Raw genomic sequence first — 57,671 nt, 5'->3', positions numbered from 1 at the left:
TGTAACCCTCGCGAGCCCGCTTCCTCCGTCTACGTGCTGGAGCAGGAACCCGGCGTCCTCTGGGGCCTCGACGCCCCTCCCGAGCAGCTCCCCTGCCCTTCCAAGCCCCCTCGTGCGAAGCCACTGCCCTCCCGACTGGAGCTGTCACGGAAAGACGGGCATGAGGAGTCCCGCGTCAGCCTCGCCTTCCGCGAAGGCCAGCCCGTCTTCGTCGCGTCCTCGCGGAGCAGCCCCTTCATTCACGGCTCCGGCAGCTCCACCGAGGAGAAGGACTGGGAGGGACTGCGCTCCTCGATGACCTTCTCCGCTTTGGATGGCGAGCACGGCCTGCCGGTGGACTCGGAGGACTCCAGGCCCCCAGCGGTCGCGAAGGAGAAGCACATCACGGAGCGGTTCGAGGGAGCCATCCTCCCCGTTCTCGCCTCACCCGAGGCCGCCGCCGCGCTCCCGCCCACGTTCAACCACGTCCACCTCGGGCGCGAGCACTGGACGGGCGAGAAAGACGCCTCCGTGCGAGTCACCGCGTTCGCCCTGAATGCCGACACCGTCCGCCTGCGAATCCAGGTGCGCGATGATCGCCTCATTCCCGCCGCGGAGGACCTGAGCAACACGGGGCTGCTCGGCGTGGACCACCTGAAGATCCAGTGGGGCTACGACCCCAGGCTCCAGCTCGTGGTGGCCCGCACCGAGCAGGGGGGACCACTCGTCCACTGGAACCCGCCCCCCGGCTCCACCGAGCCCCCGCCCACCGTGGCGTTCGACAGGAGTGCCTTCCTCGTGGACCTGCCGCTCTCCAGCCTGCGCGTGAACCCGCGGGCGGACTCCTGGCAAAAGCCCTTCTCCGTCATCTTCTCGGATTCGGACGCGCCCGGGACTGCTCCTCAGACACAGATCGCGCTCGGAACGCTGCAAGCTCGCTGGGCTGGCTGGACCTCCGTCTCCAGTCGACTCGTCTCCCACCCGGACCACGCCCGCTACCCGCCCGTGAGCACCACCGCCTTCGGTCGGATCTCCCGCCTCTCCCTCGAGGAGCCGAAGCCCTAGCTGGGCTGCCTGTCGTGGAGCGTGACGAAGCGGATGGCGCCGTGGCGTATACCCTCCGGGCGCGTCAGGAACTGGCGCACCGTCCGTCGTACTACGATGAAGGGGCCGCTCGCGGGACTGTGATGCGACTTCCGAACCGAGCCTCTGGAGCTTGACTAGCTGGTCGTGTCCGCCTTCCCCGAGCGGCTCCTTCATTTCATCCAGGCCCAGACAGGCGCTCGGGAGGTGGACGTGTGATGGACGTGGCGTTGGCTCGCGCCGAGCAGGTCGCACGCGAGGACCTGGTGATGTTCGTGAACGCGTGCTTCTCCTGCACGGGGCAGCGCGAGTTCTACAACGACGCGCGCGGGCAGGCGGTCTCCATCGAGTTCCTGCACGCCTACATCCTGGGCAACTACCGCCGCCTCTACGCGCGGACGCTGGCCGCGGGCATCAACCACTTCAACCAGGCGCAGATCATCCTCAACCTGCTGGCCACCGGAAAGCAGACACCGGCCACGGATCGGCGTGAGGAGGGAGCGCTCATCGCGGCGGCGCTCCGGACGTTGCCACCGCAGCGGGCCTTCCGGGTGCTGGAGGTGCTGCGCGAGCGGCGCATCAACAACCGCCGGACGCGCGCCATCGTCCAGGAGTATCTAGAGAGACGACCAGACCTGGGGTTCGAGGCGATCAAGTACCGAGCCAAGCTGCGGGCCGCGGTGGCGCACGGGCACCTGAAGCTCGGGGGCGAGCTCAATCCCTTCCTCTTCCACGGCTGGCGCAAGCGCGTGTTCACGACGCCGCTGCTGGAGAAGTTCCGCCAGGCCCACTACGACGCGTCCGCCCTCTTCGAGCTGCCCTTCACCGTCGCCGAGGGGTTGGCCGTGAAGCACGGCATTCCCCGTGACGTGTTCCTCACGCGTATCGAGCCGCGCCTCACCGCTGCCGAGCGGCTGCGCCTGCAGGGGTCGGCCGCTCGCGAGGACGGAGTGACGCTCTCATTTGAGCTGGGGCGCGCACCACTCACGAAGCTGGCGCTCTACGTGCTCTCCTTGAAGCCGGGGGTGAGGCGAGAGCGACAAGCCGAGCTGCATGCCGGGATGGAGCAGGCCGCGGCCCGCACGCTGCGCCGGGCCTCCGTGCCCCTGGGCCGGGTGGCCGCCGTGCTGGACAACAGCGACTCCGCCTCGGGCTCCACCGAGAAGCGCCGCCGCCCGCTGGGGGTGGCGCTCGCCGCGCATTACCTGCTGTCAGCCTCGGCCCGCGAGTACCGGGCCTTCTGGACGAGCCCCGTGGAGGATCCGCTCCTCATGGGCGCGCGGGGACAGACCGATCTGTCCACCCCGCTGCTCGATGCCCTGGACTGGAGGCCAGACCTGGTCGTCGTCGTGTCCGACGGCTACGACAATGATCCACCGAACGCCGTGGCAGAGGTGACCCGCGTCTTCCGCACGAAGCTGGACCCGGCTCGCCGCACGTCCATCGTCCACGTGAACCCCGTGTTCGCCTCGGAGCTCTACGCTCCCCGAGGCATCGGCCTCCACGTACCCACGGTGGGCGTGCGGGATGCGGAGGATCTGCCGACGGTGCTCGGCTTCGCGCGCTTCGCAGAGGGCGCAGCCCCGCTGTCGGAGCTCGAGGACTATCTCGCGGCACGCGTGCGGCGGTTGCTGGAGCGCGGGCAGCGGAGCCTGACGCCAGCGGAGCCCCAGGAGACCGCCGGAGCGTCCACTGCCGAGGAGGAGGATTGATGGCCCGCACAGAGACGAAGCACCTCCTTCCCACGGGCTTGCGGCTGGCACCCGCGCAGGCGTGGGGCAGCATCCGCCTGGTGCCGGTGCTGAGAGACGAGGTGCGGGGAGATCTGCGCTTCGCCCGGCGGACGTACGATGACGATCTCACCGTCGTCGCGCTGAAAGGCGGGCTGATGGAGCCCGGGCTCAAGTACATCTCCTACGTGCCGCACGGCCTGGTGATGGCCTGGGACGACCGGAGCCGGAGCGCGGCAGCGGCCTTCGGGACGCAGCTCCACAAGCCCGAGGGCAAGGCGCTGAAGGTGGGTCCGTTCACCGTCCGGTTGATGCACCGCATGGTGCACCGGGAGGAGAAGAACCGACTGCGGCTGTTGCCGCTGCACCTGGCGATGGAGGGCTTCCTCGCCCTGCACTTCGGCGGACCGGAGGTTGCCTGGTCCGAGTACTCGCAGGAGGCCCTCTCCCGGGGGTTGAACCCCCGCAGCGAGTGGTCCGTGGATGGATGGGCGAGCACCGCCTTCGACGAGGCCCTGCGGCTCTTTGAAATCCACGAGCAGCAGGTGGGCGTGCTCATCTTCCATGCCGATCTGCTGTTGTCCGCCTCCATCGTCTCGCACCCCGAGGACTACCGCGCGCTGCACCGAGCGCTGGTGGAGGACTTCTACGGAGAGCTGCTGCTCCAGTACGGCTTCCTCGGAGACGTGCCGCCCCTGGGACTGTCCATCGATGAGCGGCGGGTGTCCTCGGTCGGGGACCTGCGGGCCGCCGTCGAGCAGATGAGGAAGGACTGGGCCAGCTTCCAGGGCTTCATGGCCGGGGGCCTCTTCGGCGTGGAAGTCTCGGCGAGCACCGTCTACGAGGCGGGGCCGTTCCAGCTCCAGCGCTTCGTCACCGGACTGGTGCCCACCGAGGAGAATCACATCGGCGAGGTCATCGTGCGCGGGGACGGGACGCTCGAGTACCTCAAGACGTACCGCCTGTCGGCGGCGCAGACGCGGCGGGCCTACCTGCTCAAGCAACTCGCGCACGCGGAGTGGAATCTGGAGCGCACCGCGGGGAATTTGAAAACGACCCGGGACGACCTGATGGCGCGACTGAGCAACGCAGGTTTCGGTTACCTGCTCAAGGAGTCCGTGCTCGAGGCAGCCCTGCGGCGGCAGCAGGGCCGGCGATGGTGAGCGCACCTGCTGACGAACGCCCGCGTGGGCTGGTAGATGGCGCCCATGCATTCAGCAACCTCCCGTCTCTCTCCTGAGTGGCAGCAATGGCTGGCGGAGAACCTCGCCCAGGGCGCAAGCCTCGAGGAGGTCGCCACCACGCTCCGCGCCGCCGGAGTGAGCGAGGAGGTGGCGCGTGAGGAGGTAGCCGCCGCCGATCAACACCCCTTCGTGCGCGCGGGACGCGGCATCGCCCGCCGCTACGCGCGGATGGAGTCGCTGATGGACGTCTACAGCGCTCTGCACCGTCAGGCAGGCCATCACCGTGGAGTGGAGAAGCGGGCCGGACTGTCCGCCGAGGAGTTCTTCACCCGGTACTACTTCGGCCACCGCCCCGTCGTGCTGCAAGGGCTCATGGAGGACTGGCCCGCCCTGCGCCGCTGGTCACTCGACTACATCCGTGAAACCTGCGGAGAGGCCGAGGTGGAGATCATGTCCGGCCGCGACGCCAACCCGAACCACTCCTTCGAACACGATCGGCATCGCTCCACCGTCCGCATGGCGGAGTTCGTCCGGATGATCACCGAGGCGGGTGAGACGAACGACTTCTACATGGTGCCGCGCAACGACAACTGGCAGCGGGATGGCCTGCGCGCCTTGCGTGAGGACATCCGGGCCCCCAGCGGCATCATCGACCCGTCGCTCGATCCTCGCTCGATGACGCTGCTGCTCGGCCCCGCCGGCACCGTCACCCCGCTCCACCATGACAAGACGAACGTCCTGCTGGGGCAGGTCCTCGGACGGAAGCACTGCAAGCTCATCCCCTCCTTCCAGCCCCACCGGGTGTACCCGCGCGACGGGACCTTCAGTCACGTGGATGCCTCGAACCCGGACCCCACGCTCCACCCCGCCTACCTGGAAGCCCACTGTGTGGAGGTGGTGCTCGAACCGGGAGAGCTCATCTTCATTCCGGTGGGCTGGTGGCACTGGGTGCGCGCGCTCGACGTCAGCGCCTCGGTCACCTTCCTCCACTTCCAGCTCCCGGAGGGGAACACCTACATGGAGTTCCCCGCCTGAACCCGCGGGGGGTCAGCCCTCGCGAACGAGCGGCGCGACCTGGGGGGTCGGAAGCAACTGCCGCGACTTCGGCTGGGCGACCGCCCCGCCCTGACGGAAGGGAAGGACGTTGACGTCGCCCTCATTGGGCGCGGTGTGCTTCGAGGTCTCGTGGGACTTCACCATCGCATTCACTCCTGATGAACATCGGGTGTACGACGGGCGACCCTATAGCAGCCTGGGAGCCCAGGAGACACGCGCAATGACGCTCAGTGGCACTTGGAGCCCGGGCCGCGCGCCTGCTCGAACCAGCGGCGCCAGGCCGCCACGTCGTCGCCGAAGTCCTGCCCCGCAAGCCGCGCGAGCACCTTGCGCGCGGGCTCGTGCTCGAGCGCCGACCGCATGCCCGCCATCTCCACCAGCACCTCGCCCGCCTTGTCGAGGAGCCGCTGCCGGTGGACGGTGCCCTCCACTTCCAGGATGTGCACCAGCGTCCAACCCGCCTTGTTGCGATCGGACTCCAGCGGGAACCAGAGCGCCTCGAGCACGGGGTCGATCGGAACGATGCCTGGCTTCTTCGACCGCTCCTGCGCCGATCCGAGCCGGCGCAGTGCCTCGTTGCGCACCCCCTCGTACGGGTCACGCACCGACGGGAGGATGGCCTTCACCAGTTGCTCGGGTGAGGACAGGTACGTCAGGAGCATGAGCGCGTTCGTGCGCTTGCCGCTGTCCTTGTCCTCGCGCAGCACGCGCACCAGCGCGTCGGCGTTGCGGGGCACTCCGTCGATGAACCGCTGCTCCCTGGGCGCGAGCTCGGGGTGATCGAAGCCTCCGTAGCACCCCATGGGCGCACGGCAGGTGCCCATGCCCCACTCCGGCACCGCGCCCTGCCCTCGCAGCTTCCAGAACGTCTTCAGGTAGTCCGACCAGGCCGCGAGCAGTCCCTCCGGATCGGCCACCTCCCCCGTCGGCTCGGGGTTGAAGGGCATGCGCCACTCGTCCCCGAGGTCGACCAGATCCACCGTCACACCCATGGTGTGATTCATGTTCTGGCCCACCGACATCCGGATGAACGCGAAGGAGCCCGTGTCGGTGAGCCGCTTCTTGCTCTCGATGAGATTCGCGACGAACTCCTTCTGCTGCTTCTCATCCTTCGTGTCGAACCGCGTGCCCGGCGCCGGCAGGGTGATGAGCGCGAGCAGCTTCTCCTTGGGGACCTTGCGCGAGCCGAAGACCTCCACGCCCTCGAACACGTAGATGGAGTTGGGCTGCTGTGACGCCTCGGCTTTCACGGGCGCCTCGGCCTGGCGGGCGGTGGTGGTGCAGCCGGCGAGCAGGGCAAGACTGACGACGAAGCGTTTCATGATTCCCCCGGTGCCTGGGTACAGGCACGGACCTCGCGACTGTAGTCACATCGCACGGGGGCTGACGAGAACGCGAAGGGCCCCACCCGGGATGCCGGATGAGGCCCTCGTGCCACGTGGACAGCGCTCCGAACCCGTTACGGGCAGGGCGTGCCGCAGATCAGCTCGCCGGTGATCGGGTGCTTGTAGCAGGGCGGCTGGCAATCCTCGGCCTGCACGGGAGCGGAGGTAAAGCCCATGCCGAGGGCAAGGGCGGCGGCGGCGACGAAGAGAAGACGCTTCATCCTGTTCTCCTTCTGGGGGAATCGATTGGGTGAGGCGCGGTGAGAATAGACGAATCAGTGCACGGGTGTTCAGGTTTCTATTTATGTTCAAAATAAAAGCATCCTCATAATTGGGCGCGTTTGACTCGGAGTGTATTGGAGAGGGCTCGAGCCATGCGCCGCACGGCCTCGGCGAGCTCGGACTCCTCGAGGAAGGCGAAGCCCAGCCGCACCGTGGGTATGGGACGCCTGTCGAAGGTGAAGGCACCTCCCGGGACGAAGGCCACGCCCGCCTCCAGCCCCGCGCGAGCCCAGGCATCGGCATCCACACCCGGAGCACAGTGCGCCCACAAGGCCATACCCCCCGCGGGAGGCGAAACGGTGAGCGCGCCCGCCAGCTCCCGCTCCAGCGCACGCACGAGGGCGTCGCGCCGGTCGTGGTAGACGCCGCGCATCTTGCGGACGTGGCGCTGCACTTCGCCCTCCTCCAGCAGCTCGGCCACGGCGGCCTCCAGCACGGAGTCCCCCTGCCGATCCACCGCCTCGCGCACCCCGAGGGCTCGCTCCAGGAAGGGGCGCGGCGCGGCCAGGAAACCCAGGCGCAGGGCCGGAGCCAGCACCTTGGACAACGTGCCCACGTACAGCACCAGCCCGTCCCGGTCCGCGCTCGCCAGCGGTAGGACGGGACGGCCCTCGTAGTGGAACTCGTGATCGTAGTCGTCCTCGATGAGGGCCACGCGATGCGTGCGAGCCCACGCCAGCAGCGCGAGCCGCCGCGCCGGAGAGAGCGTCACGGTGGTGGGGTAATGGTGGTGGGGCGTGAGGTACACCGCGCGCACCGGCGAGCGACGGGAGAGCGCCTCGAGCGCGTCCACCCGCAGGCCCTCGCCATCCACCGGCACGGGCACGAGACGGGCCCCGGCGAGCTGGAGCGCATTCCAGGCGGCACGGTAGCCGATCGCCTCCACCACCACGGTGTCCCCGGGCCGTAGCAGGGTGCGCGCCACCAGATCCAACGCCCCCTGACTTCCCCGGGTGATGATCAGATCGTCCGCGCGGACGGCGAGCCCTCGCAGGGAGGAGAGCATTCCGGCGAGCGCGGAACGGAGGCGCGGGTGGCCACTCGGATCGCCATAGTCGAGCAGGCGTTTGCCATCGAGCTTCAGCGCGCGACGGTAGGCACGAGCCAGGACGGAAGCGGGGACGAGCCGGACATCGGGAACACCTCCCGCGAGGACGAGCGTGCCACGCGGAGGCGTGGGGTACTCACGGCGCAGGGGCGCGGAAGGCAGCGGGAAGCCCACGTGCGAGGGCATGTCCGGACGGGGGGCTCCGGCGGAGGGATGCGCGGGCACGTCTGGAAGCGAGGGAGAGACGTAGGTGGCCCGAGCCGCCGAGGTGGTGATCCACCCCTGCGTCTCCAACTCCCGGTACGCGGCGAGCACGGTGTTGCGGTGCACGCCCAGGGACTCGGCCAGGGTGCGGCTTCCGGGCAGCGGGGCCCCGGGAGGGAGCCGGCCGCGACGGATGTCGTCCTCCAGCGCGCGGGCGATGCGCACGAAGAGAGGCGTTGGAGAGGGTGCGCGGAGATCGAGCGTCAGGTCCCAGCCCTTCATGGTGGGGAGCCTGCCTCGGATCGCGGGAACTGGTCCATCCGATTTGTCGGAACTGGGCCTGTTGGATGGACCAGTCCGGAGAGATGAAGAGACGCATGAACACACCCACCCCGCCCAGTGAACGAGGGACCGTCCGCCGCCTCCCACAGCGCGCCTCCTACGAGGAGCCCGTCATCCACGCCATCCTCGACGAGGGCCTCGTGGCTCACGTGGGAGTGGCGGTGGAGGGCCAACCGTACGTGCTCCCCATGGTGTACGGACGCATCGGACGAAACCTGTACCTGCACGGCGCCTCGGTGAGCCGGCTCGCCCGGCAGCTCTCCCAGGGCGTGCCGGTGTGCCTCACGGTGACGCTGCTGGACGGGCTCGTCCTGGCGCGCTCCGCGTTCCACCACAGCGCGAACTACCGCTCGGTGATGGTGCTGGGCACGGCGTCGCTGGTGACGGACGACGCGGAGAAGACCCGAGCACTGGAGGCCATCACGAACCATGCCCTGCGCGGCCGTTGGGCCGAGGTGCGCCCACCCAATGGCCAGGAGTTGAAGGCGACGTCCGTGCTTCGGCTGCCGCTGGAGGAGGCCTCGGCGAAGATCCGCACCGGACCACCTCGCGACGACGAGGAGGATCTGTCACTGGATTGCTGGGCGGGAGTGCTCCCGCTGCGGCTCATGCCACTTCCGCTCGTGCCCGCTCCGGAGTTGCGCGAGGGCATCCGCCCGCCCGCATCCCTCCTCGAGTACCTGGAACCCAGAGGCCGTGCACCGTGAAGGGAACGTGGTGGTCGAACCACGGTGAGAGGGTCTCCACCCGGTGCGTGCGGAGATCGACGTTCGCAGCGTTATGCTCGGAGCCCGCATGCGCTGGAGGGGGCGCCCCGGGGTCACCGTGCCATAGCGCGACATCCGCTCCGCCGGGAAGAGCGTTCTCACAGGAGCCTGGACTACAGGCTATCGCAGCCCGGGATCCTGCAGGGAGAGGCACCGCCACTTCCTCGTGCTGGTGCAGGAGCAGGTCCCCGCGACGGAACTGCCGACACAGCAGCTGCGCGTGGAGCCAGGGAGCGAGCACGACTGCCCATTGAGATTCGTGCACGAGCTGCTCGAGGAGCAGATGGGCGCCGGCGTGAGCCCGCAGTACTGAGCGGTGCCATCACACGTCACATGATTGCCATCCGATGCGGAGCAGGTCGTCCCCTGACAGGAGATGGTGTTTCCGTTCGCGCAGCTCGTCGAACAGGTGACGAGGGCACTCTCGCTTCGCGCCAGCAAGTCCTCGCCGGGCTCGAACTCCGTCCCTCCACAACCAGATACGACAAACGCTGCCAGGATGAGCAGGAAGCTCCTCATGTTCGACTCCCATGTCCGCGGGTTTGGCAGTCACCGTACAGACCTCGCGGAATCCCGTCAATTCCTCGCATTCACGACAGCGAATTCCGTCGTCCCACCCTCTCAATCTGTTGCTCGCGAAGCAACAAGACATGGGCAAGGACTGTCAGGATTTCATATCACCCGCCCAATCCGTTGCCCGCGAGGCAACAAGGCGTGGACGACTCAGCGAAGAGCGCGAGTCTGGTCGTTCTGCCGCCGGTACGCGCCTGGAGCAATCCGTCGACGGGGAGGTCTTCACCTTCAAGGGAAAGACGCGCATGGTGACGCCGCGAGCGCTCGCGACCGACGAGATATTCCCGGCATCGTCGAGCAGTTCCGGCGCGCGGCCGAGAACGCCCGGGAGGCGGGCCGAGCTCGTGGCCTACGGCGTGCCGTTCATCGCCAATCCAGACCTGCCGGAGCGCTTCCGGCGCGAGGCCCCGCTCAACACGGCGGACTTCTCCACCCTCTACAGTGGCGAGGAGAAGGGCTACACGGACTACCCTGCGCTGCGCTGACCCGGGGAGACAGTTTCCCCCTTGAAGGACAGCTGGCGCGTGGCCAGGAAGAAGGCCAGCACCCCCAGCGAGTAGAGGTCCGCGCGCCCATCGATGCTGGCGCCGCGCTGCCACTCGGGGGCGAGGTACTCCAGCGTGCCCTGGAGCCGCTTCATCGCGAAGAACTCGTGGCGGAACATCAGCACGAGCTCCTCGACCTTGTTGGGCGGCAGACCCGCGGGGACCTGCATCTCCTTCAACGCGGCGCTGCTCCTACACGTCCTCGACGAGCCAGATGCGGCCCATGCCGCCCTCGCCCAGCAACCCCCGGTGTGGTAGCGGCCCGTCACCCACATCCCCACCTCGAGCGAACGCCGCTCACCAGGGAGGATGCCCGGGGTGGTGATGGGAGTGCGGCCAGGCTCCTCCCACGACCCCGCGGAGCCACCAGCAGCGGGCCGGCTCCGGCCGCGCTCGTCGAGAATCGCTGTCTGCTCTTCGTCGCTCATCGCCAGAGAACCGCGAGCATTGGACACGTCATTGACGCGTCAATGCCAGCAGCACGCCGGGATTCAGAGAACAGACACCACCCGGCTCCTATTCGTGAGCGATCTCATACGAAGCCAGTGAGGACCATCACAGTAGAATCAGACATCTCCCTGGTACTTCAGGCCATGGGCTCCTGGATGAATGACATGTGGCGCTCGCTCGGATGGATGATATTGGCCGTCCTGTGCTGCACGGCGAACGTGGCGGCCGGCGAGGTGCGAGCGGAGGCGAGGCTGCTGGAGGCGCAGGCGGCGTTCGACGAAGCCAACGAGCTCCAAGCGGCCGGCCAATACACCGAGGCCCTCAGGCGGAGCCAACATGCGCTCACATTGAGAGAGGCCGTGCTGGGCGGCGAGCATCCCGAGGTGGCGACCAGCCTGAGTCAGCTGGGCGACCTCTACCTGCATCCAAGGGATACCACCCGTGCCAGACCGCTCCTCGAGCGCGCCCTCGCCATCCAGGAGAGAACTCTTGGCGGGAACCATCCCGACGTCGCTCGAACGCTCAACAGCCTCGGCGTCCTCCTTGGCATCCAGGGCGCGTACGGTCAGGCCACCCAGTTCCATGAACGAGCGCTCTCCATTCGAGAGACAGCTCTTGGCAAACACCATCCCGACCTGGCCCAGACACTCATCAGCCTCGCCAGTGCCTATCAAGAGCAGGGATCGTACGGTCAGGCCGAGCCGCTCGTTCAGCGTGCGCTCGCCATCCAGGAAGCGGCTTTCGGCGGGAATGATCCCCAGGTCGCCGCCTCACTCAACACGCTCGCGCTGCTCTACAGGAATCAGAAGCAGTACGCCCGAGCCGAGCCGCTCCTCGAGCGCGCCCTCGCCATCCGGGAAGTGTCCCTGGGCCAGCACCACCCCGATGTGGCCTCCACCCTCAACGACCTGGCGAGCGTCCATTACTACCAACGCGCGTACGCTCGGGCCGAGCCCCTCTACAAGCGTGCGCTCGCCATTCGCGAAGCAGCCCTCGGCAAGAACCATCCCGATGTCGGCCACACGTACAACAACCTCGGCCTCCTCTACGCCGCTCGCGGGTCGTACGCGCGAGCCGAGCCCCTCTACAAGCGTGCACTCACCATCTGGGAGACGTCTCTCGGCAAGCACCACCCCACGGTTGCCGCCGTTCTCGACAACCTCGCCACCCTCTGCAGGAATCGGAGACTGTACGCGCGGGCCGAGCCCCTCTACAGGCGTGCGCTCGCCATTCGCGAAGCAACCCTCGGTAGGAATCATCCCCAGCTCATCCACACGATCGTCGAGTTCGCCCGGCTTCGTCTGGCCCAGGACCGCCTCGCCGACGCCATCCCGCTCTTCATGCGCGCCTTCACCCTCTCCGAGGAATACCTGCGCGAAGAGGCGCTCGACCTCTCCGAATCCCGCCAGCTGCATCTGCTGCAATTCCTCCACACCGATGAAGAGCGCCTCTATTCCCTGCTCTGGGCCCATCCGGATGATGCGCGTGTGCGGCACCTGGCGCTGACCGCCGTGCTGCTGCGCAAGGGACGCTCCATCGAGGAGACCTCCAACACCTCCCGCATCGTCTACCGCGGCCTCGGCGCCCAGGACCGAGAGCAACTCGAGCAACTGCGTGCCATTCGCTCCCAGCTCGCCACGTTGGCCCTCCAGGGCCCCGGCTCGCTTGCTCCAGCCGAATACCAACGTCGCCTCGAGGAGCTTGCCTCCCAGGGAGACATCCTCGAAACCGGCCTCGTCAGGCGCTCGGCACCCCTGCGTGCCCTCATTTCCCTTCCACCTCCCGCTGAAATGGTCGAGCGTGTCGCCGCCGCCCTCCCCCAGGACGCGGCTCTCGTCGAGCTCGTCGCCTACGCGCACCGACCGCTCATCCCCGAGTCCGGGCCGCACCGGGCGGAGAGCGCCGGTCCGCTCCGCTACCTGGCTCTGGTGCTCTTCCCAAGTGGACGCATCCGCGCCCTGGATCTGGGGCCCGCGGCGCCCATCGACCTGGCCACCACGGAGCTGTGCAACGCCTTCTCCAGCCGTGATGCCGCCTACCAGCACCATGCACGGACGCTCTACTCCCTGGCGTTCCGGCCGCTGCTGCCGCTCCTGGGCGACGTCCGCCGTCTCTTCATCGCGCCAGACGGCCAGCTCGGTCTCGTCCCCTTCCACGCGCTCCATGATGGCCATGACTTCCTCATCGAGCGTTTCGACTTCACCCGCCTCACCTCTGGCAGGGATCTGTTGCCGCGCCCCCAGCGCCCCTCTCCTTCACGTTCGGTCGTCGTCTTCGCGGCTCCCTCCTTCGAGGCCACGCAGGGCACCGGCTCCCCCTGGGCACCTCTTCCGGGCACCCGCCAGGAAGCCCTGGCCATCCAGCGCCTGCTCCCCCAGACCCAGCTCTTCCTCGGCCACGATGCGACCAGGGAGCGCCTGTTCCAGGTGAAAGCACCCGGTATCCTCCACATCGCCACCCATGGCTTCTTCCTGGAGAACACCGCGGCTCCCGCGGACTCTCGTGCCCTGATTCAGGTCGGCGCCGCCGATAGAGGCCCTTCCCCACGGCGTCCCTCCGACCCGCTGCTCCGCTCCGGGTTGGTCCTCACCAGCGCCCCGGTCACCGCGCTCGAGCTCGCCAGCCTCGACCTGTGGGGCACGGAGCTCGTCGTCCTCTCCGCGTGTGACACGGGCCGGGGCGACGTCAGGCTCGGGCAGGGCATCTACGGTCTGAGCCGCGCGCTCGTCACCGCGGGCGCGGAAACGGTGGTGTCGAGCCTGTGGAAGGTCAACGACGCCACCACCCAGATACTCATGGAGGACTACTACCGCCACCTGCTGGCCGGCAAGGGCCGGGCCGCGGCCCTGCGCGAGGCCATGCGCGCCCTGCGAAGGATCCAACCCCACCCCTATTACTGGGCTCCCTTCATCGCGCTGGGCCGGGATACGCCCCTCCGGGCGCTCGCTCCGAACGCCCAGACGCCATCCGCGGGATGGCTTTGATTGCCTCCGGGGACAAGGTCGCCGCACGCCGTGCGACAATCCGTGGAGTGGAGAAAGGACATGCTTGAACTTCTGCACACATGTCACGGCATTTCGTGAGCGCACGCGATGCGTTGTTGAATCATCCGCCCAACCATGTGGCCGGCTTCTCAATCCAGGACACCTTTCATGTTGGACTCCCGTCACCGGATCGTGTTCCTCTCCCTCCTGGTCTCAGTGGCGTGTGCCCCTCGGACCTGGGCCGAGCAGGGCTTCGTCTACCTGCCAGCGCCTCCCGGGCTCCAATCCGTGGACGAATGGGAGCGGCTGTTCCTCGCCCATTGGGACCTCGAGCATACGATGACCTTCCTGCCCGGGAGCACTTCGCGCGACAGCTGGCGGCTCTACGAGCTCGCCTATGGCATTGATGGCAACACCGCCATGTACCGGGCCACGGGAAAGGTTCAATACCTCGACCGGGCCCTGCTCTACGTCAACAATGTCGTCAGCACGGCCAGGGACTCCTGGTCGCTCGAGGGAGGCCAATTCCAGGACGTGTACAGAGGCTGGGCCTCCCGGCATCCGGATACACTGGGGCAGGAGGTGCCGCTGTACGAGAGCTACTGCTGGCGCTACGTGACCCGCCTGCTGCGCGTCATCCGTGAGACGCCCGCGCTCTACAACAATGACAAGTATCGCGCGCAGTACCATCGGTTGCTGGAGTTCTCGGAGATGGACATTTTCGAGAAATGGCTTCAACGAGGGGCGAACATCCACATCTACCGGGAGAACACGCACATGGCCTCGCACTGGGCCGCCATCGCGATGAACCTGTCGCTCATGACGACCGACGCGGCACGCAAGGCCCGGTACCTGGAGGTGCTCAACAACATCAACCGGAGTCTGCCGAACCACTCATCGTCCCTGCGTGAGCAACTGGTCTCCAGCCCCATCAACGAAGCGGCCTCCTTCTGGAACGACGCATGGGGCTCCCACTCCCGCCCCGGCCAGGACGTGTCACACGGCAACGCCGTGGTGGCGTTCATCATCGAGGCGCATGAGGCGGGAGTGGAATGGACGGACGACGATGTCCGCGCCCTCCTCGTGACGCTCGACTCCGTCATCTGGCCCTCGGACGAGCGGTACGCCCAATACGTCGACGGCTCGGGACGTGGAGATGGCTGGTTCAACGACGGCTTCATGAAGCTCGGCCGCTACGACCCCCACCTCCAGCGCCGGCTCGAGAAACACTCCGTCGGGAACAACACCCAGTTCTACGGCAATGCCGCGCTCAACGTGCGGTTGCTGTCCGAGAAGTCCGCACGTTGAACCGAGGCCGGGTCCCACCTGCTGTCGAAGGGTACACACGTGTGCGGCCTGGTTCACACCCGATATGACGGGACTCCGTTCTTCCAAGGGGTTGCGCAGGGCACGCTTCTTGATTGAGCCGCGGGTATATGAATCCGTACACCTCTCGTTTCCTCGCCTTCGCCAGCCTCCTCACGGCCCCTGCCCTGGCGCTCGCCCAGGATGACGCCCCGAGCGAGACCACTTCCGAGGAGTCCGCTCCGCCCCCGAGTCGCTCGCACAGCGCGCTCGCCGTCGGACTGCGCAGCCATTCGCTCTCGGTGGAGGCAACCACGCCCGAAGCGCCGGCCGTTGTCGTGGACCTGGAGCACCCCTTGATGCCGCACCTCACGGTGTTCGGGGGCTTTCACCTCGGCATGGGCATGAATGCCGCGGGCCTTCAGGCCGGAAGCCGTCTCTATATCGGCAACCAGCCGTTCCAGGGCCTCTTCCTGGGCCTGCAGGCGGAAGGCACGTTCTTCAAGCGCGACGAACGGACGAGCGGGAGCCGGACGTCCGTCGGTGGACTCCTGGGCTACTCCCAGTCACTCGGAGAGAAATGGCGCGTATCGCTCGGCGCGGGCGCCGACGTCAGCCAGACACGGAGCGAGACCGTGGAGCCGCCCACCCCGGGGTGCATTCTCTTCACACCGTGTCTGCTGACCCAGGGCGAGACGCGCGTCGAGAAGCGGGAGGCGGTGCGGCCCCTCGTCCGGCTCGCGGCCATCTACAGATTCTGAGATGGGAAGGACTGCCGCTGCGCCCCCCTCCTACACGACGCCCATGAGACTCAGGGCATCGACATGGTGTGGCCCGTCATCGCCAACCAGGTGGAGACGGTCGCATTGGACACGCTGTCACCGAAGTCGAAGGCGTCGGGCCTCAGCCGCAGCATCTGCACCTTCCCGCTCGCGTCGAAGATGACGATGAAGGTCGCGCTCTCCTTCACCGGGCGCATGAAGTAGTTGGGGCCGCTGCCGGTCGCTCCTTCGAACGAGTAGAGGGTGCTCGTCGCATGCATCGGATGTTCGCCGTGGATGACCTCGGCGACGTCGAGCTCCCCGCAGCCGCCGGGCGAACCCATGCCCCGGCAGTTGCAGCCATACTGCGCGGTGCGTACCACGCGGGCGTTGAGCATCCAGATGGCCGGCACGTCGTCGTAGTATTCGGTGATGGGCCCCGTGTAGCGCGGCATGCGGACGCGGATGGCGAAGATCTTCGCACCCGCCCAGCCGTGACGCGTCACGCCCCGGTAGAAGCCGCACTCGCTCGCATCCCCCGTACCGTTGCAGGGCTCGTCCGACAGGATGTTCATCTCGACCCGGTTCTCGAGCGTGCCGTTGAAGCGGGTGGGTGCCGCGACGGCCGTCTTCGCATCGGCGGAGGCATAGCTCTGACTGTTCCCACCGCACAGCGTCCACTCGCCGCTTCCCGTGCCGCCCAGGTTGTTGAAGAAGGTGAGGTTCGTGGAGCCGCAGCGGTTCCACGAGGACACCCGCTTCCAGGAGCTCGCGTCCGGCCGGTAGACGGCGATGTCATACAGCTCCATCGGTCCGCGGAAGTTGACCGTCAGCTCCTCGTTGAAAGGCGCGAGCGCGCCACTCACGGGCGTGGTTGCCTTCTGGCACGCATTGGAGGGGCAAGCCTGTCCCCAGACTCCGGGAACCATGTGCGTCACGCGCTCGTACGAGCCCGTGCCGCCCACGTTCTTGATGGTCATCGCCGTCACCGGCGTGCCCGTTCCGTCCGGTACGTCATCCCCGAGGTCCTGGAGCGCCGCGGTGTTTCCGGCGGCGCAGTCCGCGGCCGCGAGAGGCACGGCTCCGTCGTCCGGAGCGTCCTCCGACAGCGTGGTGGTCCCACACGCGCTCTGCAGGAGCGCGGACAACGCGATCATCGACAGCTTCCATCCGCTCTTCATGAATGTGTTCTCTCGAGGAATTGAAAAAGGGATGACCCGGAAAGAAGACGGCGACCTCGAAAACGGGGCCGCCGTCATTGAACCATGAAGCGCGGAGGGCCTACTGGATGGTGTAGGCCACCGTGCCGCTGCAGCTGCCGTCGGAGTAGCAGCCGGCGCGAATCTGGTACGTGCCGCCCGCGCCCGCCGGAACGGTGTAGCTCAGGTACGAGAGCCTGCTGCACGAGTCGTCGTTGGAGCCAACCTGGGTGCCGGCGGAGGTGTAGAGCCGCAGGTACGTGTCGCCGCTGCCGGAGGAGCCCGCCACGGTGCAGGTGCCGAGTTGGATCGTCTGTCCCGCGGCCACCGTCACATCGTGGTTGGTGGTGTTGCGAGAGGCGCTCTGGGTGCTGCTGGCGCTGTAGGTGAACGAGCCGGTAGTGGGAGCGGGAGGCAGCGGGGTACCGGCGGTGATCTTCCAGACCACGGTGCCGCCGCAGGAGCCGCTGGAGTAGCAGCCAGCGCGAATCGTGTAGGTGCCCCCCTTGCCCGTGGGCACGGTGTACTTGAAGTAGGATGCGTTGCCACTGCAGCCGGAGGCGTCGTCGTTGGAAGCGGCCTGAACGCCCGAGGTGTCGAGCAGGCGCAGGTAGGTGTCACCGGAGGAGGTGGCGCCGGTGAGGTTGCAGGTGCCCACCTCCACCACGTCCCCCTCGTCGAGAGTCAGGCTCTTGTCCGTCGTGTTCTGCTGGGCGTTGTTGGTGTTGGTGGCGGTATAGGTGAAGGACTCAGGAGGCGGCGGGGGCGGAGGAGGAGGCGGGGGCGGCGGCTCGCCGTCGGCACCCCACGGGTCCGGGCACTCCTCGCTGCGGAGGGCGCACTGCGGGAGGCTGTTGCCCAGGTGGCTGATGACCTCCTGGATGGGCACGCCACGGTTGGGGCAGTTGGCGCAGTGGTGCAGCGCCACCACCTGGTGGTCGGCGTAGCCAATCACCGGCGAGCCCGAGGAGCCACCCTGGGTATCCGCGTAGTAGCCCACGTCATTGGGGCCGCCGCTCTGGCAGGCCGCCGCGTTGAGGTTGTACACCTCGGCGTAGCCGGAGGCGTCGGCCGTGGCGCTGGAGGTGACGGCGATCTTCTTGCCGTGCGCCGCCGGGTGCTGGGGGACGTAGATGCGCTCGTCCACCACCGCCCCGGTGGGGCGCAGCTGGAGGAAGCCATAGGTGCCGGAGGGGTTGCTGGGCAGCTTCAGCAGCGTGTAGTCCCGAGGGGCATCCGTCTTGATGAGCGTGGCGCTGGTGGCCACCACCGTGCCAGGGCACGCGCCCCACGAGGCGCAGCTGGTGGAGCAGGTGCTCCCCTCCGCCATGAACTCGTAATCGGTGTTCTGCGCTGCCGTGGCCGTGCTGATGCAGTGGTTGTTCGTCAGCAGGTGGCCCTCGTTGCCCACGAGCCAGCCGGTGCACGCGCTGGAGCCGTTGATGAGCAGGCGCACCACGGCCCGGGAGTGGTTGTAGATTTGAGCCTCGCTGCTCTCGTAGCACCGGGCCCAACCGGAGTCGTCCGCGCCACACAGGGCCTTGGTGCTGAAGTCGGAGCTGTCCAGCTCCTGCGCGGTGTAGCCGCGCGCGTACTTGTCGATGCGGTAGCCGTACTTGTTGAGCACGCCGCGGCGGTCCACCGCCTTGCTGTGCAGCTCGATGATGGCGGTGTCTCCGGGGATGTGGATGGCCCAGAAGCCATCGCGCGCGCCCGGGTGCGCGTTGTCATAGCGCCAGGAGCGCGAGCCGTCCGGTGAACGGACGACGAGGTAGTCCCCCTCCTCGAGCTCGAGCGTGGCGAAGTGCGGGGCGATGTACGAGGCCCCGGGGTGGGTGAGCTTCTCGCTGAGGAGCACCCCCCTGGCGCGCTGATCCACCGCCGCGGCGTACGGGTGCGGTGACTCGAGGCGGTACACCACCTCCTCGCCCACCTTCCTGATGCTCTGCGATGCGGGTGACGCCTTGCACACCGCTTCACTCTCCGGCGCCGCGGCTTGCGCGGTGGCGCCGAGCGCGAGGCTCACGGCGAGACATGCCAATCGGATGTTCTTCATCAAGACCTCAATCTTTCATCATCCAAGAAGCTGGAAGTACTGCAATCACCTTCTTAACAGATGACTCCGACATTCCCAGATCCTGAAGCGCGAAAGCGCATCCGAACCCTTGGCTGCCATGGGCACGTCACCACTTCAGGAAAATTTCCATGCAGCCACACAGTTGCAAACGCCATCGCGCCATTCCCCGCCCGCGCCGTTTTGTTGCATGGTCCGCATTGGCGCCATCCAGATTGGCGCGAATGCCTGCCATGCGGGCGCAACCGCCGGAGTCGCCGAATGAAGAGGATGAACCCCATTCACACCGCCCTCATGGGGCTCGGCCTGCTGCTCGGGGCGGACGCCGCGGGGGCGGCCACGCTGACCATTGGCACCGTCAACAATGGTGACATGGTCCGCATGCAGTCGCTGGCGAAGGCCTACGAGGAGCAACACCCCGACGTGAGGCTCCACTGGCTGGTGCTGGACGAGAACACGCTGCGCCAGCGGCTCACCACCGACATCACCACCGGGGGCGGCCAGTTCGACATCATCACCATTGGCGCCTACGAGGCCCCCATGTGGGGCCGCCAGAACTGGCTGATGCCATTGGAGGGCTTCTCGCCCCGGTATGACGTGGACGATCTCATGCCCAACGTGCGCAAGCAGTTGAGCGTCGAGGGCCGTCTGTATGCGCTGCCCTTCTATTCCGAGGGCTCCATCACCTACTACCGCACGGACCTGTTCGCCGCGAAGGGGCTGAGCATGCCCGCGGAGCCCACGTGGACGGAGATCCGCGGCTTCGCCGAGAAGCTGCACGACCCCGCTCGTGGTGTGTATGGCATCTGCCTGCGCGGCAAGGCGGGTTGGGGCGAGAACATGGCCATCATCACCACCCTCGTGAACGCCTTCGGTGGCCGCTGGTTCGACGAGAAGTGGGAGCCGCAGCTGGACACCCCCGAGTGGCACCAGGCGGTGAACTTCTACGTGGATCTGCTCTCCACGTTCGGCCCGCCGGGGCCCAGCAGCAACGGCTTCAACGAGAACCTGACGCTGTTCAACGCGGGCAAGTGCGCCATGTGGGTGGACGCGAGCGTGGCGGGCTCCTTCGTCACCGACAAGGCGCAGAGCCTGGTGCCGGACAAGGTCGGGTTCGCCAAGGCGCCGCGCGCCGTCACCGACAAGGGCAGCTCCTGGTTGTGGACCTGGGCGCTGGCGGTGCCGTCGAGCTCGCGCCAGAAGGAGGCCGCGTTCGAGTTCATCCAGTGGGCCACGTCCAAGGAGTACGGCCAGCTGGTGGCCCAGCACCATGGCATCTCCGCCATGCCGCCCGGCACTCGCCTGTCCACGTATACGAACGGGGAGTATCTCCAGAAGACGCCCTTCGCCCTCGTCACCCGGGAAGCCATCCAGACGGCCAACCCCGACTCCCCTACCCTCGAGCCCGTGCCGTACACGGGCGTGCAGTTCGCCACCATCCCCGAGTTCCAGGCCATCGGCAGCATGGTGGGCCGGCAGCTCTCCGGGGCCCTCGCGGGCTTCAGCCGCGTGGACAAGGTGCTGCACACCTCGCAAGGAGCGGTGCGGCGCACGATGAAGCGCGCGGGCTACTACGACCAGAACGGAGTTCCAGGAGCGCAGAGATGAGAGAAGCCGCCGAACCCTCCAGCCGCGCCGGACGCCTCACCGCGGCCCCCGCGATCCTCATGCTGTTCGCATGGATGATCGTCCCGCTGGTCATGACGCTGTACTTCTCCACGCAGTATTACAACCTGCTCTACCCGGGCAGGACGAAGTTCGTGGGCCTGGAGAACTTCACCTACTTCTTCACCTACCCGAGCTTCCTCACGAGCATCGTCAACACGCTGCTGCTGGTGGGCAGCGTGCTGGTCATCACCGTGGTGTTCGGCGTGCTCATCAGCGTGCTCGTGGACGCGAAGTTCCCGGGCCAGGGCATCGTGCGCATGCTGCTCATCTCACCCTTCTTCATCATGCCCACGGTGAGCGCGCTCGTCTGGAAGAACCTGCTGATGAACCCGGTGTCCGGGTTGTTCGCCTGGGTCTTCCAACTGGTGGGGCTCACGCCCATCAACTGGTTCTCCGACTGGCCCCTGCTGTCCATCATCCTCATCGTCGCCTGGGAATGGCTGCCCTTCGCCATCCTCATCTTCGTGACGTCGCTACAGTCCATGGATCAGGAGCAGAAGGAGGCCGCGCAGATGGACGGCGCCACCCCGGTGGCCATCTTCCGCCACCTGACGCTGCCGCACCTGGCCCGGCCCATCGCGGTGGTGGTGATGGTGGAGTCCATCTTCCTGCTCAACGTCTTCGCCGAGATCTTCACCACCACCGGCGGAGGCCCGGGCGACGCCACCACCAACCTGCCCTTCCTCATCTTCACGCAGGCCCTGCTCGAGTTCGACGTGGGCGCCGCCAGCGCGGGAGGCCTCGTCGCCGTGGTGCTCGCCAACCTGGTCGCCGTCTTCCTGCTCCGTCTGATCGGCAAATCCCTCACCCACGCCTGAACCCATGCCCGACTTGAACAAACGCCGCCAGCTCACCGAGACGGTGCGCGCGATCTGCGCGTGGCTCGTCGCCCTGCTGCTCTTCTTCCCCATCTTCTGGATGGTGCTCACCAGCTTCAAGACGGAGCTGGGCGCGTTCTCCATGCCCCCGAGTTTCCTCTTCACCCCCACGCTGGAGAACTACCGGGAGATCCTCGAGCGCAACAACTACCTGCACTTCGCCTTGAATTCGCTGCTCACCAGCGGCGGCGCCACGCTGCTGGGCATGCTCGTGTCGGTGCCGGCGGCCTATGCGTTCGCCTTCCATCCCGGCGAGCGCACCCAGGGCACCCTCATGTGGATGTTGTCCACCAAGATGCTGCCCGGCGTGGGCGTGCTGGTGCCCATCTACCTGCTGGCGCGCTTCACGGGTCTGCTCGACACGCGCTTCCTGCTCATCATCGTGTTCGCGCTCGTCAACCTGCCCATCATGGTGTGGATGATCTACACCTACTTCCGGGACATCCCCCGGGACATCCTGGAGGCCGCGCGCATGGACGGCGCCACCACCGCGCAGGAGATCTACCGCGTGCTCCTGCCCGTCAGCCGGGGCGGACTCGCCTCCACCGCGCTGCTGGCGCTCATCCTCAACTGGAACGAGGCGTTCTGGTCCCTCAACCTGACCACCACCCAGGCCGCGCCCCTCAGCGCCCTGGTCGCCTCGTTCTCGAGTCCTGAAGGCCTCTTCTGGGCCCGGCTGTCCGCCATTTCCACGCTCGCCTGCGCTCCGATCCTGGTCCTGGGCTGGGGCTCGCAGAAACAACTCGTCCGCGGTCTCACCTTCGGCGCCGTCAAGTAACGGAGCACGCTCCATGGCACGTCTCGAGCTCAAATCCCTGACCAAGTCCTTCGGTGACACGCGAGTCATCAAGGGCGTGGACCTGGCCATCGAGGACCGCGAGTTCTGCGTCTTCCTGGGCCCCTCCGGCTGTGGCAAGTCCACGCTGCTGCGTCTCATCGCGGGCCTGGAGCAGGCCACGTCCGGTGAAATCCTGCTCGACGGGCAGGACATCACGGGCCTGCCCTCGGCCAAACGCAACCTGGCCATGGTGTTCCAGTCCTATGCGCTCTACCCGCATATGACGGTCCGCCAGAACATGTCCTTCTCCCTGGAGCTGGCCAAGGCGGACCGCAAGCTCATCGATGAGAAGGTGGGCCGCGCCGCGCGCATCCTGGAGCTGGAGCCGCTGCTCGACCGCAAACCGGCGGCGCTCTCCGGCGGTCAACGTCAGCGCGTCGCCATCGGCCGCGCCATCGTCCGCGAGCCGCGCATCTTCCTGTTCGACGAGCCCCTGTCCAACCTGGACGCCTCCCTGCGTGTGCAGATGCGCCTGGAGATCGCCCGGCTGCACAAGGAGCTCCATGCGACGATGATCTACGTCACCCACGATCAGGTCGAGGCGATGACCCTGGCCGACAAGGTGGTCATCTTCAACGCCGGCCATATCGAGCAGGCCGGCTCTCCGCAGGAGCTCTACCGCCGCCCCGCCAACCGCTTCGTCGCGGGCTTCCTCGGCATGCCGCAGATGGCCTTCCTCGACGCCACCCGGACGGACTCGACCCTGACCCTGGCCAATGGCGGCACCGTGCCCCTGCCCCCGGGCATGCGCTCCGCCGCCGAAGGCAACCGGGTGACGGTGGGCGTGCGTCCCGAGCATCTCTCGCTGGGTCAGGCGGGACGGGGCACGCTGGACGGCCGTGTGGACATGATCGAGCGGCTGGGCAGCGACGCCTACGCGTACCTCTCCGTGCCACGGCTCGGGCGCGTCACCGTGCGCTGCGAAGGCGATGTGGGCGCGCTCGAGGGCACGTCCGTCTCGGTCGCCCTCGCGCCCGAGCGTCTCCACGTCTTCGACGCCAACGGCGTCGCCATCCACCACCCCACCTCGAGCTGAGAGCGCCCTCTTCCATGCACCCCCTCGATCAAGCCCACCTCTCCCGCCTGCCCTCCTCCGTCGCCCGCCCCGGTTATGACCGGACCCGGGTGCGCGCCGGCATCGCCCACATTGGCGTGGGCGGCTTCCACCGCGCCCACCAGGCCATCTACACCGACCGCGCCCTCGCACGGCCCGGCCAGGAGGGCTGGGGCGTGTGTGGCATCAACCTGCTGCCCCAGGACGCAGCCATGGCCGCGGCGATGAAGAAGCAGGATGGCCTCTACACCGTGAGCGAGATGGCGCCAGATGGCTCGCACGTCTCGCGCGTCGTCGAGTGCATGGTGGAGTACCTCTATGCCCCGGAGAACCCGGAGGCGGTGCTCGCGAAGTTGAGCCACCCGGACATCCGCATCGTCTCGTTGACCATCACCGAGGGCGGCTACCTGCTCGACGAGCAGGGGAAGTTCAACCGCCAGCACCCCACGGTCGCGCACGATCTGGCCAACCCCGGCTCACCCCAGGGTGTGTTCGGCTTCCTCGTGGGAGCACTGGAGCGCCGGCGCAAGGCGGGCGTGAAGCCCTTCACGGTGATGTCCTGCGACAACCTGCGCCACAACGGTGCCCAGGCCCGCCGCGCAGTGGTGGCCTTCGCCAGGGCGAGGAATCCGGAGCTGGCCGCGTGGATCGAGCGCGAGGTGGCCTTCCCCAACGGCATGGTGGACCGCATCACCCCCGCCACGGACGACATCGCCCGGCAGAAGCTGCGCGAGCTGACCCAGGTGGACGACTCCGCCCCGGTCATCTGCGAGGACTTCATCCAATGGGTGCTGGAGGACGACTTCCGCAACGGCCGCCCCGAGTGGGACGCGGTGGGCGTGATGTTCACGAAGGACGTGTCGCCGTACGAGGAGGCGAAGATCCGCCTGCTCAACGCGACCCATACGATGCTCTCCTACCCCGCGTACCTGGCCGGCCTGCGCAAGGTGGACGACGCGCTGCACGATCCGCTCTTCTTCAACTACCTGCGCGGCTTCCTCGACCATGACGCGGGTGTATGGCTCGAGTCCCTGCCCGGGCTCGAGATCCCGGCCTACAAGGACAAGCTGCTCGAGCGCTTCGGCAATCGCGCCGTGGGAGACCAGCTCGCGCGCCTGTGCATGGATGGCGGCTCGAAGATCCCCGGCTTCCTCCTGCCCACCGTGCACGCCATCCTGGAGAACGGCCGCCCCTATCACCGCATCGCCTTCTTCCTCGCCGCCTACGACCGCTACCTGAAGGGCACGGACGAGAAGGGCCAGCTCCATACGATCAACGAGCCCAACGCGCGCCACCTGCTCGAGCCGGTCATGGAGAGCAACTCGCCCATGACGCTCATCCAGCTCGAGGAGGTCGTGGGCTCGAAGATTTCCGAGCACCAGGGCTTCGTGGACCTGTACCTGAGGCTGCGCAACCAGATCGACGAGCAGGGCGTGGTCGCCACGCTCAAGTCGCTCGATCCGGCGAGGGAGACCCCTCTCTCCGCCCGGGCCTGATTCCTCTCGGGACACCTGCTCGAGCGCGGGATGGAGGCGGCGCCAGCGGGCGTAGCGTGGCCCCCCGGCGCCCCTGCCTCGCAAGGACATACAGGACTTCGCGCGCCGCATCTTCGTCCCCGAGGCTCAGGTGGTGGTGAACTTCGCCCCCTTCGCCGGATAGGACCGGGGTCCGCTCCCGCTCAGCGTGGGGCCCTGTGGCCACCACGCTCCGGGACGACCCACAGATAGAGCGTGCTGCCGTTCGTCTCGATCTGCTTCACCGGCTTCCAGTCCCCCATGTCGAAGTCATGCGAGACGATGCGCGTGCCCGGTTTCAGCTCGGCGAGCAGCTTGGGCTTGAGGCGCTCGTTGACGGAGGGCAGCAGGTAGAGCGTCACCACCGAGGCGTCGCCGATGTCGGCCTTGAACAGGTCTCCCTGGCGGAACTCCACCTGGTCCTCCACGCCCGCGCGGCGCGCGTTCTCGTTCGCCTCGGAGATACGCACGGGGTTGATGTCCACCCCCACCCCACGTGCCCCGTACTTCTGCACGGCGGTGATGACGATGCGGCCATCTCCGCTGCCGAGATCGTAGACGACATCCCCCGGTTTCACCCCGGCCAGCTCCAGCATCTGATCCACGTCGTCTTGAGGAGTGGGGACGAAGGGTACCTCTGGGGCCTGCACCTCCTCCTGCTGTCCTGGCATCTGACGAGCCGAGGTGTCCTGGGCGAACGCCGAGAGCCCCGCGACGAGTGACAGCAAGAACACGATCCGCTTCATGTGACCTCCTTGGGTTGCTGCAGGCGTGGAGAGTGAGGCGCGTGGCTCCGCTGGCGGAGGGCCGTGCGGACGCGGCGTACGTGCTCCACCGTGAGCAACACGGCACCGGAGCCCAGGACGGCCAGTCCCGCCAGCGAGCCCAGTCCCGCGTACGCCAGGCTGGAGTAGAGGACGTACGCACACGTGCCAATGAAGAGCAGCGGCGTGAGCGGGTACAGCGGCACCCGGAAGGGCCGGGGTGCATGGGGCTCGCGCACGCGCAGCACCAGCAGCGACACGCCCGTCAGCAGGAAGAAGAGCCAGAAGACGGGCGCGGTGTACTCCACCATCGTCTGGAAGCCCTGGCGCGTCAGCGTGCCCAGGCCCACCAGGACCAGGCAGATGGCCCCCTGCACGAGGAGCGCGCGCGTCGGCGTGTTGGCCCGCGCGTGCCAGTAGCCCAGCCCCTTGAAGATCAAGCTGTCACAACCGAAGGCATAGTGGGTGCGCGCACCGGTGAGCACCGTGGCGTTGGCGGAGGTGAGCGCGGACACGGCGACGAGGATGCTGATGACCTGTGAGCCCCAGTTGCCCAGGGCCCGCCTCATCAAATCCGAGGCCACCGCCTCCGAGCCCCCCACCCCCGCGAGGCCCAGGCCCCGCAGGTAGGCCCAATTGACCAGCAGGTACAGCGCCGTCACCACACCGATGCTCACCAGCAGGGCCCGTCCGAGGTTGCGCCGCGAGCCCCGCACCTCCGCGGAGAGACAGGCCACCTCGTTCCACCCTCCATAGGTGAGCAGGACGAAGATCATCGCCATGCCCCAGGCCGAGCCCATGGACGTCGAGGGAGCCGCGGGCGGAGGCTGGGCGGGAGTGGGCGCGAGCAGCAGCCCCGCCACGATGAGGATGCCCACGCCGAGCACCTCCAGCAGGGTGAGCAGGTTCTGGGTGCGTGTGCCCTGCCGGAGCCCGGCCACGTTCATGGCCGTCAGCCCCACCACCATCGCCGTCGCGTACACCGAGGACGAGTACGGCCCGAGCGGCACGAGCTGTGAGGCGTAGTCACCGAACACGAAGGCCAGCAGCGCGATGGAGCCGGTGGGGATGACCGTCAACCGGGCCCACGCGAAGAGGAAGGCCGGTCCCTGGCCGAGCGCGCGGTGCAGGAAGTGGTAGTCACCACCAGGGTGCGGCCAGGCGCTCGCCAGCTCCGCGTAACACAGCGCGCCCACCAGCGAGGCCACACCTCCGAGCAGCCACGCGAGCAGCACCGCGCTCTCGCTGCCCAGCTGGGCCGCCACCAGCGAGGGCGCCTTGAAGATGCCGGCCCCCAGCACGACGCCCACCGTCAGCGCCACCGCGTCGACGATGCGCAAGGAGGGCGAGGGGCGCGCCATGTCCACTGGCGCTGAAGCAACCCGCCCTCGCTGCCTGCCCGCTCCGCTTGCCCGCTTGCGCATGTGCCTTGCTCCGCGCATCGGAATCGTTCGATGCACGCCACAAGCTGCACCCAGGAGAGAGCCGGGGCGACTCCGAGTTCCGGAGTCCCCCGTTCTTCATCCATGCGCCGGGGGGCTCTTTCGTCCCGTCGCGGGGAGAACACCACGGACAGGAGGACAGGCCGTTCCTTCCCTCCTCGCGCCCAGGTTCCCCTTACGGGAGGATCTCGTACTGCACGGGGATGACGCCGAGGTCGGGATTGGCGATCTGAATGAACGCCCCATAGGTGAGATCCAGGCAGGTCGCGCCACCAAAGCCTCCCCGGTCATTGATGGTCACCGTGACGGACCGGCCCTGGTAGGTCACCTTGACGCGAGTGCCGAACGGCAGGGAGTTGTGCGCGGCCTTGAGCGCCCACCGGCTGAAGGGCTCGCCGCTGGCGGTCGGCCAACCCTCGGGGATTTCGCCCTCCGCGCCGTACCAGGTCGCGTTGCAGGTGGCGAGGGTGCCCATTTGAGATGCATTGGCGGGGGTGGCCACCAGGGTTCCCGTCAGACCAACAAGGCCCATGAGGCCAAGGGCAATCGCGGCTCGACGAATGATCTTCTTGCTCATTCTCACACTCCAATTCTGGATGAGAGGGATTGAGGGGTGCTGCGCCCCTTATGAGCAAGCCGCCTATTTTTTCGGGTTTAATCGCGCTCGGCGACACGGTCCCGACACGCGCCCACGATGGCGGCACGGGATTGTGACCCGCGCCCGAGAGGACCCACCCCGCTCACCGTCCCGCTTCGCCGAGCAGCTTGTAATAGACGACCGTGGCCCGCAGGGTGCCATCGGCGACCCGGGCGTACTGGGGAATCACCCCCGTCCGAATCCAGCCCAGGGACTGGTAGAGCCGCTCGGAGGGAGCGCCCTCCAGGGTGTCCAACACCAGGGTGGTCCTCCCCCGCTCCCGGGCCCGCTCCTCCAGGGCCTGCATGAGCGCGGCCCCAATCCCCCGGCGGCGGAAGGCCGAATGGACCAACACCTTGGACACCTCCGCCCGGTGGCGGGCGTTGGCCTTGCTCGCCTCCACCAGCTGGGCCGTGCCGGCCACCCGGCCATCCTCCCAGGCCAGGGCCAGGCTGAGCTCGGGCGAGGCCAGCTCCGCCACCACGCCCTTCCAGTAGGCCCGAGCCTCGGCCGCATCCAGTGGTGGAAGGAAGCCCACGGAGGCTCCGCCATCCACGGAGTCCCTGAGCAGCTCCACCAGGTCGTCCAGGTAGGAGGCCGCCTCGGTGGCGTCCAGGAAGCGGATCTCCACGTCAGGCCGCCTTCCTTCCACGGCTCAGGACGCGCTGGAACACGGTCACCACACCGAGCGCCACCGCGCCGGCCACGATGCCAATCAGTCCGTCGGCCAACGTCGGAACGAGCGCCGCCAGCAGTCCGCCGAGGCCGGGCACCTCGCCCGCGTGGTGGGCGAACTCCTCGATCGCGTGGTGCAGCGGGGGGATGCCGTGCGTGAGGATGCCTCCGCCGACCAGGAACATGGCCACGGTGCCGGCGATCGACAGGCTCTTCATGAGCCAGGGCGCCGCCTTCAGGATGCCCGCCCCCAGGCTCTGGTGGAATCCACTGGAGCTCCGGCTGAGGGCGAGCCCCAGGTCGTCGATCTTCACGATGCCCGCCACCAGGCCGTAGACGCCCACGGTCATCAGCACGGCCACCCCGACCAGCACCGTCACCTGGGTCATGAGGGGTGCGCCGGCCACGACGCCCAGCGAGATCGCGATGATCTCCGCCGAGAGGATGAAGTCGGTGCGCACCGCGCCCTTGATCTTCTCCTTCTCGAGCGCCACCAGGTCGACGTTCGGGTCGACCAGGGCCTGGGTGAGCTCGGCGTGGTGGGCCTCGTCCTCGGCCTCGCTGTGCAGGAACTTGTGCGCCAGCTTCTCGACGCCCTCGAAGCACAGGAAGAGGCCACCCACCATCAGCAGCGGCGTCACCGCCCAGGGCAGGAAGGCGCTGATGAGCAGCGCCAGGGGCACCAGGATGGCCTTGTTCACCGCCGAGCCCTTGGCCACGGCCCACACCACCGGCAGCTCGCGGTCGGCGTTGACGCCGGTGACCTGCTGGGCATTGAGCGCCAGGTCATCCCCCAGCACGCCGGCGGTCTTCTTCGCGGCCAGCTTGGTCATCACCGCCACATCGTCGAGGATGGTGGCGATGTCGTCGATCAGTGCAAGCAGGCTGGATCCGGCCAAGAGAGGGCTCCTTCTTTTACGGGTGGGCGGCGGGAAACGACGCCGGCGCGCATCCTACCCTGGAATTCGCGCCGGACACCTTCACCTCATCCTCCACGACGCGTTTCCTTGAGGGGGAGCTCGAGGGTGGCGATGGCACCCTGCCCCGGCCCGTCACTCTCCAGCGTCAGCCGTCCGCCCAACAACCGGGCCGCCAGCGCGCTGGTGTGCAGACCGATGCCGTAGCCGTCCTTGCGCGTGCTGAAGCCTTGCGTGAAGAGGCGCTCGCGGACCTCCGGCGTCAGGCCCTCTCCGTTGTCCTCCACCTGGATCCGGGCCCACCCGTCCTCCGCGGACAGCCGCACCCGCAGGCGCCGCTCCCCCTCGGGCACGGGCGTCAGGGCCCCCCGGGCGTTGCTGAGCAGGCTCGTGAGGATCTGCAACACGCGATGCCTGTCCACCCGTACCAGCGGCAGCTCGGAGAGCTCCTTCGTCACCGACATGGGGAAGTGCCGTGACGCCATCTGGTGCAGGTGCAGGGCCTCCTCCACCAGTCCGCCCAGGTCGTACTCGTCCGTCAGCAGCGTGGATGTCGCATAGGTCCGCTGCGTCTGGACGATGGTCCCCACCCGGCTCACATGACCTTCCAGGGCCTCCAGGCCCTTCTTCAGCGCCGCCTGCTCGCGCAGCAGCTCGCCCGCGAGGCTGGACAGGTAGCCCGCCAGGAGGCTGCCGCGCGAATCCTGGGTGAGGAAGTCCGCCAGATCGTCCTGGTGCTCCTCCAGCAGCTCCGCGACCTGCTGCACCCGGCCGACGCGCGAGGCCTCCACCGCCTTGCGGAGCAGATCCGTGTCCACCACCACGCTGGTGAGGGCATTGCCCGCCTCGTGGAGGATGTTGGAGGCGATCTCCGCCATGCCCGCCACGCGCGCCGTCTCCACCAGGTGAGCCTGGGCCTGCTTCAGCTCGCGCGTACGCTCCTCCACGCGCCGCTCCAGCTCGTCATTGGACTGGCGCATGACGGCCTCGGCCCGCCGCACCTCCGCGTACAGGCGCGCGTTCTCGATGGAGATGGCGGCCTGGGAGACGATGTGTCTGAGCAGCGCGACGCGTCTGGGGGAGAAGGCCTCCGAGGCCAGATCGTTCTCCAGGTACAACAGCCCGCCGAGCTCCTCCTGGCGCCCGAGCGGCAGGCACAGCACGCAGCGGGCCGGACTGTCGGAGAAGTACGAATCCGTGGAGAAGGCGTGGGGCTGGGCGGTGTCGTTGATGAGGACGTGCTCGCCCGAGCGCCGCACGTAGGTCAGCAGCGTCCAGGGCAACGGCCGCTCGGCCTCCGCCGATATCGAGGACAGGCCCGAGAAGGTGTCCACGAGGGCCGCCACCTCCAGCGTGTCATTGCGCAGCAACAGCAGCGCGCCGCGCTGGGCGCCGACGTTCTCCAGCGCCACCCGCATGAGGGTATTCACCAGCCGATCCAGGACGATCTCACTGGAGATGGCCTGCTGGGCCTTGAGGATCGTGATCGCATCCAGGTGACTGGAGTCCGTGTCGTAGCTGGTGCTGGACTCCTGGCCCCTCATGGCCGGAGCGGCCAGGGACGGCCACAGCTCGTCCATCTGCCGCACCTTGCCCTCGGCCCCCCACTGCCACCAGGCCTCCCGGGCCTCCCGGGCGAAGGCCATGGCGGTGGTGGGCATCCCCCGGGCCCTCCAGAAGCGCGCGGCCTGCTCACACGCCAGGGCCACGTTCAGCAGGGAGCCCTGCTCGCGGGCGGATTGGATGGCCTCCTCGTATGCCCGGAGGGCATTGTCGGGTTGATCGTTCAGGCGCGCCCTCTCCGCGAACACCAGTCGCTCGGCCGCGCGGAAGTTCTCCGGGCAGTGCTCGGCCCACTCCGCCAACTGCCGGTGGTGTTGCTCGATGGCCTCCAGGTACTCGCCGCGCAGCGGTGGCGGGGCGTCCCGGCAGCACGCCGCCAGGGTCAGCGCCCGGTACAGATGATAGAGGTAATGGAATGCCTGGCCGTGCGACGCCCAGATCAGCTCCCTGGCGGCGGCCGCCGCCTGGCGCGCCTCGTCATAGGAGCCACACACGAAGCGGGACTGCAGTTTCATGATGGCGTGGCAGCAGCGCATCGAGCTCAGGCCCCTGGAGGCCAACAGGCTCTCGAACGCCGCCTCGTCGAAGCCATCACCATTCAGGGTGCTGAACGACTCGGAGCGCCCGCGGAGCTGTTGCACGTAACGCTGGCAGACGAGCATCGTCTGGGCGACATCCCAGAAGCCCGCCTTGGAGGCGAAGTCATGGCCGGCGACGGCATCCTGGTGGATGTCGGACAGCTCGCGTCCCAGGGCGAGATGGCTCGCGACGAGGTTGTTGTAGCAATAGCTGGCATTCTGGAAATCACCCGCCAGGGCCGCCCGGTGCATGGCATCGCGAAAGCGCTCCTGGGCGAGGGGAAACGGGTGCACCCACTGCTCGAGCAGCCCCCGGAGCAGGAACACCTCGCCCCGCTGGTGGGAGAGACCCTGGCGCTCGGCGAGCTCGCAGGCGAGCTTGCCGAAGGTATGCCCCTCCCGGTACCGCCGGAAGGCATTGCTGCTCACGAAGCCATACCAGACATACGCGTGAGAGGAGGCCTCCGAGCTGCCGTGACGGATGGAGAGGGACACCATCCGGCAGATGTGGAGGACGTACAGGTTGTTGTTGCCCGAGTAGAAGGTGGGAAGGGACAGGGCCGCGAGGATGCGCATGACCGCCTTCAAGTCGGGATCCGACATGGGCGGCAGCTCGATGAGGCTCTCGATGGGGCGTTCCCCCAACAGGCGCCACACCTCGTCGTTGGCGGCCATCACCTCCTCCTGGGAGGGATGGAGCGGCAGGGGCATGCCGAACGCCGTCAGACATTCCAGCAGGCAGCTGACGGCACCCGGGGCATCGCTGGAGGCGATGAGGATCTCCCGCTTGAGGGAGTAGACGGCCGCCAGGTCCGCGCGCGTGCGCGCCCGAGGCAGCAGCTCGTCCACCAGCCGGCGAGCCTCGGCGGCGTTGCCACTCATCAGCTCACAGCCCGCCTGCTCCAGGCGCAGCTTGAAGGCCAGGGCGCCCTCCCCGTCCCAGGGCTCGGAGGGAAGCAGGGAGAGGGCCAGGGTGAAGCAGGCGGCGGCCGAGCGCCAGGCATTGGAGGCCTTGGCCCTCCAACCCGCCTCGGCATTCAGGTGCGCCAGGCGGGAGCGCTCCTCCTCCGTCATCAACTCCACACCCGCGTTGAGGTGCCCCACCACATCGAAGATGCGCTCGCGCAGCTCCTCCGGAGAGAGACGCTCCAGCAGCAGGCGGCCCATGCGCAGATGGATGGACTTGCGCTCCTGCTCGGGGACGAGCGTGTAGACCGCCTGTTGAATGCGATCGTGCAGGAAGCGGTACCCCCAGGTATCCACCCGCACCAGCAGATCCTCCAGGAAGGCGGGCTCCAGGCCCTGCTCCACCTGGGCCGCGTCCTGCTCGGCGAGGAGGGTCAGCTCCTGCACGGGGCAGGTATTGCCCACGCACGCCGCCAGACAGAGCAGCAGCCTCGTCCGCTCCGGCAGCTGCAACAGGCGGCCCACCATGAAGTCGATGACGTTGTCCGAGTACCCCCTGGCCCGTACCCCCTCGGCGTCCCAGCGCCAGCCCCCCTCCTGGGCCCGCACCACCAGCCCGTCCTGGTGGAGCGTCTGCAACAACTGGAGGAGGAAGAAGGGGTTGCCCCCCGTCTTCTCCTGGACGAGCGACGTCAGGGGCACCACCAGCTCCTCGCTGGCCCCGGGCAGTGCATCCGCCACCAACCGCCGCGTCTGCTCCAGCTCCAGCGCGCCCAGGCGGATCTCCCCCAACCTCGCTCCGGCCTTGCGAGCCTCCGCCAGCGTCCGCTCCAACGGGTGGGAGGGGCTCACCTCGTTGTCCCGGTAGGCGCCGATCAGCAGCAGGGGCGGCGTATCCGGGTGCGTGGTGAGGTAGCGGAGCAGCTCCAGACTGGCGAAGTCCGCCCACTGCAGATCATCCAGGAAGAGGACGAGGGGGCGCTCGGGGGTGGCGAAGACACCGAGGAAACGCTGGAAGACACGGTTGAAACGGTTGCGCGCCTCGCCAGGCGGCAGCTCGTCGAGAGCGGGCTGCGCGCCGGCGACCCGATCGAGCTGGGGCACCAGCTCCACCAGCACCCGCCCATTGCCCTCCCACGCCTCCAGCAGCCTCTTGCGCCAGGCCGCCATCTCCTCGTCGCTACCGGCCAGGAGTTGCTGCACCAGCTCCCGGATGGCCTGCGCCAGCGTGGCGTAGGGCACGTCCCGCTGGAATTGATCGAACTTGCCGCTGAGGAAGAAGCCGCGCCGCCGGAGCACGGGGCGGTGCAACTCGCGGACGACGGCGGACTTGCCGATGCCGGGGTAGCCACGCACGAGCATCCACTCGGCCCGCTTCGTCTGGGCCACCCGCTCGAAGGACTCCAGCAGGGTGTCCACTTCCGCCTCGCGGCCGTACAGCCGCTGGGGGAGCAGGAAGCGGGCGGGGACATCCCGGCTGCCCAGGGGGAATGGCTCCAGCGCCCCGCCCCGCAGCGCCTCCTGGCACCGCGCCAGGTCCGCCCGCAGCCCCTCGGCGCTCTGGTAGCGCTCCTCGGCCACCTTGGCCAGCAGCTTCATCACCACCGCCGAGAGAGCGGCGGGAACCGACGACACCACCCGGTGCGGAGGAATGGGCGCCTGGGCCAGATGGGCGTGGAACCACTCCAACACGTCCTGCCCCCGGAAGGGCAGCTTCCCCGTCAGTACCTCGTAGAACGACACCCCCAGCGAGTAGAAGTCCGTGCGGTAGTCCACCGCGCGATTCATCCTCCCCGACTGCTCCGGGGACATGTAGGCCGGAGTGCCCTCGACGAACTGGTGTTGGAGGATCGCCTCCACGTGCTCCACCCGCTGCAGGGTGGCGATGCCGAAGTCGATGAGCCAGGCCCCTCCCGACGGCGACACGAGGATGTTGGAGGGCTTGATGTCCTTGTGGATGACGCCGCGCCGGTGGACCTCCGCCAGGGTGGCCGCCAGGGAGAGGGCCAGCTCGAGGAACCGGGAAGGCTCGAGCGCGCGTCCCACCTGCTCCGACAGGGCCCCCCCCCCCACGTCCTCCAGCAGGAGGAGGGGCCGATCCTGGAGCACCTCATGCCCGTGGGCGGCGAGCACCCCGGGAGTGCCCCTCAGGCGCTGCAGGATGGTGTACTCGCGCTGGTAGCGAGCGCGCTCGCGCGGGCCGGGGTGCAGGAAGCGCGGCGTCTTGACGATGACCGGGAGCCCGTCGGCCTCGCGCACCGCGCGGTAGAGGACGTTCGTTCCCGTCTCCTGGAAGGGCCCCTGGAGCGTGTATCCAGGGATGAGGAGGGGAACCAGGCGGTGGGTGGAGTCGCTGACGCTCATGGTTGGGGGATGGCCCTTTCCCGAAACGGAGGGCGGGGATGGGTACCATATCGCACCTGAGAGGGGGCTCCCTACACGCTCAGTCGCCCCCGAAGGTTCCGATATGCGCTCCCCAGGCCTGCGTTCACCCGACCATGAACGCATCCCCCTGGAAGACGCGAGTCACGCCGCGTGACTACTCGACCCAGTGGACCTCGCCCAGACCGGCGGGGAGCAGGTCGCACACGTAGAAGATGTCGTCGTACGGGTAGTTGTCATAGACGCCCCGGGCGGCGATGCAGCGCGCGGCCTCGGGATGCGGGGCGTTGAACTCCGCGGCGAGCTGCTGGCAGTACGCGTTGTCGCCAGGACCCCCGCACTCCTCGGTGCAGCTATCGGCGCTGATCCAGTACGGGTTGTAGAGGGGGTACGAGTCCGCCACGGTCCAGCACAGCCCGGTCGAGCACTGCGCGTCGGAGGAGCAGCCGGTGCCCACGGCGTTCAGGGACTGCGTCTGCTCCGAGAGCACCTGAGCCGGCTCGGCGACCGTGCCGCCACAGGCCACGGGTCCAAGAAGGGTGAGCGAGAAGAGGGAGACAGACGTCGCGAGGATGTTGCGCATGGATGAGCACCTTTCCAGGTGGGGGGGGGCGCCGAGGCAAGCATTTCTCGCGGGCAACGCCAAGCCTCTTTGTCGTGACTTCAAACGTTCTCAGGTACCGAGGGGGAGCGTGAAGAAGAACGTGGTGCCCTGACCCACCCTGCTCTCGACCCCGAGTTTCCCTCCGTGGGACTCGATGATCGCCTTGGAGATCGCCAGGCCGAGCCCGAAGCTCTCTCGAGTCCCCCGGTTCACCTGCCAATACCGGTCGAAGATGTGGCTCAGATCCTCTTCGGGAATACCGGGGCCCGTGTCGCTGACACTGAAGACGGCCTGGTCACCTTCGCGCCGGGTCCGAATCATGACGGAGCCGCCCTCGCCCGTGAACTTGATGGCGTTGCCGAGCAGGTTCGAGAAGACCTGCACGATCCGCTCGCGATCACACCGGACGATCAGGGACGAGGGCTCCGTCTCCCTCTCGAGTCGAATCCCCTTCTCGCCCGCGTTGGGTTGCAACTCCTCGAGGAGCTCGGTCACCAGCTCGCCGGCGTCGTGGTTCGAGACCTCGATCCTGAGCTGCCCCGCCTCGATGCTGGAGAAGTCGAGCAGGTCGCGGATCAGGTGGATCATCCGCACGGACGCGCGCCGGATCTTCGCGGCGGTCCTGGACGTAAACTCCGGCTGCTCGCGCCCGCGTGACTCGGAGAGGAGCTGATCGGCCCCCATCTGGATCATGCTCAGCGGGCTGCGGAGATCATGCGACACGATGGCCAGGACCTCCTCCCGCATGCGGATGGCTATCTGGGCCTGCTCGTACAGCCGGGCGTTGTCGAGGGCGAGCGCGGCGCGGCGGGCGAGCTCCTCGGCCAGGAGCAGGTCATCCGAGGCGTAGTTCCTGCCGGGAGCGGCCAGGAACACCATCGCGCCAAAGGTCTTGCCACGAGCCGTCAGTGGCACGCACATGTACGACCGCACTCCCAGGTCACGCAGGACGTTGGGCTCCGCGAACCCGAGTGCCTCGCCGAGCCAGCCCACGTCGGAGATACCTGATTTGAGCTCCGGTTGCCCGGTGTGCACCACGCGAGCGACTCCCTGCCCCATCCGCGATTCGACAGGCATGATCCGCACGGCCTTCTGGATGATTCGCTCCTGGTCCTGATCGACATGCGCCACCGCGACGGGCTGGATGCGCTGCCCCTCGAGCATCTCGACGATGCAGGCATGGGTCTCATCTCGCATCGCCAGACGGACGATCTTCTCCAGGGTGGTGCGGTAGTCGAGCGATCCGGCGAGCACCGAGCCAACATCGGCCAGGAAGGAGATGGCCCGCTCGGCCCGCATGCGCTCCGTCAGGTCGCGGGTGATGTTGGAGAAGCCGCGCAGGTTCCCATGCCTGTCCATCACCGCCCCCAGGACCACGCTCGCCCAGAACGTGGTGCCCCCCTTTCGGACGAGCCAGCCCTCGTACTCGGCGCGACCCTCCGCCAGCGCTCCCTGGATGAGCCGCTCGGGTGTCCCGTTCGCCACTTCCTCGGGACGGAAGAACCGTGAGAGTGGAGCCCCCATGACTTCCTCCACCCTGTACCCCTGGACCCGTTCAGCCCCTGGGCTCCAGCTCGCGACCTGCCCGTCCGGTGACACCATGAAGACGCCGTAACCCTGGACGCTGTCGATCAGCAGCCGGAGCTGTTCCTCACTCTCGCGCAGCGCGTCCTCGACCCGCTTGCGTTCGGTCAGATCCTTGGCGACATTGGTCACACCCCGAAGACGGCCGTTCTCATCTTCCACCGCACTCAAGGTGACGATCGCCCAGAATCGATCGCCGTCCTTTCGGACCAACCAGCCCTCATAGGTCGCGATGCCCTTCAAGAGCGCGTCCTGGAAGAGACGCTCAGGGGTGCCCTTCTCGAGCTCCTCGGGAGGGAAGAAGCGGGAGATGCCCGAGCCGACGACCTCGTGGGCCCGGTAACCCTTGAGCCGCTGCGCACCCTGATTCCAGCTCTCGATGGCCCCGTCCAGGGACAGCATGAACACGCCGTAATCCTGAACGCTCCCCACGAGCAGCCGGAAGTACTCCTCACTCCGCCGAAGTTCCTCCTCCGTTTGCCTTCGGCTGGTCACATCCCTCGCGAGCACGGAGAAGCCCCGAAGGTGGCCACCTTCGTCCTCCACCGCGCTGACGGTGAGGAGCCCCCAGAATCGCTCACCCCCTTTGCGGACGAGCCACCCCTCGTAGTCCGCCTTTCCCTCCCGCGAGGCCTTCCTCAGGAGACGCTCGGAATGGCCTTCCTCGACCTCGTTGCGAGGGAAGAGCTCCGACATGGGGGACCCGATGATCTCATGAGCCCGATAGCCCTCGAGCCGTTGGGCGCCGCGGTTCCAGGTCTCGACCCTTCCTTCGGGAGACACCATGAACACGCCGTAGTCCTGACTCTCGACGAGGAGCCGGAAGTGCTCTTCGCTCTCCCGCAGCGCCTGCTCGGCCCGCTTGCGCGCGGTGAGGTCCCTCGCCACGTTCGAGAAGCCTCGAAGGCGTCCTCGCTCGTCGGTAACGGCGCTCAGGATCAGGTTCCCCCAGAACCTCCCGCCGCCCTTGCGGAGCAACCACCCCTCGTATTCAGCCTTCCGCTCCATCTCGGCCTGCACCAGGAGACGCTGGGGTGTCCCCTTTTCGAACTCGTCCGCCGGGAAGAAGTGGGCGAACGACACGCCGATGACCTCGTCGGCCCGGAACCCCTTGAGCCGCTGCGCACCGGGAGACCAACTCGCCACGCATCCGTCGAGTGACAGCATGAACACGCCGTAATCTCGGATGTTCTCGAGGAGAAGCTGGGAATGCGCTTCGGCATCACGGTGGGCGTACTCGGCCTCCCTGCTCCGGGTGATGTCGACCGTCAACCCCGTGAGCAGGAGCGAGCCATTCGAGCGGCTGCTGCGCTGAACGGAGGTCTGGACCCAGAGGGTCGAGCCATCGCTCCTGAACATCCGGTGCTCACACGTCTGGACGCTGCCCTCGGCGGCCGCTTCGTACAGCGTCTCCAGGACGCGGCCCCAGTCCTCGGGGTGGACGTGCTTCTTGAGGAAACCTTCGTCGGCCTGCCACTGCCCGGCGGGGAACCCCAACATCGAGGCCGCGGACTCGCTGACGAACGAGAAATGGATGGCCGCCGCGTCAGACTCCCAGACGATCGCGCCGGGGAGGTTGTGCAACAGCTCGCCAGGTCGAGCCGCTGTCGAGTCCGTGCCAGGCTGTGCGTTCGCCATCGGTAACCTCCAAGCGCCACGTAACGATCGCCTGGGGGCTACGAGTTCGGCGCTCGCTGACCCAAGTCTGGTGGGCCCGGTGTTGGGGGGGGGACGATCCCTTCGAGGCTTCGGAGTTAAATTGTGGAGCGTGAGCGGATCCGCAAGGGCTTGATCGTCGAGGAACCGTGCGAACGAACGGGCTCAAGGATGCTCGCCTCGCCGCTTCACAGAAGGACGGATGGGGCCCCGGCAGCCCCCTGGCCTCCCCGCCGGACGATGCGCGCTCGGCTCCGCGTGTCCAGGCTGCGTCCGCCCCCATCGCCAGAAGCGTGAGGCGCACGGGGAAGACGAGACGTGGAACCGGCCTACGCGGAGGTGATGGGAATGAGACGAATGCTCGTTTCGTGGATGGCTGCGCTGGCGATGTGGCTGTCGGGATGTGCCAACTGCGAGCAACTCCAGGAGGGCGCCACGGAGCTGGTCTCCCATTACGCCCGGTGCCGCGCTGGCGACACCTGCCAGGAGATCGATCTGCTCGCCCTGGCTGGCGGGCAGAACTGCCTGGGAGCATTCCAATGCTTCGGTGCGGTCAACTCGAGGGCGAACCTCGCCGAGTTCCAGCGGCGAGCGCGAATGCTGGCTCAACAGGCATCCAATGCATGCCAGCCTGGAGAGTGCGTCACCGCCGCCTGCCTGGACCCGAGAGAGCTCGAGCCCGTGTGTGACACGGAGCTCGGCCAGTGTGTCCTGGTGCCGCGCCAGCCGTGAGCCGGGCCGGCCTTCATCTCGTTACGGCTTGCGCGTGGCGCGCAGGATCTTGACCGGGGGGGTGAGCTTCTGCCCCTCCGCCGGGGCCTGCTGGATGGCGCGCACCACGTCCATGCCCTTCACCACCCGGCCGAAGGCACCGAAGCCCTGCCCATCCGGGTTGCGCTTGCCTCCGTGATCGAGCCCGGGCTGGTCCCCCACGCAGATGAAGAAGTCCGACACCGCGCTGTCCGGCGTGTCGCGCGCCATCGAGATGGCTCCATCCTTGTGCCTGAGCCCCGTCTCGTTCGTGCGCTCGAGCGGAATCGGCGGGAGCTGCTCGGACTCGCGAGCGGGGTTGATCCCCCCCTGGATGACCTCGATCTTCACCTTGTTGTCCGGCTGGTTGTCGGGCTTCACCGTGCGGTGGAACACCCCACCCTCGAGGAAGCCACCGTCCACGTAGTGGAGGAAGTTGCGCACCGTCCTGGGCGCGTGGGTCTCGTCGAGCTCCAGCTCGATCTCGCCCTTCTCCGTCTGGAGCACCACCCGTACCGTCTTGACCGGCTCCGGTTTCGCCGCCTTCTTCGGCGAGGCGGCGAAGGCGGTGGGGGCGAGGGTGAGCAACACGGCGAGGCAGGCGGATGAGAAGAGGTTCATGGGCGTCTTCTATCAGGCCCCACGTGGCGAATGGGCTCAGGGAAGCTGCTGCTCCAGCTCCCCCCAACGCGTCCGCACCCACCACCGGAGGTACTCCACCTCCTCGTCGAAGGTGGTGAAGTCCGTGCGGGTCTTCCACCGGAAGAAGCTCAGGTACTCCTCCCTCCACCGGGCCTCGTCACGACGGGCCGCGGCGGCCACCTCCCGCGCGTACTCGTCGATGAGCCCGAGCACCACCTCCGCGCGCAGCTCCCCCTGGAGCAGCACCCGGTAGCGCTCGCGCATGGACGCCGCGATGGAGGGATCCTCCAGCATCCGCTCGAACAGGTGGTTCCGGGTCGTGAAGAGGGGGCGCTCCCGCGGATCATTGCGCCGCGTGTCCCAGTTCTGGCCGAAGCTGGCATCGAGATCCCACGGGATGTAGCGCCACCGGCCTCCGGGACCCGGATCCCTGTAGTGGTAGGCGTTCTTCGACACCGAATCGTTGGCGACGATGAGCGTGGAGAAGATCCACCAGTCCTCGTACGCGTGTGCCTTCATCCATGCGTGGCGCTCCTCCCGGAAGCGCTCCGGGCTCGAGTCGATCACGAAGGCCGAGAACACACGGATGCTGTCGTAGGCCTCGGCGCCGGACTCGGGGCGTCCCGCCCGCTTCTCGAAACCCTGCTTCAAATCGCGCTTGGGCCGCCCCTTGACGTCCAGGTGGGAGAAGTTGGCGTCATCGCCCGAGGCCTTGAACAACTCCCCGTCCCTCTCCAGTCCCCGCGCCGCCATCAGGTGCTTGTCGATGTGATCGGCCACCGTGTACAGGCCCTGGTAGTTCCCGTTCACATAGACGACGGCGCTGTAGGTCTTCACCGGGAGATGGCCCGGCGACATCCGGTTCCACAGCGTGAAGGCGAGCCGGTTCCGCACATAGGAGTTGTCGTTGAACGGGCTGATGAGCACCACCTTGCGCCGGCCGGTGAAGCCACCGCCGAGGAGGGGCTCGTCGAAGGGCGCGTCCTTCGGGAACTCGAGGGTGAAGCTGCGCTTGGGAAAGAAGTGGGAGGTGTTCCCGCGGAGCCTCACCCACAGCGGCTGGCATCGCCCGCGGTAGACGAGCCGCGCCACGAAATAGCCCTGTTCATCCGGGAGGGATTCCGAGATGAACAGGTTGAATACCGGCAACCCATCCTCCTCGACATGGGTCGCCGGACCGGACTCCGCCGGCGCGAGCTCCTGGCACTCGGCGGGCAGCGGCCCCACCCATCCGGTCGGGGAGGTGCAGGACAGCAGAACCCCGCCCACCGCCAGACACAGCAAGTCCCGCGCGCCCCGCGACATGCAGCCTCCGTCAGGAGCGCACGCTAGGGAGCGAGGAGACACGCCACAGGCAGCCCTCCAGGGCATTGTCGCGGCACGAACGGGCTGAGCGTCGTACAGGCTTCACCGCGGCCCCGATGCCCCACCGTCGCCGCGAGCATGGACCTATCGACCTACCCCGCGAGCAGGGCCGCCTGCGGCTGGAGCGCCTCGCACGCAGGGGGTAGCGTGATGGTGATCAACGTGCCGCGTCCCTGGCGGCTCTCCGCGCGCAGCGTGCCGCCCAGGCCCGTCACGATGGCATGACTCACCGACAGCCCCAGGCCCGAGCTGCCGGGCCGCGAGGCGACGAAGGGCTCGAAGATGCGCGAGAGCGCCTCGGGCCGCAGACCCTTGCCCGTGTCCTGCACCTCCACCACCACCTCGCCCTCCTCCCCGGTGTAGGCGGCCACGCGCAGCACGTTGTCCTCGGCCTCCGCCGGGTCCATCGATTGCACCGCGTTGAGCAGCAGGTTGAGGAAGAGCTGGCTCAGCCGCGCCTCGTCCGCGTCCACCGCCGGTATCTCGTGGAAGTCCCGCTCGAGCCGCGCCCGGTGGTTCAGCTCGCCGCGGATCAGCTTCAGCGCGTTCTCCAGCACCGGCTGTACCTCCACCCGCGCCTGGTGCTCCGGCGGCTTGCGCGAGAGCGTCCGCAGATCCTGCACGATGTGCTTGAGCCGCAACGCCCCCTCCGCCGTCTCCCGCAGGGCCTCCAGCACGTCGTCCAGCTCCCGCGTCACGGACTCGTCCTTCGCCTTCAGCGACTCGCCCACCCGCTCCAGCTCCTCGCGCGCGAAGGAGAGGTTGGCCAGCATGAAGGCCAGCGGGTTGTTCATCTCGTGCCCCACCGCCGCCGCCAGCGAGCCCAACGCCGACAGCCGGTCCGCCTGGATGAGCCGAGCCTCCATCTGCTTGCGCAGCGTCACGTCCCGGGCGAACACCCGCAGGCCCGGGGGATCCCACAGCTGCGCCACCGTCAGCTCCCAGTACCGGCCGTCCAGGTGCACCGTGGGCGCGGGCTCACCCGCGGGAGCCCCCCGCCAGGCCCACTGGATCGCCGCTCGCACCATCGGGTGCTCCGCCCCCTGGGTGATCAGCTCCGGGAAGGCCTTGTGCGTGGCCGGGTTGGCGAAGCGCAGCTCCCCGTCCATGCCCAGTTCCAGCAGGGGCTCGGGGTGCAGCAACGGGAAGGAGGCCAGCCGGTACAGCGGCTCCTCCAGGGCGCGCATCCCCGTCACGTCGCGCACCAGCAGCGCCAGGCGCGGCTGCGTCTCTCCCGCCACGGGAGCGCACGGGCTGATCTCCGCCGCGTACCAGCGCGTCTCGCCCTCCACCTCCAGCCGGTACTCCATCCGGCCACCCGCGACGCCGCGGCGTACCGCGCGCAACAGCGTCAGCAGCGGCTCTCCCGCCTCCACGCCCAGCACCTCCACCAGCGTCCGCCCCTCGGCGTGACTCACGTTCCGGCCAAAGGCCCTGCCCGTGGGCGAGCACAGCCGCAGGCACCGGTCCTCCCCATCCAGCTGCGCCACCATGTATTCGGCGCTGCGTACCTTCCGGGGCGTCTCGAGCTCCTCCCGAGATGCCGACGACATGAAGAAGCCCTCCACCCGGAAGGGCCCCATCAAGATATCCAGACCTCCCCCGTCGATGTTCATCCGCATGAGCACGGACACCACCGCGGCGGCATCGGCCTCGGACAGGCGCCGGGTGATGATGATGCCGTCGGCCAGGGTGGGCTCGGTGAAGGCGAAGGTGACGAGCTTGGACTCCTCGGCCCCTACGTACGAGGCCAGGGTGGCCCGCATGGCGAGCTCATCCGGGTGGTTGGAGAAGACGGAGGTCACATCCGCCTCTCCGGCGAGCACGGCCTCGAGCGCCTTGCGGTAGGTGCCCAGGAAGCGCTGCTCGGAGAAGAGCTCGTCCGGGCGCAGCCCCCGCTGCTGCAGGAAGCGCATGGGCAGCAGGTGCCCGCCCGTGGAGCGCGGGGCCACCCAGGCGGCGCGCTTGCCCTTCATCGTCTCCACGGTCAGCGGCGCGTCCGCGCGGCACACCAGGGCCGCGTGGTAGTGCCAGCTCCCCGAGCGCACCGAGCGCAGCACTGCCCGCGCCCGCGGCTCGTAGGCGGTGCACTGCTCGGCCGTGGCCCACGCCATGTCCACCCGGCCCGCGGCCAGCTCCGTCTCCAGCACCTCGTACGTGGGCGCGATCTCCATCACCACTGGCCGGCCCAGGCGCTCGGACAGCACTCGCCCGAAGAGCTCGACCCGCACGTGCTCCCGCACCTCCCCGAGCGACGGGTAGAGCAGGAAACGGATGGGAGTGGTGGACGGGGTCACGCGCATTCCTCCTTCAATGCCCCTCGATGGCCCCATGCCGAGCCCGAGTTGCACTCGTTCCCTACTATGCACAACTTCACCGTCTAAGTCATACTATTCCTGTTTCACTGGAAAACACAGGCTCTCAGAATCGGAGTGCTTCACGCGGAGTGGCACTTCACTTTCAGTAAATCCAATATCACTCAGCGTCAAACACCTCGGGGTGCTGTGCCTTGCGCTGGACAATTCTCGTGTCAGAAGTCCTGGACTTGCATTGGCCCCGGGGGCTGCCCGGTGTTCAGTTCTGGCTGGAGATCCAGCCAGAGCCCGGGCGGGGAACTCCTCCGGTCGCGTTCCGCGCGAACGCGTCCGACAGTCGGACAAGTCGGGATGAAACACGCCCGGGAGGCCGACCCGCCGGTCGCGCCGGCTCAGAAGGCCTTGAAGGTGGTGATGGTGTAGGTGTCCTTGACGCCGGGAAGCGTCTGGATGCGCTCGGTGACGAAGCGGCCGATGTCCTGGTCCTTGTCGAGGTGGAACTTGGCCAGCAGATCGTACCCGCCCGAGGTGGAATGAACCTCGGCGGCCTCGTCGACCTGGTCGGCGATCATGGCCGCGGTCTTGTAGGTCTGCCCCAGCTCACACTTGATCATGACGAAGATGGTGTGCACGGGGGCGCACCCTATCACGCCACTTCGGGGAGCGGACCGGGAGCGGAGGCCGCCTCACGGCGACCGAGCCGCCGCATGGAGCTCTTGCCCACGATGATGTCCACCATCTTCCGCGCGCGCGTCCAGACGCTCTCCTGCACGTAGGGGATGCCGTACTTCTCGCACAGGGCGCGCAGCCTGGGCTGCACGCGCTGGTACTGGAGCATCGACAGGTCGGGGAAGACGTGGTGCTCGATCTGGTAGTTGAGCCACAGGTGGAGGTAGTCGTTGAGATCCCCACCGGTGCGGTAGTTGGCGCTGCCGATGACCTGCTGGAGGTAGCGCTCCCCCTTGCCCTCGGGGGCCGAGTCGAAGCGGTACAGGTCCTCGCCGGTGTGGTTGGGCCCCACGACGAGGAAGGTGTGCACGTTGGTGATGACCTCGGCCATGAGCGAGTTACACAGGGCGCTGAACGAGGCCCACGGACCCAGGGGCAGGAAGAGCGCGGGCAGCACGGCGAAGTTCCAGGCGACGTAGGGGGCGTAGCCGGTCAGCAGCACCTCGCGCCACTCCTCGCGGCTCAGGGGCCCGTCCGGGCGGCGCTTGCGTCGCAGCGAGGCGAGCGTCTCCGGGGAGTAGTAGCTGGCGCGCCAGGTGATCGCGAGCAGCGCGAGTTGGAGGTAGCGCAGCGCGAGCGGGCGCTCGGGGTCGCGCAGGGAGCCCTCGGCGTTGCGCTCGAGCAGATCCGGATCCGCGTCCTCGCCGGTGTACGAGTGGTGGAGGACGTTGTGCTCGAAGACCCAGGCCTCGGGGATGATCCAGTCAAGCCAGTCGACGAAGCGGCGCTTGCCTTTGGCGAAGCCCTTGCTGGTCCGCTCCGCGGGGGCGCCGGGGACACGGTCGTAGCCCCGGTGTCCCACGTGGTGCATCAGCAGCCAGCGCGTGGAGCGGCCCAGGCCCATCGCCGCCGCGCTCAGGGGGTTGGGCATCAGCCAGCAGGTGGCCAGACCGAGCGCCGTGGCCGCGCGGCCCCAGTTCTCGATCTTCCGCAGGTGCTCGAGGTCCGCCTCGCTGACGGAGGCATCGATCTCGGCGCGCAGCGCGCGGATGTCGGCCAGGAAGCCCTCCACGTCCACGGACGCGGGATCGAAGTCAGGGGTGGCGCGGGACATGCGGGGGGACCTCGGAAGCTCGGGCGGAACGAATGGGGGGGGCGAGCGGGCCCGCCAGTGCGCGCTCGGCGACGCACGGTAACCGGGAGCCTCGGCGCCGGGAAGAGGTTCGCACGCGGGAAGAGACTCTCGCCCTCGGTGAAGATATGACGTGCCCCTCCTCGGACGTTCTGGCTCAGTGGAACCCACCATGTGGAAACCATTCGATGAATGCGGCGTCCCGAGCAGGCGCGCCCGATGGGACGCAGGCCATATCGCCATATTGGGTCTCCTCTGCTTTCTCGCTGCGTGCAGCAACTCCCAGACGCTTCCGACCCCGGAGCCTTCCCCAGGCTTACCTCAAAGCTGGAGGCCTTGAGCTTTCCGGCCATTGAGCGTGCTACGGATTGGTTGAGGCGCAATCAGCGGGAGGTCCTGATTGGCACCACCGTTGTTGTCGCGGGGGTTGCCTTCGTCGTCATCTGTCTTTCTCTCGAGTTTTGATTCAAAGGCTCTCGCTCCCCCTCCCCCCTCCGCGTCTTTGATACCCGACAGGAAGCGGATACCTGGCTGAACGCCCACCCGAGGCCTCCTCACGGCGCTCAGGTGGAAGTCGCTGGCCAGCGGTACTCCGTCGGGTACTCGCGCGACAGCGGACTCCGAGTGCTGGTTCGCGTGCCCACGCTCGACGAGTAGCTCTTTCCAACCCGGGGTCCTCTATACCCTCACCCCGGCCCTCTCCCAGAGGGAGAGGGAGGGAGTTCAGCGCTGCATCGCCTGGAGGAGCTCCAGCGCCTCCGTGACGGCTTGCCAGACCTGCATCGCCTTGAGGTTTTCCTCGCCGCCTTGCAGCGTCCGCTTCGCCAGCCGCTCCAACGGCGCCAGCGCGCTCTCCACCAGCATGATCTGCCGGCCCACGTCCGCCGGCAGCGGCGCCGCTGCCGCCCTCTGCAGCGACTGCGCCGGTGAACGCTCCGCCATCGTCCTCACCGCCTGGGACATCTGCTCCATGTACCGCCCCAGGTCCGCGGGCGGCGCCGAGGCGGGTGCCGCCACCGGCTGGCGCTCCGCCATCGTCCTCACCGCCTGCGTGAGCTGCTCCATCACCGGGCCCAGGTCCGCCGTCTGCGCCGGTGCCGCCACCGAGCGCTCGGCCAGCACCTTCAGCACCTTCGCCAGGTGTTGCAGGTAGGGCGTCAGGTCCGTACCCGGCGCCACCTGCACCACCGGCGCTGGCGTCTCCCTGCGCGCCAGCTCCAACAGCGCCTCGCGCAGCGCCTCCAGCCGCGGCGACACCTCGGCCACCGGGCTCGGACCCGACGGCTTGCGCGTCACCTCGGCGGCCTGCACCACCGCGCCCGCCACCGCTCCGAGCTGCTCCTCGATGGCGCTCAGCTGTCCCGTCACCCGGGCCACCGGATCGTCCTCCTTCCCGCCCATCCGCTTCACCCGCGCGAAGCCCTGCTTGATCTCCTCCCAGCGCTTCGCCTTCTCCGGCGTCAGCCTCCCACGCATCTCCTGCAGCTTGAGCAGGTTCTGCTCGGCCGCCGTGGTGAGTGTCTGCGATTCGCCCTGGTAGTGATCGTCGATGAGACGCTCCAGCTCGTCGTCCGTCATCGCCGCCACCACCTTCTCGGCGACCTTGCTCATGTTGCGGTAGCTGCCCTGCAGCTTGAACGCCGGCTCCGTCCGGAAGCGCTCGTCCTGCGCCGCCGAGGCGATGTACTCCAGGTTCACCTTCAGCAGCACCTCCTGCACCCGGAACAACCGCTGGAAGACCGCGACGATCTCCTGCAACTCCGCCGCCGCGTAGCCGTATGACAGTTCGCCGGTGGGCACCTCCTCGCCCTTCGCCATGCGGATGAGCTTGTAGATGTCACCCGGCTCGCGCGTGGCGAGTGGCGCCAGCGCCGCGTTCGACGTGAGCGCGTTCTCGATGTAGCTCAGCGCGAACAGCTCTTCCTTGCCGTCGAGGATGTCGCCCAGGTTGTAGGTGTCCGCGCGGTTGGCGAGCATGTCCGGGATGCGGAAGCGATCACCCGTCTCGGTGTACGGGTTGCCCGCCATCACCACGCAGAACTTCTTGCCGCGCAGATCATAGGTGCGCGTCTTGCCGTTCCACACGCCCTCGACGCGGCGCTGGCCGTCGCACAGCGAGATGAACTTCTGGAGCAGCTCGGGATCCGTGTGCTGGATGTCGTCGAGGTAGAGCATCACGTTGTTGCCCATCTCGAAGGACAGGTTGATGCGCTCCACCTCCTGGCGGGCCGTGGCGTTGGGCGCCTCGGCCGGATCCAGCGACTTCACCGAGTGGCCCAGCGCGGGGCCGTTCACCTTCACGAAGGTGAGCCCGAGCCGGCTGGCCACGTACTCCATCAACGTCGTCTTGCCGTAGCCCGGAGGCGACATGAGCAGCAGCATGCCCATTCGATCCGTGCGCTTGTTCTCGCCCGCCGCGCCGAGCTGCTTGGCCAGGTTGGCGCCGATGAGCGGCAGGTACACCTCGTCGATGAGCTTGTTGCGCACGAAGGACGACAGCACCTTCGGCGTGAACTCCTCGAGGCGCAGCCGGCGGCGCTCGCGGTCCAGGATGTCCCGCAGCAGCGCGCGGTAGGCGTGGTAGGCCGGCACGCGCACCTGCCGGAAGTCGCTCAGGCGGGCGAGGAACTCGTCCAGGCGCAGCGGCAGCCTCCGGTCCTGGATGCGCGGGTGCTGGCCCAACATCCCCGAGACCTCGGCGGAGGTGAGGGCACCGACGACCTCGCGATCCAGCTTGCGCTCGGTGAGCAGCACCACCGCGGCCTCCACCGCCACGTGGGCCGCCGGGCCCGGGCCCCCCTCGCGCCGCGCCAGGAAGGCCTCCACCCACGCACGCACCACACGCAGGCGCTCGGGCAGGTTCTTCTCCAGGCCCCGCAGATCCTCCTCGAAGGCCGAGCGCGTGCCCGCCCTGTCCAGCTGCGACAGCAGCGCGTCCTTGAGCGCCACCGCCTCCCCGCTGGTGGTGAAGCGGGGCCTGTCCACGCCCAGCTCCTCGACCAGGTAGCGCCCGGCGAGCCGGGCCTCGGCGGGGCCACACCGCACGCCCAGCGCATTCAGGAAGGCGCCGATGCGCTCGCCCACCTCGTCGCCGAGGGCCACCAGTTCCGCCGACTCACCGAAGGCCACGCGGAGCCGGTGCAGGCTGCGCGCGCGGCGGTGGAAGAGCGCCTTCTCGTCCCCCTCGCCCCCGAAGGCCCAGAACAGGGCCGCCCAGGCGCGCGGCGTGGGCGCGAAGCGCAGCAGCCCCGCCCCCGTGTGCATCGCGAGCAGCTTCTCGAGAATGGCCGCCGCGTCCGCGTCGTGGATGCCGCGCTCGTAGCCCTCGTCGTACTTGTCCGCCGAGTACGCGCGCACCTTCTCCAGCAGCCCGCCCTGCTCCAGCACCGCCTGGTGCAGCGCCGCGAGCGTCACGCTCCCCTTCCCCTCCTCCGCGTCCAGCAGCACCTGCGCGGCGAGGTACTCGGCGCGGTACACCTGGGGCGTCTCGGAGACGAGGTGCTGATCCCAGAGCTCGCGGTACTTCTCCAGCTCCGGGTCCTCGAGCTTCTGGGCGTAGTCCGTGCCGGTGAGCTGCAGGTAGAGCGCGCCATCGCGCGGCACCAGCGTCAGCTCCAGCGGCTGGGTGTTGACGTTGAAGCGGTGCTTGCCGAATTTGATGACCGGCGCGCCCGAGCCCTCCTCGTAGAGGTCATTGCGGTCGCGCAGCGCGCGCAGGGCATCCTGGCGCGCCGTCTTCACCCGGCTGAGCACCTCGTCCGAGCGCACGCTGTCCTGGAGCTCGAGGAGTTGCTGGGCGAGCTGCCGCAGCTTCTGCACCATCGAGTCGGACGCGAAATACGAGTTGAGCTCGTCCTCGTCCTTGAAGGACTTCGCCCGGCGGTTGACGCCGGTGAGGATGCGCTCGGCGGCGCCGAAGAGGTTCTGCGCGCGGCGCTGGCGCTCGTCCACCAGCGCCTGCTTCTTCTGCCCGAAGGCCTCGAGCAGCTCCTCGCGCTTCTGGGTGAGCTGGCCGAGGAACTCGTCGAACTCGCCGAAGCGCCCCTCCATCTCCTCCAACTGCACGGTGAGGCGCGAGAGGCCCTCGTCGCACTTCTCCGGCGAGTCCGCCACGGACAGCGCGCTCTCCACCGCCTGCCCGAGCAGCTTGAACTGGGCGCCGAACTCGGCCCGCTTCTCGCGGCCCACCAGCTCCTTGCGCTTGACGTTGAGGCCCGCGCGCACGCGGTTGAGGCGGGAGAACAGCTCGGAGATGCCCTCGAGGATCCGCGCGCGCGCCAGCGGATCGCCCACCTGCAGGCCACCCACCGTCTCGCTCAGCACCTCCAGGCCCTTGCCCACCTGCTCGACGTCCTCACCGAGCGGAGCCAGCTCGCTCGTGGTCTGGATGGGCTCCAGCTTCTGCAGCAGCACGTCCAGGCGCTCGGCCAGGGGCTGGAGCGCCTCGCCCCGCTGGAGGAACTGCACGGCATCCGCGCTGACGCGATCGGTCTCCTCGATGACCTGCTTCTCGAGGGCCTCGAGCCGCGCCACGTCGATGTAGCGGATCTCCTTGAGGGTGATGAGCTGACCGCGCTGCTTGCGCAGGTCCGAGAGGGCGTTCATGAAGCCCTCGGCGCTCTGGAGCTCCTCGGGACGCACGCGCAGGAGGACCTGCTCCTGGGCCGTCTGGGCCGTGGCGATGGCGTCCGTGGCGCGCTTGCGCAGGGCGAGCACCTTCTCGAACTCGTCGATGATGAGCTCGGAGGTGCGCCGCAGGGTTTCGATCCCCTCCTGGAGTGCCGTCTCCTCGTGCCCGAGCCAGTAGAAGGCATCGAGCATGCGGGTGGCGGCGGCGGCCAGGTCCTCGTAGGTGCGGCGCGAGGGCTTGTCCGTGCGGGCCATGCGCACGAGCGTCAGCGCGTCGGAGATGCCGCGCACCAGCTCGGCGTTGCCCACCTTGCCGAGGTAGCCGGGCGCGGGCGGCATCTTCGCGGCGTGCTCGGCGGAGACGAAGGGCGTCTGCCACACCTGCATGGGGTGCACGCGGGTGGGCTCGTTGGAGGTGGAGCGGAACACCACCATGCGCCCGTCCCCGAAGAGGCTGAAGCCGTGCCCCTGCAGCGGGTTCTGCACCTCCTTGCGCACGAGGTTGTACGGGAAGAGGACGTAGGCGCCCTCGTCGCGGCGGAAGAAGACGTAGAGGACGTCCTCGCCGTTGGGCGAGCGGATGGCGCGCTTGAACTGGAGCCCCTCGCCAATGCCCTCGAAGACCTTGTAGTCGCCCGTCTGCAGGTAGTAGCCGCCGGGGAAGACGATGCCCTGATCCTCGGGAAGCCGGACGCAGGAATTGCCGATGGCGTCGATGCGCACCACGTGCTGGGTGCGGGTGTTGAAGACGAGGTAGCGGTGCGTCTGCTCGCGGAACGGCAGGACGCGCAGGAGGATGAGGCCTCCCACCTGGGCGTAGGCGAACTCGGCGTCATCGAGCGACTGATCCGGATCGTCCACCGGCTCGCGGTAGATGCCCAGGCCGTCCGTGGTGTTGTTCTCCACCTTGATGGTGAGGTCGCCCTTCACCGTCTCCACGAACACCTGATCCAACACGTTGACGTGCGGGTGCTGGCCGAGCACGTAGTTCTCGCGCGTGGCCACCTTCCACTCGAAGTCGTGGGTCGCGGGGAAGACGTGATCCCTCTCGCCCTGGTTGTCGATGTAGGTGGCGTTGCCCTCCACATCGAGCGCGAAGCGGAAGACCTTGATGTCGCGCTGCGACTGGCCCGTCTGGAAGATGGCCAGGAGCTTCGTCTCGTTGCGGCGGAGCTGAAGGAGCCTCGCGTCCTTGTAATACTTGTAGAGCTCGCCGAAGTCCTTGACGAAGCGGGGATCCTGCAGGAACCCGCCGGCCTCGGAGGACGGCACCAGGGAGAAGTCGAAGCCCTCGGCGGTCTTCTCGAACTTGTGCAGCGAGAAGACGTCCGCGACGGACATCTCCTTCTTCAGGCCGATGAAGACGTTGTAGCCGAAGAGCAGGTACTTCCCGACGCCGACGATGTCGCACGGGACGCAGTTGTGCTCGGTGCGGACGCGCTCGTTGCCGATGACGGTGAGCTCTGTGCCACCGAAGAGCTTCTTGCGACGCTCGTTGAGGTCCGTGGCCTTGTTGCCGAGCGCCTCGGCCTGGGCGAGCAGGCGCGCGCGGATGACCTCGTAGCTACCGCCCTCCAGCGTGGCCTCGCCCGACGCGGGAGTGGGGCTTTCAGTTGCCATCGTCAGTTCACCGGGAGATGAGGAACCAGGGGTGCACGTACCCTCACCCCGACCCTCTCCCGAGGGGAGAGGGAGTTGGTGCGTTGCCCCCTCTCCCCTCGGGAGAGGGCGGGGGTGAGGGTATGGGGAATCCGTACTCCAATCCGCGCGGACGCCGTGTCACCGGGTCCGCGCGGTCATGACCGCGAAATACCGACCGGCTCAGCCCTGGGTCTTCTCGGGAGCCGACGTCCGGACGGGCTCGGCCTCCACGAGCGACTTGAGGTTGGAGGCCGCCGCGGCCGTGGGGTTGGGCGCCATGCGGTGCAGCAGGGCGGCCATGGCCAGGTTCTGCGCGTCGTTGGTGAGACCCGGCTTGGAGAGGATCTCCTTGAGGTCCGCCGACAGATCCTTCTCGCCGTTGAGGTAGCCCCCGAAGGCCTTGCGCAGCACCTCGCTCTGGTCGAGCGCGCCATCGAAGGACTGACCCACGGAGATGGCCTTGATGAAGCGCTCGAAGAACTGGCCGTCGCCGCCGACGATGTTGACCTTGGCGTTGCCCATGGTCTCGGCGAGCACCTTGGACTGGGCCTCGGCGATGTCCTTGCGCACCTGGATGGTGGCGAGCTCCACGTCGCGCTCCTTCTGCAGGCGCAGGCGGAACTCCTCGTGCTCGCGGGTGGCGCCCTGGAGCAGCTTCATGGACTCGGCCTTCTCGGCCAGACCGCGGGCCTCGGCGAGCAGCTTCTCCTCGATGGCCTTCGCCTCGGCGAGCAGCTTCTCGCGGGTGGCGATGGCCTCGGCCTCGCCGCGCTTCTGGATGGCCATGGCCTCGGCCTCGCCGATGCTCGCGCGGGCCAGCCCCTTCTCCTTCTCACCGGCGGCCTCGGCGAGCAGCTTCTCGCGGGCGGCGGCGGCCTCGGCGAGACCGCGCTCCTTGAGGACGGTGGCCTGGGCCATGCCCTGCTTCTCGATGACGGCGGCCTCGGCCTCCTTCACGCGCACGGTGGCCATGCCCTGCTTCTCGATGGCGAGCGCGTCCGCCTCCTTCACGCGCACCTCGGCCAGACCGTGAGCGGCCTCCTCGGCCTGGATGCCCTCGGACAGGCGCATCTTCGCCTTGGCCGTCATGTCGGCGGCCTGCAGCTCGGCCTCGGCCAGGGTGAGCTTCTCCTTGGCGGAGAACTTGGACACCTCGTTGCTGGCCTCGGCGGCCTTGATGTCCTTGACGAGCTTCTCCTGCGCCTGGGCCTCGGCGGTGATGAGCAGCGCGTCCTTGCGGCGCATGGCCTCGGCCTTCACGCGCAGATCCTTGATGCGCTCCTCCTCCTCGGCCACGCCCTTCTCCACGGCGATGCGGGCGCGCACCACGTCGGCGATGGCCTTCTTCTCGGCCTCGAGCTGCTTCTCCTTGCCGATGCGCGACAGCTCCACCTCGCGCTCGCGGTTGATGGCCTCCAGGGCGCGATCCTTCTCCACGCGCTCGGCCTCCACGCCGACCACGCGCTCGCGGTTCTTCTGGGCCACCTCCACCTGACGGTGCTTGTTCTGATCGTTGATCTGGATCTCCTCCTCGGCCTTGATGCGCGCCAGCTGCTGCTTGGCGAACTCCTCGGCCTTCACGCGCTCGGCCTCGGCGGTCTCACGGGCCTGGATGGAGTCGATCTCGCGCTTCTGCTTGGCCGCGGCCTCGGCACGCTGGCGCTCGAGGGCGAAGATGGCCTCGTCCGCCTCGACGTTGCGCTTGGTGATGGCCATGCGCTCGCTCTGGCGGAACTCGTTGGTGTGGATGTTCTGGACGGAGGTGAGCTCGGTGATCTTCCGGATGCCCTGCGCGTCGAGGATGTTGTCCTTGTCCAGCATCTCGACGGGGGTCTGCTCCAGGAAGTCGATGGCGCAGTCCTCGAGCATGTAGCCGTTGAGGTCCTTGCCGATCACCTGGACGACCTGGTCCTTGATGGCATCCCGCTTGGTGTAAAGCTCCTCGAAGTCGAAGCTCTTGCCCACCGTCTTGAGGGCCTCGGAGAACTTGGCCTCGAAGAGGTGCTCCAGGGTCTCCTGATCGCTGGCGCGGGCGCAGCCGATGGACTGGGCCACCTTGAGCACGTCCTCGCGCGTCTTGTTCACCCGGACGAAGAAGGTGACCTTGATGTCCGCGCGGATGTTGTCCTGGCAGATCAGGCCTTCCTTGCCGCGGCGATCGATCTCGATCGTCTTCAAGGCGATGTCCATCACCTCGGCCCGGTTGATGATGGGCCACACGATGGCACCGGTGAAGGTGACGATCGGCTCTCCCTTGAAGGGGTTGACGATCAGCGCACGTCCCTGATCCACCTGACGGTAGAACCTGGAGACGATGAAGGCGGAACAGAAGAGGAAGAAGAGTCCTCCCGCGATTCCGGATACGACGATTGGCAGATCCATTCGGTGCTTTTTCCCGAGCGAGTAGACCGGGGGACCTTCTATCACGCGACCGGAGCCCCCCGCGAACAGCCTCCGGCGCGGCACTGAGGAAGTCTGGAAGGGTTGCTACCGGGTGCGAGCCCTGTCCCGGGCAAGCGTGGCGGCGGTGAGCGGATCCTTCAAATGTTCCATCTCCTCGGGGAGGAGCCAGTCCACGGGCTCCACCTCGTAGGCATCGCGGACGGCATCATAGCCGAGGATGAGCGCCCTCTCGCCACGCTTGAGCCCGTTGGCCTTGTCGCACACCACGTTGAGGATGAGGCCGGCGCCACCGTCCTCGAAAGTGGCGTGGCCGAACCTGCCGTCCACGCGGCCACTGGAGATGACACAGACGCGGCCCATCAACTCGGAGCGGCGGGGCGCCTGCTGGACGGCGAACATGGGCCGCAGGGGACGCACCGCGAGGCCAGCGAGCACCAGACCCACCGCGAGGCACAGGGCGGCGAGGCCGCCACTGACGAGGGCACCGGGCAGCGCGCCGAGCGCCTCCTTGGCTGGATGGGCGAAGGCCAGGGACAACAGCCAGGAGAGGAACACCACGAAGCTGACGGACACCGTCACCGGGACGCCGCCGAAGCCGAGCACCTCCAGGAAGGAGCCGCCGTGCTCGGAGTGGCCCTCCATCGCGGCCTTGGCGCCCCCTTCCATCGCGCCCTTCACGCCGCCCTCGAGCGCTTCCGCGGCCCCCGCCTTCGCACCCAGCGCGAAGTCCCCGAGGTCTCCATCGAGCAGATCGATCCCCACCGCGCCCACCATGACGGTGAGCCAATAGCCGACGACCACTCCCAGGGGGATGGTGAAGATGACGGTCGGGAAGGCGAGGATGGCGTCGAGGAACTCGGTCATCGGCCCAGCAAGCAAAGAGGTGGTTGGGAGTCTATTCCAGGCTTGCGGGATCGGGACAGCCCCTCCGGACGATTTGCTACCTGCCTGGTCTCCAGACCAGCCGGGTGGGGCTGCGTTGACGGGATGCGCCGGGCTGCACAGGCATTCCAGGTGAGCACGGGCATGACGCATATCGAGAGACTGCGACAGGATGGAATCCGTCGGCTCGGGAGCCCCAAGCGAGGCTTCCAGTACAAGCAGTCGAACGGGAAGCCGGTACCGGCTCGGGAACGCGAGCGCATCGAGGCGCTGAAGATTCCGCCCGCGTGGACGGACGTGTTGATCAGCCCGTCACCCACGTCGAAGCTGCAGGCCATGGGGAAGGACGGCGCGGGGCGGTGGCAGTACCGCTACCACGAGTCCTTCACGAAGCGACGCGAGGCGGAGAAGTACGAGCGGATCGTCGACTTCGCGAGGGCGCTGCCCAGGCTGCGGCGGCGGGTGGCGGCGGATCTGCGCAAGCCGGGGTTGGGACGAGACAAGGTGATGGCGTGCCTGCTGCGGATCCTCGGGACGTGCTTCATCCGTGCGGGGAGCCAGCAGTACGCGGACGAGAACCAGAGCTTCGGGCTGGCCACGCTTCGGGCGAAGCACGTCAAGGTGAAGGGCGACACGGTCATCTTCGACTTCCCGGGCAAGAGCGGGAAGCAGCAGCACCGGGAGTTGAAGGATCGGCAGGTGGCTCGCATCGTGCGCGAGTGCCTGAAGCTGCCGGGACGGGACGTCTTCAAGTTCCGGTTGGACGACGGGTTCGTGGTGGACGTGCGGCGGCGCCACATCAACGAGTACATCCAGGAAGTGATGGGGGCGCGCTACAGCGCGAAGGACTTCCGCACGTGGGGCGGGACGCTCATCTGCGCGTGCGCGCTGGCCCGGGCGAAGGAGCGGGTGCGCCAGGAAGCCGCGAAGAGCGGACAGAAGGTCGCGAAGAAGACGATGGTGGCGGCGGTGAAGGAGGTGGCCGAGCACCTGGGGAACACGCCCGCGGTGGCGAGGGACTCGTACATCTATCCCTCGGTGCTGGCGATGTTCGAGAAGGGGCACGTGGTGGAGCGCTACTTCGATTCCGTGGAGGAGTTGGCGCGGCACGAGAAGCCCGCGCTGCACTGCTCGGAGAAGGCCCTGCTGGAGATGATCGAGGACGGCAAGCGGCCCGCGGCGGTGTAGTCCCCTTCCCCGCCGGAGCTAGACTCCCGCGCATGAGCGAGTACGTCACCCACCGCGACGCCATGAAGGGAGCGAGGTTGGAGGCCCTCCGGGAGGCCCTGCTCTCGTCGCGTTTCGTGGCGCGCAGCCCCTTGATGGGGACGTTCCAGAGCAGCCGGGGCTTCGCGTTCATCTTCACGGAGACGGGACGGCTGACGCTGGAAGAGCGCTTCCCCTTCCTCCGGGACTACCTGGCGCTGGTGATGGATCCGGCGAGCTCGCGGGGGCTGCTGCCCTGGCGTGAGCGGCTCTTCGGCCCGAGCAGGGAGCGACGAAAGCCGAACGCCTTCTACTTGAACCTGCTGCTGCTGGAGCCCGGGCGGAGTGTGGGCCGGCACATCGACGCGACGCTGCAGGAGCCGAGCGGGGTCCCAGGAGCAACGCCCGAGCACGTGAGCGTGCTCTACCTGAACGTGCCCGAGGGCGCGAAGGGAGGCGCGCTGGTGTTCTCGCGAGGAAGCCAGCTCCTGGGCGAGGTGCGTCCGAGGCCTGGGATGCTGGTGCACTTCCGGGGGGAGCTGACGCACGAGGTACGGCCCTTCACGGGAGGTCCGGAACAGGCGCTGCGGGCGAGCCTCGTCTGCGAGCAGTACGCGTTCGAGCCCGAGGCACTCGCGCGCCTGCCGGAGCTCCGCATCCAGTCCAAGGCGGGCTTCGCGGCGTATCTCGAGGCACACCGCGAGCGCGGCACGTAATCCGCTTCCTCGCGACCGCCTGCCTCAACCGGGCCGCCAGCAAGCCCAGCTCACGCGATTTGTGACTGTCCCTTCGTGACACAGGGCGAGCGCCTCGGCTCTGCTCCACGAGGTGACCTCCGAGTGGTGCGGTTCGCGCGTTCACGGGAGCCCGGAAACGACAAAGCCCCGCTGACTCAGCGTCAGCGGGGCTTCATCTTCGAGTTGCGGGGGCAGGATTTGAACCTGCGACCTTCGGGTTATGAGCCCGACGAGCTACCAGGCTGCTCCACCCCGCGATATCGATTGCTACCAACAACACACACGTACAGCTTGCAATGACAAAGCCCCGCTGGTTGAGCACCAGCGGGGCTTCATCCACAGAGTTGCGGGGGCAGGATTTGAACCTGCGACCTTCGGGTTATGAGCCCGACGAGCTACCAGGCTGCTCCACCCCGCGATATCGGCTGCTGCTCTATGTCAAACACCAGAGACCTTGTCTATTATTTCCAACAGGGTCTCTGGCCTGTTGAGTTGCGGGGGCAGGATTTGAACCTGCGACCTTCGGGTTATGAGCCCGACGAGCTACCAGGCTGCTCCACCCCGCGGCGAAGTGGGAGGCTAAGTACCGCCCTCCCCCGGGAGCGTCAACTGTTTTTATCGAACGGCTGGAGGCGCGATCTTCATTCCCCACGCCTCCAACCAAGAGCGATTCGACGCCGCTACTTGCC

The 57,671-nt window shown here is 67.8% G+C and carries 41 protein-coding genes, 3 tRNA genes and 1 pseudogene (2 of these 45 cut by a window edge); 18 read left to right on the top strand and 27 right to left on the bottom strand.

Annotation, left to right across the window (positions count from 1 at the left end; genetic code table 11):
* The 4 genes from JQX13_RS39720 to JQX13_RS39705 form a co-directional block, all read left to right on the top strand.
* Window positions 1-1,044: the 3' portion of a hypothetical protein gene (locus JQX13_RS39720; RefSeq protein WP_203404616.1), read on the top strand. Its footprint begins 186 nt before the window's first position; only the last 1,044 of its 1,230 coding nucleotides appear in the window; the start codon falls outside the window, past its left edge; it ends in the stop codon at window positions 1,042-1,044.
* 236 nt (window positions 1,045-1,280) lie between these two features.
* On the top strand, window positions 1,281-2,774 hold the full coding sequence (locus tag JQX13_RS39715) for a hypothetical protein (protein WP_203404615.1): 1,494 nt from the start codon (window positions 1,281-1,283) through the stop codon (window positions 2,772-2,774).
* Window positions 2,774-3,955: an ARPP-2 domain-containing protein gene (locus JQX13_RS39710; RefSeq protein WP_203404614.1), complete on the top strand. Its 1,182-nt coding sequence runs from the start codon at window positions 2,774-2,776 to the stop codon at window positions 3,953-3,955. The genes JQX13_RS39715 and JQX13_RS39710 overlap by 1 nt, the downstream gene beginning before the upstream one ends.
* Before the next feature lie 45 nt (window positions 3,956-4,000).
* Window positions 4,001-5,011: a cupin-like domain-containing protein gene (locus JQX13_RS39705; RefSeq protein WP_203404613.1), complete on the top strand. Its 1,011-nt coding sequence runs from the start codon at window positions 4,001-4,003 to the stop codon at window positions 5,009-5,011.
* Between the two features lie 12 nt (window positions 5,012-5,023).
* Here the strand turns inward: JQX13_RS39705 and JQX13_RS39700 are convergent, their stop codons facing one another.
* The 4 genes from JQX13_RS39700 to JQX13_RS39685 form a co-directional block, all read right to left on the bottom strand.
* Window positions 5,024-5,176, bottom strand: coding sequence for a hypothetical protein (locus tag JQX13_RS39700; protein ID WP_203404612.1), 153 nt, complete (start codon window positions 5,174-5,176; stop codon window positions 5,024-5,026).
* Between the two features lie 83 nt (window positions 5,177-5,259).
* Window positions 5,260-6,354 (bottom strand): HEAT repeat domain-containing protein, encoded by a 1,095-nt coding sequence (locus JQX13_RS39695; protein WP_203404611.1) that lies wholly within the window; start codon window positions 6,352-6,354, stop codon window positions 5,260-5,262.
* Window positions 6,355-6,491: 137 nt separating this feature from the next.
* Complete coding sequence (locus JQX13_RS39690; RefSeq protein ID WP_203404610.1) at window positions 6,492-6,638, bottom strand: hypothetical protein; 147 nt, start codon at window positions 6,636-6,638, stop codon at window positions 6,492-6,494.
* Window positions 6,639-6,742: 104 nt separating this feature from the next.
* A complete protein-coding gene (locus JQX13_RS39685; protein ID WP_203404609.1) occupies window positions 6,743-8,233 on the bottom strand; it encodes a PLP-dependent aminotransferase family protein in 1,491 nt (496 codons plus the stop codon).
* A gap of 95 nt (window positions 8,234-8,328) precedes the next feature.
* Between JQX13_RS39685 and JQX13_RS39680 the strand changes: the two genes are divergently transcribed.
* The 3 genes from JQX13_RS39680 (at window position 8,329) to JQX13_RS56010 (ending at window position 10,118) form a co-directional block, all read left to right on the top strand.
* Window positions 8,329-9,000 carry a pyridoxamine 5'-phosphate oxidase family protein gene (locus JQX13_RS39680; protein ID WP_203404608.1) on the top strand — a complete coding sequence of 224 codons (672 nt, stop codon included), beginning with the start codon at window positions 8,329-8,331 and terminating at the stop codon, window positions 8,998-9,000.
* Between the two features lie 226 nt (window positions 9,001-9,226).
* The gene (locus tag JQX13_RS39675; protein WP_203404607.1) at window positions 9,227-9,373 is read left to right on the top strand and encodes a hypothetical protein; all 147 of its coding nucleotides are present in this window, start codon (window positions 9,227-9,229) and stop codon (window positions 9,371-9,373) included.
* A 505-nt stretch (window positions 9,374-9,878) separates the two neighbouring features.
* The gene (locus JQX13_RS56010) at window positions 9,879-10,118 is read left to right on the top strand and encodes a hypothetical protein (RefSeq protein ID WP_343211039.1); all 240 of its coding nucleotides are present in this window, start codon (window positions 9,879-9,881) and stop codon (window positions 10,116-10,118) included.
* 11 nt (window positions 10,119-10,129) lie between these two features.
* Here the strand turns inward: JQX13_RS56010 and JQX13_RS56595 are convergent.
* Window positions 10,130-10,453, bottom strand: a pseudogene (locus tag JQX13_RS56595) (hypothetical protein); the annotation flags it as partial.
* A 339-nt stretch (window positions 10,454-10,792) separates the two neighbouring features.
* On the opposite strand from JQX13_RS56595, the gene JQX13_RS39660 reads away from it, so the two are divergent.
* The 3 genes from JQX13_RS39660 (at window position 10,793) to JQX13_RS39650 (ending at window position 15,678) form a co-directional block, all read left to right on the top strand.
* A complete protein-coding gene (locus JQX13_RS39660; RefSeq protein ID WP_203404606.1) occupies window positions 10,793-13,612 on the top strand; it encodes a CHAT domain-containing tetratricopeptide repeat protein in 2,820 nt (939 codons plus the stop codon).
* Between the two features lie 168 nt (window positions 13,613-13,780).
* Window positions 13,781-14,920 (top strand): hypothetical protein, encoded by a 1,140-nt coding sequence (locus JQX13_RS39655; protein ID WP_239014127.1) that lies wholly within the window; start codon window positions 13,781-13,783, stop codon window positions 14,918-14,920.
* Window positions 14,921-15,048: 128 nt separating this feature from the next.
* Window positions 15,049-15,678 (top strand): DUF3575 domain-containing protein, encoded by a 630-nt coding sequence (locus tag JQX13_RS39650; protein ID WP_203404605.1) that lies wholly within the window; start codon window positions 15,049-15,051, stop codon window positions 15,676-15,678.
* A gap of 50 nt (window positions 15,679-15,728) precedes the next feature.
* Here the strand turns inward: JQX13_RS39650 and JQX13_RS39645 are convergent, their stop codons facing one another.
* Window positions 15,729-16,859: a DUF2403 domain-containing lipoprotein gene (locus tag JQX13_RS39645; RefSeq protein WP_239014126.1), complete on the bottom strand. Its 1,131-nt coding sequence runs from the start codon at window positions 16,857-16,859 to the stop codon at window positions 15,729-15,731.
* 100 nt (window positions 16,860-16,959) lie between these two features.
* The gene (locus JQX13_RS39640; RefSeq protein ID WP_203404603.1) at window positions 16,960-18,933 is read right to left on the bottom strand and encodes a serine protease; all 1,974 of its coding nucleotides are present in this window, start codon (window positions 18,931-18,933) and stop codon (window positions 16,960-16,962) included.
* Window positions 18,934-19,212: 279 nt separating this feature from the next.
* Between JQX13_RS39640 and JQX13_RS39635 the strand changes: the two genes are divergently transcribed.
* Genes JQX13_RS39635 through JQX13_RS39615 form a run of 5 tightly spaced genes read left to right on the top strand, consistent with a single transcriptional unit; the run spans window position 19,213 to window position 24,885 of the window.
* A complete protein-coding gene (locus JQX13_RS39635; RefSeq protein WP_203404602.1) occupies window positions 19,213-20,559 on the top strand; it encodes an ABC transporter substrate-binding protein in 1,347 nt (448 codons plus the stop codon).
* A complete protein-coding gene (locus tag JQX13_RS39630) occupies window positions 20,556-21,437 on the top strand; it encodes a carbohydrate ABC transporter permease (protein ID WP_203404601.1) in 882 nt (293 codons plus the stop codon). The genes JQX13_RS39635 and JQX13_RS39630 overlap by 4 nt, the downstream gene beginning before the upstream one ends.
* A gap of 4 nt (window positions 21,438-21,441) precedes the next feature.
* Window positions 21,442-22,275, top strand: a complete 834-nt coding sequence (locus JQX13_RS39625) for a carbohydrate ABC transporter permease (protein WP_203404600.1) — start codon at window positions 21,442-21,444, stop codon at window positions 22,273-22,275.
* Window positions 22,276-22,288: 13 nt separating this feature from the next.
* Window positions 22,289-23,371: an ABC transporter ATP-binding protein gene (locus JQX13_RS39620; RefSeq protein WP_203404599.1), complete on the top strand. Its 1,083-nt coding sequence runs from the start codon at window positions 22,289-22,291 to the stop codon at window positions 23,369-23,371.
* 14 nt (window positions 23,372-23,385) lie between these two features.
* Entirely contained in the window at window positions 23,386-24,885 is a 1,500-nt protein-coding gene (locus JQX13_RS39615; RefSeq protein WP_203404598.1) for a mannitol dehydrogenase family protein, read from the top strand.
* 182 nt (window positions 24,886-25,067) lie between these two features.
* Here JQX13_RS39615 and JQX13_RS39610 read toward each other — a convergent pair whose 3' ends face one another.
* The 8 genes from JQX13_RS39610 to JQX13_RS39575 form a co-directional block, all read right to left on the bottom strand.
* Entirely contained in the window at window positions 25,068-25,649 is a 582-nt protein-coding gene (locus JQX13_RS39610) for an SAM-dependent methyltransferase (protein WP_203404597.1), read from the bottom strand.
* A complete protein-coding gene (locus tag JQX13_RS39605; RefSeq protein WP_239014125.1) occupies window positions 25,646-27,091 on the bottom strand; it encodes an APC family permease in 1,446 nt (481 codons plus the stop codon). The genes JQX13_RS39610 and JQX13_RS39605 overlap by 4 nt, the downstream gene beginning before the upstream one ends.
* 193 nt (window positions 27,092-27,284) lie before the next feature.
* On the bottom strand, window positions 27,285-27,686 hold the full coding sequence (locus JQX13_RS39600; protein WP_203404596.1) for a septal ring lytic transglycosylase RlpA family protein: 402 nt from the start codon (window positions 27,684-27,686) through the stop codon (window positions 27,285-27,287).
* 163 nt (window positions 27,687-27,849) lie between these two features.
* Window positions 27,850-28,377 carry a GNAT family N-acetyltransferase gene (locus JQX13_RS39595; RefSeq protein ID WP_203404595.1) on the bottom strand — a complete coding sequence of 176 codons (528 nt, stop codon included), beginning with the start codon at window positions 28,375-28,377 and terminating at the stop codon, window positions 27,850-27,852.
* 1 nt (window position 28,378) lies between these two features.
* Window positions 28,379-29,320: a DUF808 domain-containing protein gene (locus JQX13_RS39590; RefSeq protein WP_203404594.1), complete on the bottom strand. Its 942-nt coding sequence runs from the start codon at window positions 29,318-29,320 to the stop codon at window positions 28,379-28,381.
* An 86-nt stretch (window positions 29,321-29,406) separates the two neighbouring features.
* Window positions 29,407-34,749, bottom strand: coding sequence for an ATP-binding sensor histidine kinase (locus JQX13_RS39585; protein WP_203404593.1), 5,343 nt, complete (start codon window positions 34,747-34,749; stop codon window positions 29,407-29,409).
* Between the two features lie 175 nt (window positions 34,750-34,924).
* Window positions 34,925-35,350 carry a hypothetical protein gene (locus tag JQX13_RS39580; RefSeq protein WP_203404592.1) on the bottom strand — a complete coding sequence of 142 codons (426 nt, stop codon included), beginning with the start codon at window positions 35,348-35,350 and terminating at the stop codon, window positions 34,925-34,927.
* A gap of 90 nt (window positions 35,351-35,440) precedes the next feature.
* Window positions 35,441-38,593 carry a PAS domain S-box protein gene (locus tag JQX13_RS39575; RefSeq protein WP_203404591.1) on the bottom strand — a complete coding sequence of 1,051 codons (3,153 nt, stop codon included), beginning with the start codon at window positions 38,591-38,593 and terminating at the stop codon, window positions 35,441-35,443.
* Window positions 38,594-38,959: 366 nt separating this feature from the next.
* Between JQX13_RS39575 and JQX13_RS39570 the strand changes: the two genes are divergently transcribed.
* Window positions 38,960-39,343, top strand: a complete 384-nt coding sequence (locus JQX13_RS39570) for a hypothetical protein (protein ID WP_203404590.1) — start codon at window positions 38,960-38,962, stop codon at window positions 39,341-39,343.
* A gap of 21 nt (window positions 39,344-39,364) precedes the next feature.
* Here JQX13_RS39570 and JQX13_RS39565 read toward each other — a convergent pair whose 3' ends face one another.
* The 8 genes from JQX13_RS39565 to JQX13_RS39530 form a co-directional block, all read right to left on the bottom strand.
* Window positions 39,365-39,982, bottom strand: a complete 618-nt coding sequence (locus JQX13_RS39565) for a peptidylprolyl isomerase (protein WP_203404589.1) — start codon at window positions 39,980-39,982, stop codon at window positions 39,365-39,367.
* A 36-nt stretch (window positions 39,983-40,018) separates the two neighbouring features.
* A complete protein-coding gene (locus JQX13_RS39560) occupies window positions 40,019-41,308 on the bottom strand; it encodes a CotH kinase family protein (RefSeq protein WP_203404588.1) in 1,290 nt (429 codons plus the stop codon).
* Between the two features lie 152 nt (window positions 41,309-41,460).
* Entirely contained in the window at window positions 41,461-43,671 is a 2,211-nt protein-coding gene (locus tag JQX13_RS39555; protein ID WP_203404587.1) for a PhnD/SsuA/transferrin family substrate-binding protein, read from the bottom strand.
* A 404-nt stretch (window positions 43,672-44,075) separates the two neighbouring features.
* Entirely contained in the window at window positions 44,076-44,315 is a 240-nt protein-coding gene (locus tag JQX13_RS39550) for an Lrp/AsnC ligand binding domain-containing protein (RefSeq protein ID WP_203404586.1), read from the bottom strand.
* Between the two features lie 14 nt (window positions 44,316-44,329).
* Window positions 44,330-45,466 (bottom strand): fatty acid desaturase family protein, encoded by a 1,137-nt coding sequence (locus JQX13_RS39545; protein WP_203404585.1) that lies wholly within the window; start codon window positions 45,464-45,466, stop codon window positions 44,330-44,332.
* A 741-nt stretch (window positions 45,467-46,207) separates the two neighbouring features.
* Window positions 46,208-51,733 carry a DNA repair ATPase gene (locus tag JQX13_RS39540; protein WP_203404584.1) on the bottom strand — a complete coding sequence of 1,842 codons (5,526 nt, stop codon included), beginning with the start codon at window positions 51,731-51,733 and terminating at the stop codon, window positions 46,208-46,210.
* Window positions 51,734-51,934: 201 nt separating this feature from the next.
* The gene (locus tag JQX13_RS39535) at window positions 51,935-54,136 is read right to left on the bottom strand and encodes an SPFH domain-containing protein (protein ID WP_203404583.1); all 2,202 of its coding nucleotides are present in this window, start codon (window positions 54,134-54,136) and stop codon (window positions 51,935-51,937) included.
* Window positions 54,137-54,241: 105 nt separating this feature from the next.
* A complete protein-coding gene (locus tag JQX13_RS39530) occupies window positions 54,242-55,021 on the bottom strand; it encodes a hypothetical protein (protein WP_203404582.1) in 780 nt (259 codons plus the stop codon).
* Between the two features lie 162 nt (window positions 55,022-55,183).
* On the opposite strand from JQX13_RS39530, the gene JQX13_RS39525 reads away from it, so the two are divergent.
* Together JQX13_RS39525 and JQX13_RS39520 are read left to right on the top strand one after the other, a co-directional pair.
* Window positions 55,184-56,227, top strand: a complete 1,044-nt coding sequence (locus JQX13_RS39525; protein WP_203404581.1) for a DNA topoisomerase IB — start codon at window positions 55,184-55,186, stop codon at window positions 56,225-56,227.
* Window positions 56,228-56,259: 32 nt separating this feature from the next.
* The gene (locus JQX13_RS39520) at window positions 56,260-56,961 is read left to right on the top strand and encodes a 2OG-Fe(II) oxygenase (protein WP_203404580.1); all 702 of its coding nucleotides are present in this window, start codon (window positions 56,260-56,262) and stop codon (window positions 56,959-56,961) included.
* A gap of 204 nt (window positions 56,962-57,165) precedes the next feature.
* Here JQX13_RS39520 and JQX13_RS39515 read toward each other — a convergent pair.
* The 4 genes from JQX13_RS39515 to JQX13_RS39500 all read right to left on the bottom strand — a co-directional run.
* A tRNA-Met gene (locus JQX13_RS39515) sits at window positions 57,166-57,239 on the bottom strand.
* Window positions 57,240-57,326: 87 nt separating this feature from the next.
* A tRNA-Met gene (locus JQX13_RS39510) sits at window positions 57,327-57,400 on the bottom strand.
* Window positions 57,401-57,474: 74 nt separating this feature from the next.
* Window positions 57,475-57,548 (bottom strand) — tRNA-Met (locus JQX13_RS39505).
* Window positions 57,549-57,662: 114 nt separating this feature from the next.
* Window positions 57,663-57,671 carry the final stretch of a S1 RNA-binding domain-containing protein gene (locus JQX13_RS39500; RefSeq protein WP_203404579.1) on the bottom strand. The gene runs 2,058 nt beyond the window's last position, so 9 of the gene's 2,067 nt are visible here — the last part of the coding sequence; its start codon lies beyond the right edge, outside the window; its stop codon occupies window positions 57,663-57,665.

The sequence above is a fragment of the Archangium violaceum genome (genome assembly GCF_016859125.1).
Lineage (GTDB): Bacteria > Myxococcota > Myxococcia > Myxococcales > Myxococcaceae > Archangium > Archangium violaceum_A.
The sequence above is the reverse complement of the archived record's forward strand: the minus strand, read 5'-3'. Positions and strand labels throughout refer to the sequence as shown.

What these genes read in the sequence shown, in the direction of transcription:
- JQX13_RS39715 (WP_203404615.1), top strand. Translation starts at nt 1,281, where the DNA reads ATGGACGTGGCGTTGGCTCGCGCCGAGCAGGTCGCACGCGAGGACCTG.
- JQX13_RS39710 (WP_203404614.1), top strand. Translation starts at nt 2,774, where the DNA reads ATGGCCCGCACAGAGACGAAGCACCTCCTTCCCACGGGCTTGCGGCTG.
- JQX13_RS39705 (WP_203404613.1), top strand. Translation starts at nt 4,001, where the DNA reads ATGCATTCAGCAACCTCCCGTCTCTCTCCTGAGTGGCAGCAATGGCTG.
- JQX13_RS39700 (WP_203404612.1), bottom strand. Translation starts at nt 5,176, where the DNA reads ATGGTGAAGTCCCACGAGACCTCGAAGCACACCGCGCCCAATGAGGGC.
- JQX13_RS39695 (WP_203404611.1), bottom strand. Translation starts at nt 6,354, where the DNA reads ATGAAACGCTTCGTCGTCAGTCTTGCCCTGCTCGCCGGCTGCACCACC.
- JQX13_RS39690 (WP_203404610.1), bottom strand. Translation starts at nt 6,638, where the DNA reads ATGAAGCGTCTTCTCTTCGTCGCCGCCGCCGCCCTTGCCCTCGGCATG.
- JQX13_RS39685 (WP_203404609.1), bottom strand. Translation starts at nt 8,233, where the DNA reads ATGAAGGGCTGGGACCTGACGCTCGATCTCCGCGCACCCTCTCCAACG.
- JQX13_RS39680 (WP_203404608.1), top strand. Translation starts at nt 8,329, where the DNA reads ATGAACACACCCACCCCGCCCAGTGAACGAGGGACCGTCCGCCGCCTC.
- JQX13_RS56010 (WP_343211039.1), top strand. Translation starts at nt 9,879, where the DNA reads ATGGTGACGCCGCGAGCGCTCGCGACCGACGAGATATTCCCGGCATCG.
- JQX13_RS39660 (WP_203404606.1), top strand. Translation starts at nt 10,793, where the DNA reads ATGTGGCGCTCGCTCGGATGGATGATATTGGCCGTCCTGTGCTGCACG.
- JQX13_RS39655 (WP_239014127.1), top strand. Translation starts at nt 13,781, where the DNA reads ATGTTGGACTCCCGTCACCGGATCGTGTTCCTCTCCCTCCTGGTCTCA.
- JQX13_RS39650 (WP_203404605.1), top strand. Translation starts at nt 15,049, where the DNA reads ATGAATCCGTACACCTCTCGTTTCCTCGCCTTCGCCAGCCTCCTCACG.
- JQX13_RS39645 (WP_239014126.1), bottom strand. Translation starts at nt 16,859, where the DNA reads ATGAAGAGCGGATGGAAGCTGTCGATGATCGCGTTGTCCGCGCTCCTG.
- JQX13_RS39640 (WP_203404603.1), bottom strand. Translation starts at nt 18,933, where the DNA reads ATGAAGAACATCCGATTGGCATGTCTCGCCGTGAGCCTCGCGCTCGGC.
- JQX13_RS39635 (WP_203404602.1), top strand. Translation starts at nt 19,213, where the DNA reads ATGAAGAGGATGAACCCCATTCACACCGCCCTCATGGGGCTCGGCCTG.
- JQX13_RS39630 (WP_203404601.1), top strand. Translation starts at nt 20,556, where the DNA reads ATGAGAGAAGCCGCCGAACCCTCCAGCCGCGCCGGACGCCTCACCGCG.
- JQX13_RS39625 (WP_203404600.1), top strand. Translation starts at nt 21,442, where the DNA reads ATGCCCGACTTGAACAAACGCCGCCAGCTCACCGAGACGGTGCGCGCG.
- JQX13_RS39620 (WP_203404599.1), top strand. Translation starts at nt 22,289, where the DNA reads ATGGCACGTCTCGAGCTCAAATCCCTGACCAAGTCCTTCGGTGACACG.
- JQX13_RS39615 (WP_203404598.1), top strand. Translation starts at nt 23,386, where the DNA reads ATGCACCCCCTCGATCAAGCCCACCTCTCCCGCCTGCCCTCCTCCGTC.
- JQX13_RS39610 (WP_203404597.1), bottom strand. Translation starts at nt 25,649, where the DNA reads ATGAAGCGGATCGTGTTCTTGCTGTCACTCGTCGCGGGGCTCTCGGCG.
- JQX13_RS39605 (WP_239014125.1), bottom strand. Translation starts at nt 27,091, where the DNA reads ATGCGCAAGCGGGCAAGCGGAGCGGGCAGGCAGCGAGGGCGGGTTGCT.
- JQX13_RS39600 (WP_203404596.1), bottom strand. Translation starts at nt 27,686, where the DNA reads ATGAGCAAGAAGATCATTCGTCGAGCCGCGATTGCCCTTGGCCTCATG.
- JQX13_RS39585 (WP_203404593.1), bottom strand. Translation starts at nt 34,749, where the DNA reads ATGAGCGTCAGCGACTCCACCCACCGCCTGGTTCCCCTCCTCATCCCT.
- JQX13_RS39580 (WP_203404592.1), bottom strand. Translation starts at nt 35,350, where the DNA reads ATGCGCAACATCCTCGCGACGTCTGTCTCCCTCTTCTCGCTCACCCTT.
- JQX13_RS39575 (WP_203404591.1), bottom strand. Translation starts at nt 38,593, where the DNA reads ATGGCGAACGCACAGCCTGGCACGGACTCGACAGCGGCTCGACCTGGC.
- JQX13_RS39570 (WP_203404590.1), top strand. Translation starts at nt 38,960, where the DNA reads ATGAGACGAATGCTCGTTTCGTGGATGGCTGCGCTGGCGATGTGGCTG.
- JQX13_RS39565 (WP_203404589.1), bottom strand. Translation starts at nt 39,982, where the DNA reads ATGAACCTCTTCTCATCCGCCTGCCTCGCCGTGTTGCTCACCCTCGCC.
- JQX13_RS39560 (WP_203404588.1), bottom strand. Translation starts at nt 41,308, where the DNA reads ATGTCGCGGGGCGCGCGGGACTTGCTGTGTCTGGCGGTGGGCGGGGTT.
- JQX13_RS39555 (WP_203404587.1), bottom strand. Translation starts at nt 43,671, where the DNA reads ATGCGCGTGACCCCGTCCACCACTCCCATCCGTTTCCTGCTCTACCCG.
- JQX13_RS39545 (WP_203404585.1), bottom strand. Translation starts at nt 45,466, where the DNA reads ATGTCCCGCGCCACCCCTGACTTCGATCCCGCGTCCGTGGACGTGGAG.
- JQX13_RS39540 (WP_203404584.1), bottom strand. Translation starts at nt 51,733, where the DNA reads ATGGCAACTGAAAGCCCCACTCCCGCGTCGGGCGAGGCCACGCTGGAG.
- JQX13_RS39535 (WP_203404583.1), bottom strand. Translation starts at nt 54,136, where the DNA reads ATGGATCTGCCAATCGTCGTATCCGGAATCGCGGGAGGACTCTTCTTC.
- JQX13_RS39530 (WP_203404582.1), bottom strand. Translation starts at nt 55,021, where the DNA reads ATGACCGAGTTCCTCGACGCCATCCTCGCCTTCCCGACCGTCATCTTC.
- JQX13_RS39525 (WP_203404581.1), top strand. Translation starts at nt 55,184, where the DNA reads ATGACGCATATCGAGAGACTGCGACAGGATGGAATCCGTCGGCTCGGG.
- JQX13_RS39520 (WP_203404580.1), top strand. Translation starts at nt 56,260, where the DNA reads ATGAGCGAGTACGTCACCCACCGCGACGCCATGAAGGGAGCGAGGTTG.